Below are 55,809 nucleotides of genomic sequence, written 5' to 3'. Positions count from 1 at the left end.
AAACGGGGACGGGACCGGGCACGGGCGCGGCGGGCGGCTGTGGTGGGCGCGGGTGGCGGGGGCGCCGGTGGACCGGGTGCTGAGCGAGCACGGCCGTCCCATCCGTTACTCCTATACAGAGAGGGACCAGCCGCTCGCGGCGTATCAGACGGTGTTCGCGCTGCCGTCGCCCGACGGGGCGGGGAGTGCGGAAATGCCGAGCGCGGCGCGGCCGTTCACGGCGCGCGGGGTGGCGGAGCTGGTGAGCCGGGGGGTGTGGCTGGCGCCGGTGACACTGCACACGGGGGTGGCGTCGGCGGAGGCGCACGAGCCGCCGTATCCGGAGCGGTTCGCGGTGCCGGAGGCGTCGGCGCGACTGATCGGGGCGGCGCGGGCCGGGCGCGGCCGGGTCATCGCGGTGGGGACGACGGCGGTGCGGGCCGTGGAGTCGGCGGTGGGGCCCGACGGGGTGGTGCGGGCGGCCGGCGGCTGGACGGATCTGGTGGTCACCCCCGAGCGCGGGGTGCGGGTCGTGGACGGGCTGCTGACCGGGCTGCACGAGCCGCAGGCCTCGCATCTGCTGATGCTGCGGGCCGTGGCGGGGCGGGCGGCGGTGGACCGGGCGTACGCGGAGGCGGTGCGCGAGCGGTACCTCTGGCACGAGTTCGGGGACGTGCATCTCCTCCTGCCCCACGAGGTCCCCCGCTAGGTCCCCCACGAGGTCCCCCGCGAGGCTCACGAATGAGTGCTTACGCAAAGCACCCCGCCGGCGACGGCGAGTGAGAAGGGGGCGTTACCGGTGTGAGCCCTCGCATAGGGCGCACATCACGTACGAACGGACATAGGAGACAAGGCATCCCACGGCGAACGGGACGGATGCTCTAATCTGTCCCGATTTGTCCTTACCTGATCCACTATGCAGGGTCGTACGTCACATCGTTGCCATGGCATTTTGCGGCCGCTAAGAATTGCTCTCGTCGCTCAGCGCCGCGGGTTCGCCCCGCGGCGTTCGTGCGGGAGGAGCCGATTCCTCCGGCGGACGCAGGAGCGACCTCCGCGCTAACTCAAAGAGGTCCATCAGCCATGCCCAAGAATTTCCTCGACACCGATCGTCTCAGTCGTTCCATGAACAAGCTCGGCACCTTCGCCACGGCCAAGGTGGGCAAGTTCAACGCGCTCGACAAGCAGCGCAAGATCGCGGTCGCCGGTGTGAGCACCCTCGGTGCCGCCGCCATCGCCTTCGCCGCCGTCCCCGGTGGCAGCACGGCCGTCGCCTCCGGCGTCCCGGCCGCGCACACCCAGGTCGCCGCCGAGCACACCCAGGTCCAGGACCTGAAGAGCACGTTCACCGACCCGGCCGCCAACCAGCAGGTCAAGCTCGACGCGATCGCCGCCAAGGCGAAGGCCGAGGCCGCCGCTGCCGCCAAGCAGCGCTCCGCCGACGCCGCCGCGAAGAAGAAGGCCGCCGACGACGCCGCCCGCAAGGCCGCCGCCGCCCGCTCCGCCAAGAAGGCCGCGAGCCGCTCCGCCGAGCGCCCGCAGATGGAGACGGTCGCCGCGCGCACCTACGCGAACAACCTCGACGGGTGGATCCGCCACTCGCTCGACATCATGCACTCCAAGGGCATCCCGGGCAGCTACAGCGGCCTGCACCGCAACATCATGCGTGAGTCCTCCGGCAACCCGCGTGCCATCAACAACTGGGACATCAACGCGATCAACGGCATCCCCTCCAAGGGCCTGCTCCAGGTGATCCCGCCGACCTTCGCCACGTACCACGTCTCCGGCACCTCGTGGAACATCTACGACCCGGTCGCGAACATCACCGCCGCCGCCAACTACGCGGCGCACCGGTACGGCACGATCGACAACGTCAACAGCGCGTACTGAGGCCTGCGCGGACCTCTGAGACGACGCGTGAAGGGCGGCACCCCGGTGGGGTGCCGCCCTTCATGTGTGGTCCGGGGTGCTGCGTCCCGGGCCGCTACTTGCGCATGACCTCGGGCTCGTGCCGGCGCAGGAAGCGCGAGACGAGGAAGCCGCACAGCACGCCGAGCGCGATCAGCGCCAGCATGTCCAGCGTCCAGGCCCCCGCCGTGTGGTTCCACAGCGGGTCCGTGCTGGTCGGGTCGTCGGTGTTCGGCGCGATGTTGTTGAAGTCCAGCGTGGCGCCCGCGGCACCCACCGCCCAGCGCGAGGGCATCAGGTACGAGAACTCGTTCACACCCGGTGTGCCGTGCAGGGCGAACAGGCAGCCGGTGAACACCACCTGGACGATCGCGAACATCACCAGCAGCGGCATGGTCTTCTCGGAGGTCTTCACCAGCGAGGAGATCACCAGGCCGAACATCATCGAGGCGAAGCCCAGCGCCATGATCGGCAGGCACAGCTCAAGGAGCGTCGAGCCGCCGAGCACCACGCCGCGGTCGGGGATCTCCCGGCTGGAGAGGCCGATCAGGGCCACCATCAGGCCCTGCAGCACCGTGACCGCGCCGAGCACGACCACCTTGGACATCAGATAGGCCGAGCGGGACAGGCCGGTCGCGCGTTCGCGCTCGTAGATCACCCGTTCCTTGATCAGCTCACGGACCGAGTTCGCCGAGCCCGCGAAACAGGCGCCCACGGCGAGGATCAGCAGCACCGTCGTCGCCGTGCTGTTCGGGATGTGGATGCCGGTCTTGGGATCGACCGGGTTCACCAGCAGGTCCTTGCTGTGGTCGATCAGCAGGCTGACGGCGCCGATCACCGCGGGCAGCAGCACCGTCAGGGCCAGGAAGCCCTTGTCGGAGGCGATGACCGAGACGTACCGCCGGATCAGCGTCAGCAGCTGGGAGCCCCAGCTCTGCGGCTTGGCCTTCTTGGTGGCCTTGGACGCGGCGACGGCCACCGACTGCGGGGCGACCGCGTCGATGTCGGCGGCGTACATCTGGTAGTGCTGCGAGCCCTTCCAGCGGCCCGCCCAGTCGTAGTCGCGGTAGTTCTCGAAGGCGGAGAAGACGTCGGCCCAGCTGTCGTAGCCGAAGAAGTTCAGCGCCTCCTCCGGCGGGCCGAAGTAGGCCACCGAGCCGCCCGGCGCCATCACCAGGAGCTTGTCGCACAGCGCCAGCTCGGCCACCGAGTGGGTGACGACCAGGACGGTACGGCCGTCGTCGGCCAGACCGCGCAGCAGCTGCATGACGTCGCGGTCCATGCCCGGGTCCAGGCCCGAGGTCGGCTCGTCCAGGAAGATCAGCGACGGCTTGGTCAGCAGCTCCAGGGCCACCGAGACGCGCTTGCGCTGGCCGCCGGAGAGCGAGGTGACCTTCTTGTTCTTGTGCACGTCCAGCTTCAGCTCGCGCAGCACCTCGTCGATGCGGGCGTCGCGCTCGGCGGGCGTGGTGTCGGCCGGGAAGCGCAGCTTGGCCGCGTACTTCAGGGCCTTCCGGACGGTCAGCTCCTTGTGCAGGATGTCGTCCTGCGGGACCAGACCGATGCGCTGGCGCAGCTCGGCGAACTGCTTGTAGAGGTTACGGCTGTCGTACAGCACCTCGCCCTCGTTGGCGGGCCGGTAGCCGGTCAGCGCCTTGAGCAGCGTGGACTTGCCGGAGCCCGACGGGCCGATGACCGCGATCAGCGACTTCTCCGGGGCGCCGAAGGACACGTCCTTCAGGATCTGCTTGCCGCCCTCGACCGTCACGGTGAGGTGGCGGGCCGAGAAGGAGACCTCACCGGTGTCGACGAACTCCTCGAGGCGGTCGCCGACGATCCGGAACGTGGAGTGGCCGACACCGACGATGTCGTCCGGGCCGAGCAGCGCGGTGCCGCCCTTGGCGATCGGCTGGCCGTTGACGAACGTGCCGTTGTGCGAGCCGAGGTCGCGGATCTCGAAGCGGCCGTCGGGCGTCGACTGGAACTCGGCGTGGTGCCGGGAGACCTGGAGGTCGGAGACCACCAGCTCGTTGTCCAGCGAGCGGCCGATGCGCATGACGCGGCCGAGCGCGAACTGGTGGAACGTGGTCGGGCTGCGGTCGCCGTAGACCGGCTCGGCGGGGATCGGGCCGGCGGACGCCGACGCCGGGTCGGGGGCGGGGTGTTGGTGCGGGATCGGCGTGCCCTGCCAGTCCGGATCGCCCCCCGGGTGCCCCTGCGGGGCCTGCTGCGGGCCCTGGCCCCAGGCGCCCGCGCCCTGTGCGGCGTACGGCGTTCCCTGCTGCACCTGCGGCACCGCCTGCGTCGGCATCGCGTGGTGGGCCTGGTGCGGCTGCTGGGCCTGCTGTCCCCCCGAGAGGTTCACGCGCGGGCCGTCGGTCGCGTTGCCGAGATGCACCGCCGCACCGGCCCCCAGCTGCGCCTGGCTGATCCGACGGCCCTGCACGAAGGTGCCGTTGGTGCTGCCGTGGTCCTCGATGACCCAGCCCTGGCCGTCGAAACGGACCGTGGCGTGCCGCCAGGAGACCCTGGCGTCGTCGAAGACGATGTCGCCCCGCGGATCACGTCCGAGGGCGTAGGACCTGGACGGATCGAGCGTCCAGGTCCGGCCGTTTGATTCCAGTACGAGTTCCGGCACTCCATGCCCCACTGAGTTGTCCCCCGAATTACCCCCGACACAGGGAGTTTAGGGATGTCGAACATCGTGGGGAACTATTCCAGGCGGAGGGCTGTCGTCCCAATCCGGTCCGGGTGCCGTGTGCTTGAGTGCGCCCCGGCTCGCGCCGTTGACGGGGTGGAAATCGGGCCGGAGAGTGGAAATCCCCTCGCGGGGGACGGGTTGCCTCCGGCGGCTCGCGGGCGGCTCGGGGCGGATCGGGGGCTGGCATGGGGTCTGCGGGTGCGCTGCGGGGGCCTTCTTCGCGTTCGTTGCCCTGGGGGGACGCCGTTCTTTCCGCGGTCGCGGGGGCCGGATGGGCGATCGTGGGGATGGGGGGTACGGCGGCGCTCGGGCTGCATCTCGTCGGGGCGGATGCCCGGGGGTCGCTGGGGGCGCTGACGGCCGCCGTCGTGGCGCTCGCGGTGAGGGGTTCCGTCACGCCGTCCGTCGACGTGTCCGCCTTCGGGATGAAGGGCGCCGAGGCTCATGTCGCCTTCCAGGCAACGCCGTTGGGGGTGAGTCTGGTGGGGGCGCTGTTGCTGGGGTGGTTCTTCCTGCGGTCCCTGCGGGTGGCGGGGGTTCGGGTCACCTGGGGTGAACTGCTGGTGCGGGCCGGTGTGTTGACCGTGCTGTTCGCCATCGGGGTCGGGGGGCTGGCCTGGGTGGGGCGGGGGGTTGTCACGCTCGACGGGGGTGCGCTGGGGCTGCGCCGCGTTTCGGGGGGTGGGGGGTGGCTCGGGGGGCTGGTCTCGGACCGGATGGGGGATCTGGTGCACGCCCAGGTCGCCGTCCGGTTCGCCGTGGACTTCGGGGGCACGGTGGTGGGTGGGCTGGTGTGGTGTGCCGGGGTTCTGGCCATCGGCTTGCTCGCTTCTCGCCGTACGCCGTTGCCTTGGGGGTGGGACGGGGTGCGGGCCGCCGTTTCGGCGGTCGTCGGTGTGTTGCTGGTGGCGGTGGTGGCGGGGCTCGCGGCCGCCGTGTACGCCGCGGTCGGGGACGATCATCCGCGGCGTATCGCCGGTGCGGCTCTGCTGGGCGCGCCCAACGGGGCTTGGCTCGCTGTGCCGTTGGGGTTGTTCGTTCCCTGGGACGGCGGGGCTACGGGTGTGCTGCGGATGGTGCTTCCGCATCCCGTCGACCGGTTTCTCACCGACTCCCCCGGACAGGCCGTCACCGTGGGGCGGCTGGCCGAGCTGGACGGTCGGGTGTGGCTGCTCGCCGTGGGGGCGGCGCTGTTGATGCTGACGGCGGGGGTGCTGACCGCCGTGCGTACTCCGGTGGGGACGCGGCGGCTGGCCCTGTCGTGCGGGGTTCGGCTTGGGGTGGCTACGGCTGTGGTCCTGCCGGTTCTTGTGTGGCTCACCGGTACGTCGGTGGACGCGTCTCTGTCTGTGCTGGGTTTCGATGCCTTCGGTACGGGGGTGGAGTTGCGGGGGCGGGTGGGGGTGGCTGTGTTGGTGGGGGGTGTGTCGGGGTTGGTTGCGGGGGTTTTGGGGGCGGGGGTTGTGCGGGTGGGGGGCCGGCGGGGGGAGCCGGAGACGGGCGAGGCTGTGGGGGTGGTGTGTGGGACGGCTCGGTACGGGCCCTACTCGCCGGGGCGGCCCTATCGGGCGCCCAACCCCGACACGAATCCGTATCTGCGGTTGCCCGAAGTGCCGGGGGCGCGTGGGGGTGACGTGTCCGGGGCGCCTACCGTTGCCAGTCCTGCGCTGCCGCCTCCGCCTCCGCTTCCGCCTCGGCGTCGGGCCCGGGGGGCGTCCGATCAGCCTCCGCCGCCTTCTCCGCCTTCGCCGCCTTCTCCGCCTCGGATGCCGGGTGGCTGACGCGCCTGCGGTTTGGGGTGGGGCGGGGCCGCGGCGGGGGGTGTCCGTCCTCGGTCCGGCGCGCTGTTTGCTCACACAGGCGTCCTGGGTTTTCGCCGGCCGCTGCGGGCGGACACCCCCCGCCGCGTCCCCTCACCGCCGTACGCGGCTGCGGCGCCGTCTTGCGAGGGGGGGGTGGCTTCTGTCGCGGGTCTCGTGCCGGGCGTGGTCGCTTCTCTACGGGGCGGTGGGGCTCAGGTGTTCGGGGTCAGGCGTCTGCGGGCTGCCTGCAGGTGGTCGTTGTAGTCCGGGGCGAACAGGGCGGGGAGTGTCTTGTCCAGGGTTCCGGAGATTCGGTGGATCGGGGCCCACACCGCCGGGTCGTCACCGTGCGGCTCAGGTCCGTCATCTGCAGCCTCTCCAGCCAGTGCGACAGCACCAGTGCCTCGTCGCCGGTGAGCTTGATCGTCACGTCGTTGTCGCCCGGGCACTCCCCTACGGCCCGGCCTGATCGACGAGACACACCCTAGGGGCGCCGGGCGGTCCGGTAGGTGGACCCGGAGGCGGGAGGCACCGGGTGCCGGATACGGTGGGGGGACCATGAGCGCTACGCAGAACGCCGCTTCGCAGGCTGTTGATGACCCGACTCTGCTGGTGAAGATATTCGGGAAGGACCGGCCCGGGATCACGGCTGGGTTGTTTGACACCTTGGCCGCTTTCCGGGTCGACGTCGTCGATATCGAGCAGGTTGTCACTCGGGGGCGGCTGGTGCTGTGCGCCTTGGTGTCGGCGCCGCCTGCGGGGCTGGAGGGGGATCTTCGGGCCACTGTGCACAGCTGGGCCGAGTCGATGAAGATGCAGGCCGAGATCATTTCGGGGCACGGGGACAACCGGCCTCGGGGGGTCGGGCGGTCACTCGTGACCGTGCTGGGGCATCCGCTGACCGCTGAGTCCACGGCTGCCATCGCCGCCCGGATAGCCAAGGCCGGGGGCAACATCGACCGTATTTTCCGGCTTGCCAAGTACCCGGTCACGGCCGTGGAGTTCGCCGTTTCCGGTGTGGAGACCGGGTCGCTGCGCAGTGCGCTGGCCGCGAGCGCCTCGGCACTCGGTGTCGACATCGCCGTCGTGTCGGCGGGGCTGCACCGGCGGGCGCAGCGGCTCGTGGTCATGGATGTGGACTCCACGCTGATCCAGGACGAGGTCATCGAGCTGTTCGCGGCGCACGCGGGCTGTGAGGCCGAGGTCGCCGAGGTGACCGCCGCCGCGATGCGTGGGGAGCTGGACTTCGAGCAGTCGCTGCACGCCCGGGTCGCGCTGCTGAAGGGGCTGGACGCCTCCGTCGTGGACAAGGTGCGGGATCAGGTGCGGCTCACGCCCGGGGCGCGGACCTTGATCCGGACGCTGAAGCGGCTCGGTTATCAGGTCGGGGTCGTCTCCGGCGGGTTCACGCAGGTCACCGACGATCTCAAGGAGCGGCTGGGGCTGGACTTCGCCCAGGCCAACACGCTGGAGATCGAGGACGGCAGGCTCACCGGGCGGGTCACCGGGGAGATCGTGGACCGGGCGGGCAAGGCGCGGCTGCTGCGCCGGTTCGCCGCCGAGGCCGGGGTGCCGCTGGCGCAGACCGTGGCCATCGGTGACGGGGCCAACGACCTCGACATGCTGAACGCCGCCGGACTCGGTGTCGCCTTCAACGCCAAGCCGGTCGTCCGCGAGGCCGCCCACACCGCCGTGAACGTCCCCTTCCTCGACACCGTCCTCTACCTGCTCGGCATCACCCGTGAAGAGGTCGAGGCCGCCGAGACCCACGACGAGGACTGACAACGGACGGAGGGCCCGGCGCCGCTTGCGGTGCCGGGCCCTCCGTCCGTTCTTCACTCCGACGGGGTCCAGTACTCGGTCAGCGTCGCCTTGCCCGGCTCCAGGTTCTTCCAGTCGCCGTCGTACGACAGCACCGCGAAGGCGGCGGCCGGGAAGCCCCGGCGGTTCATGCGCTCGCGGGCGTCGCCCTCGGTGGAGCCGGCCAGGATGTCGGCGAGGTGGTGGATTCCGGGGTTGTGGCCGATGAGGATCACCGTGCGCACGTCGTCCGGGGTCTCGTTGAGCACGGCGATCAGCTCGCCGGGTGAGGCGTCGTAGACCCGGTCCTCGTAGACCGTCCTCGGGCGGTGTTCCAGCTCGTGGACGGCGAGCTTCCACGTCTCGCGGGTCCGCACGGCGGTGGAGCAGACGGCCAGGTCGAAGGCGAGGCCGGTGCCGGCCAGTCTGCTGCCCGCGACCGTGGCATCCGTACGGCCCCGCTCGGCCAGCGGGCGCTCATGGTCGGAAACCTCGGGCCAGTCGGCTTTCGCATGGCGGAAGAGGACGATCCTGCGGGGTTCAGCGACGCTCATGGCACCCAGCTTCGCACGAAAGATGCGCCCTGGCGCAGGGAGTTGACATGCGGATTCACCATATGAGCGAGGGTCTCGCACACCGTGGGCTCACCGTACGAGGAGTGCGCGTATCTGTTCGATCAGGTGGGCGAGCATGGGGGCGTCGGTGGCCGCGTGGGCCTCGGACGGGTTCAGGATCAGCGCGAGCAGGGCGGTGAAGGCCAGCACGGGCAGGGCCAGGGCCCACCAGGGCAGCCGGGTGCCGTCGACGCCCGTGGTCGCCGGGTGCGTCCGGGGATGGGTGCGGACGGACATGGTCGCCTCCGTCGGTCTTCGAAGCGGGTGCCGCGACCCTGCGTCGCGGCACACTTCGAAGTTACGGAATCACCGTCCGTGGGCCTATCCGGAGATCCACCCACTTCACCCTGAGACTCGTCCCCTAGGGGATGGGGGGACAGCCCCCGCCCGGGGTGGGGGTCAGGGCGAGGCGATCGTCGCGATGACGGCGATGATCACGAAGACGGCGAGGAACGAGCCGAAGACGAGGAGCATCTTCTTCTGGCCGTTCTTCGGGTTGGGGTCGAGCACAGGCTGCATGGCGTCAGTCTCGCACCCTTCGTCCGGTACGGGTCCGGCGGGGGCGGCTCAGCGGGCCGCCTCGTCCTCCACCGTGCGGTCGCGGCCCGCGAGGACGCCGACGACCATCTGCGGCACCATGAGGCCCGCCATGAGCGCGAGGGGCACGCCCCAGCCGCCGCTGCGCTGGTAGAGCACGCCGACCAGCAGCGGGCCCGGGATCGAGATCAGATAGCCGGTGCTCTGCGCGAACGCCGACAGCTGGGCCACGCCCGGACCGCTGCGCGCCCGCATGCCGACCATGGTCAGCGCGAGCGGGAACGCGCAGTTGGAGACGCCGAGCAGCAGGGCCCACGCCCAGGCGCCGGCGGCGGGCGCGAGGTAGAGACCGGCGTAGCCCGCGAGGCCGCACGCGCCGAGCGTCAGCACGATGGGGCCCTGGTGGGGCAGCCGGGCGGCGACCCTCGGGATGACGAAGGCCAGCGGTACGCCCATCACCATGGTGACCGCGAGCAGGACACCCGCCGTGCTCGCCGGTACGCCCGCGTCCCGGAAGATCTGCGGCATCCAGCCCATGGTGATGTACGCGCCGGTCGCCTGGAGGCCGAAGAAGACGGCCAGCGCCCAGGCGGTACGGCTGCGGGTGATGCGGAGGGGCGCCTGGTGCGCCGCGGGGTCCGGCACCTTGGGGGCGGCTCCCCCGGCGGCGCCCGCACCCGCACGCGCACCCGCGCCTTCCTCCCGCTTCCGTACCAGCGGCAGCCACGGCAGGATCGCCGCCCCCGCCAGGGCCGCCCAGATCGCGAGGCCCGGCTGCCAGCCGCCGAGCGCGTGGGCCAGCGGGACGGCGACCGCCGCCGCCACCGCCGTGCCCGCGGCGAGCGCCATGGAGTACAGGCCCGTCATGGAGCCCACGCGGTCCGGGAACCAGCGCTTGACGATGACCGGCATCAGGACGTTGCTGACGGCGATGCCCATGAGGGCCAGCGCGCTGGCGGCGAGGAAGCCGGGGGTGCTGCCGGCGTAGGGGCGTATCAGGAGCCCCGCGGTGATGGCGGTCATGCCCGCGCAGACCACCGCGCCCAGGCCGAAGCGGCGGGCGAGGCGGGGCGCGGTGGCGCCGAAGACCGCGAAGCAGAGCGGGGGAACCGAGGTCAGCAGGCCCGCCACGCTGCCGCTCATGCCGAGCCCGTCGCGGACCTCCTCCAGGAGGGCGCCGAGGCTGGTGATGGCCGGGCGGAGGTTCAGCGCCGACAGGACGATGCCGACGACCAGCAGTCGCGTCATCCACGCGCGCGGGGACGCCGTTTCCTGCCCGTCCTTGCCCCGTTCGTCCGTACCGCGCGCGGTGCGCGGCTCTTCCGTACGGGCGGCCACGGTCCCGGTCTCTTCACTCGCCATGAGGCCCATCATAGAATCATGGGATGATTGGTTGTCCATCCCCGGAGCGGCCGCACCCCGCGTTCGCGTGCGAAGGTGTGCCATGCCCCTGAGTCACCCCCGACGTTCGGCGCTGTCCGAGCAGGTCATCGCCGAGCTGCGGAATCAGATCGCCTCCGGCGAGTGGCCGGTCGGATCGCGCATCCCCACCGAGCCCGAGCTGGTCGAGCAGCTGGGCGTCGCCCGCAACACCGTCCGCGAGGCGGTGCGCGCGCTCGCGCACAACGGTCTGCTGGACATCCGCCAGGGCTCCGGCACGTACGTCGTGGCGACGAGCGAGCTGGCCGGTGTGATGCAGCGCAGGTTCGCGGACGCCGACCCCCGGCACATCGCGGAGCTGCGGTCCACGCTGGAGTCGGCGGCGGCGCGCAAGGCGGCCGAGCGGCGCACCGAGAAGGACCTCAAGCAGCTGGACGCGCTCCTGGGCAGGCGCGAGGAGGCGTGGGAGGCCGGGGAGGCGGAGGCGTTCGTGGCGGCCGACGCGACCTTCCATCTGGCCGTGGTGGCGGCCTCGCACAACGACGTCATGACGGCGATGTACGCCGACCTCGGCGAGGTGCTGCGCGACTGGCTGCGCGCGGACGTGGGCGACGGGCTCACCCCCGAGACGCACATGGACCACGCCCGTCTGGTGGACGCGATCCGCGCCGGCGACGCGGAACTGGCCGCCATGGAGGCCGCCAGCTATCCGTTCCTGTGCCGCGCGGGCCGGCTCAGCGCACCTTCTGGTGGCTGATCCACACCGAGCGGATCTCCTTCCAGCAGCGCCCCGTCAGCTTGACCGTCATGGCCGCGTCGGTGTCCACCGGCGCGCTGTCGGTGTCGATGTCCCACCAGCGGGCGCACTCGATGTGCAGCCGGACCCGGTCGGTGTCCACGTAGGGGTTGTGGCAGTACGCGACCACGTGCGAGCCCTCGACGGCCGTACGGCAGGCCGCGCCGAAGAGGCTGGGGGCGGGCGCGGAGTCGTCCGCGCGCGCGGGCGCGAGCGCGGCGGAGGGCAGGGACAGGACGAGGGCCAGGGCCGCGGTCACCGGGGCCAGGCTGCGGGACAGGCGCACAAGGGAACCTCCTCGGCCGGGCTGCGGAGGGGCGGGCGGGACAACGCCTGCTTCGAGCGTGCGGCGCGGGGGGCGGTACGGCCCGGCAGGTGAGCCGAAAGAGTGACGCGGCTCGGGCGGGCGGACGTACCGCTTACGGGTGACGGCCCCTACGGCGCCCCGACCGGTCCCCTACGGCACGCAAGCCGCACCCCTACGGCACGTAAGTCTCCCCCCTACGGGACGAGGCCCGCACCCCTTCCGGGATGCGGGCCTCGCGGTACAGCCAGGGCGCGGATGCGGCTCAGGCGCCGATCGCGTGCAGACCGCCGTCGACGTGGATGATCTCGCCCGTGGTCTTCGGGAACCAGTCGCTCAGCAGCGCGACGATGCCGCGGCCGGCCGGCTCCGGGTCCTTCAGGTCCCACTCCAGCGGGGAGCGGGAGTCCCACACGGCGGCCAGGTCGGAGAAGCCCGGGATGGACTTCGCGGCCATGGAGCCGAGCGGACCGGCGGAGATGAGGTTGCAGCGGATGTTCTGCTTGCCCAGGTCGCGCGCCATGTAGCGGCTGGTGGCCTCCAGGGCGGCCTTGGCCGGGCCCATCCAGTCGTACTGCGGCCAGGCGTACTGCGCGTCGAAGGTGAGGCCGACGACGGAGCCGCCGTTCTGCATCAGCGGCAGGCAGGCCATGGTCAGCGACTTCAGGGAGAAGGCGGAGACGTGCATGGCGGTGGCGACCGACTCGAACGGGGTGTTCAGGAAGTTGCCGCCGAGCGCGTCCTGCGGGGCGAAGCCGATGGAGTGGACGACGCCGTCCAGGCCGCCCAGCTCCTCGCCGACGATGTCGGCCAGCCGCGCGAGGTGCTCCTCGTTGGTGACGTCCAGCTCGATGACCTTGGCGGGCTTCGGCAGCTTCTTGGCGATGCGCTCGGTCAGCGTGGGTCGCGGGAACGCGGTCAGGATGATCTCCGCGCCCTGCTCCTGGGCCAGCTTGGCCGCGTGGAAGGCGATGGAGGCCTCCGTCAGCACACCCGTGATCAGGATGCGCTTGCCCTCAAGAATTCCACTCATGGTGATCAGTGACCCATTCCCAGTCCGCCGTCAACGGGGATGACGGCTCCAGTGATGTACGAGGCGTCGTCCGAGGCGAGGAAGCGCACGGCGGCGGCGACCTCCTCCGGCTGCGCGTAGCGGCCGAGCGGCACCTGCGACACGATGCCCTTGCGCTGCTCGTCGGTGAGCGCCTTGGTCATGTCGGTGTCGACGAAGCCGGGGGCGACGACGTTGAAGGTGATGTTGCGCGAGCCCAGCTCACGGGCGAGGGAGCGCGCGAAGCCGACCATGGCGGCCTTGGAGGCGGCGTAGTTCGCCTGCCCGGCCGAGCCCAGCAGACCGACCACGGAGGAGATCAGGACGACGCGGCCCTTCTTGGCGCGCAGCATCCCGCGGTTGGCGCGCTTCACGACCCGGAAGGTACCGGTCAGGTTCGTGTCGACGACCGAGGTGAAGTCCTCCTCGGACATGCGCATCAGCAGCTGGTCCTTGGTCACGCCCGCGTTGGCGACGAGGACCTCGACGGGGCCGTGCTGCTCCTCGATCTCCTTGTACGCCTGCTCGACCTGCTCGGGGTCGGTGATGTCGCACTTGACCGCGAGGAAGCCGGCCGGCGGCTCACCCGAGCGGTACGTGATCGCGACCTTGTCGCCGGCGTCGGCGAAAGCGCGGGCGATGGCGAGGCCGATGCCCCGGTTGCCTCCGGTGACGAGAACCGAGCGGCTCAACGGATCACCCTTTCGATTAGCGGTCTGCAGCGTTCCGACAATCCGCCCGGACGAATCGACGTCCGTCGGACAGGCGGCTTCACCGAAAACCTATCGGTCGCGCCGCGCCGGAGGGCAAGCGGGCACCGACAGTGGCTCGGGTGTGTGCCTGTCGGATCTCTACAGTTTCGCCCACCGACGGTGTGCCGAGGTCAGCTCGTCGCAGAGGGTACGGAGCGTGTGATCGCGCAGCGCCTCGCGGTGGGAGAGGATGTTCCTGACCTTGACGAGCAGCTTCAGCAGCGCGAGTTCCTCCGCGGGGAAGGCGATGCCGTCTCCGTGGTACGCCGCGAGGAGCGAGCCGACCTCCAGTTCGAGGAACGCTTGCCGGGCGCGGTTTCCGAGGTCCGCAGGAGGCCGTGCGCTGAACTCGGCCACCAGGACGCCGAGGGGTCGCGTGGCGTATCCGAGGCCCAGTCGCGCCAGCTGTTCCCGGGCATCCTCGATCCATGGCAGCACCACCCGCTGCTGGGCCTGTCCCACGGCGACCGACAGCTCCGGCGGCTCACCCGGAGTGCCCTCGGCGTACCAGCGGGCCGGATGATGCCGCAGTCGTCCTTCCCACGACTGCACGACACCCCGGGCCCAGGCTTGTCGCAGCAAGGACCCGGGCCGCCGGGGCGTGCCCCTCCCGAACAAGGCTTCCGGGCAGGCCCGGGCATCGGCCGCCGGCACGCTGTCGACACAGCGGCGCAGCACGGCGTCGAGACGCCGGGTGGTGCCGTCCCACTCCGCGGTCAGCCGCCGGGCGAGCGCCAGATCGAAGGAGGCGAGTTCGGCGATCGTCTCCTCCCGTACGGCCTTGAGGATGCGGTGTTCCGGTGTGCCGCCGGAAGAAGGGGGCCTGTCGGCCGCGACGACCAGGGCGGTGTCCAGCCGCCCCACCGTGCCCCACCACCAGTGCACGGCCGTCGTGGCGATGTCCCGGTCCAGTTCGTCGACCAGCGACGGCGGGAGGTCGCGGAGGCGGGCGACGACGAGCAGCCGGGGACGTTCCGAGGGAGACAGGCCCGCCTCCTTCACCGCGGCGGTCAGGGAGCGCAAGAGCCGTTCGACCGCGCTGCCTCTGCCCGGGGCGGGGGCACCCGACGGCCCGGAGGCCGCCTCGTCCGTCTCGCACCACGCGCGCAGACCGACGACGGGCCGCCAGCGGCTGCCGCGGACCGCGAGCCGTTCGATCACCTCGGTGGGACTCACCGCCAGTTCCTTGCCCAGGCGCTCGAAGAGCTCCGGCATGGCGTGTTCGAGCGGGCGTGGCCGGGCCGGGACGGGGGCGGCCACGGTCCAGCCGATGTCGAAGCCGTCGTCGAAGTCGAGGTCCGGCAGGCTGTCCCAGGCGTCGTCCCCCTCCCAGATCTCCACGGCGTCCCTGTCCCACGCCCGGTCCCCGTCGTGCTGTGACGCCCCGGGTACGGCCTCGCCCGTCTCCGGCGTCCGTGGAGCGGGGAGCGGCAGAACCTCCGGCGGCCGTATGTCCAGGCGGTCCGGCGCCGAGTGGAGAGCCGCACGGTACAGCTCCTCGGCGTGCCCGGTGTCGACCAGATGGTCGGGCAGCAGCCAGAGGCAGTTGAGGCCGGCGGCCAGGTCGGCGGCCATCGAGTGGAGTTGCCGTCGGACACCGGGCAGGCCGAGGAGGCTACCGCCGTCCTGCTCCGCCGTCACGAAGTCCCCGTGGCCCGTGCCCGCAGCGCCCGGAAGGTGACGGGGTCGACCGCCAGGCCTTCGCCGACCTCGTCGAGGACGCCGAGCCGGTCCAGATGGGCCAGCCAGTCCGCGGTCTCCCGGGCCGACAGCCCGGTCGCGGCCTCGACGTCGTCGACGGGAACGCCCTGCCCCTCCTCGACGTACGCGGTCCACATCTCCAGCAGTGCGAGGTCCCGCTCGGTGAGGCCGGAGAGTCTCAGGTGTTCTTTCACGTTCGTGGACTTGGCCGTGACCGCGCGGATGTGATCGAGAGCGTCGTCGAGCGTGGCCCCGCGCAGCGACACGTCGGCGACCGCGGTCTCCGTCCAGCGCGGCCAGCCGGAGGTCGCCGCGGTCAGACGCCGACGGTCCTCACCGGAGACGAAAGGACACTCCGGCCAGGCCCGCAGGGAATCCGCCGTCCAGCGCAGCGGCTTCAGCATCCGCACCCGCAGGCGCCGGCCCTCGTCGTCGGCACGCAGTGCGCCCACGGCCTCGGCGTCGGCGACGACGAGCACGGACCGGGTCTGCTTCTCCTTGCGCCCTTCGCTCTGCGGCACGTGCTTGTCGGCAGGAGGCCCGGCGTGTTCGACGGCCAGCCGCAGCTGCTCCCCGAGGTCGTCGACGGGCACCCCGCGCAGATCGGCGAGGACGACGTGAGCCGTGCGCGGGCGGGACACGGCGTCCGTCAGCGCGGGCCGCACGTCGGCTCCGCCGGCACGGACGACCCTCACACCGCGTCCCTCGGCGAACGCGGCGACGGCTCGCAGCACCAGGTCCGGCTGATGAAGTTCCGTCGTCGGGACCACCGAGACACCAGGCTGGGCCGCCTCGTGGAGCTGGCCCTCGGTGAGGGGACTGTAGCGCTGGACGCCGGTGCTGCCGTCCCTGCCCAGGACACGCCTCGCGGCACGGGGGTTGTAGTCGTAGGGCAGGCCGAACTCGGTCTCGTGCAGCTCGAGTTCCAGCTCCTCGCGCGTGCCGAGCATGTTCACCACGTTCGGGCTGCGTACGGCGAAGCCCGCCCGGTCGCCCAGCCGGATCAGCAGGCCGAGGCCGACCATCTCGGTGAGGTAGATCTCGGCCTGCTGGACGCCGCATTCCTCGAAGCCCGCCGGCCACGCGTCCCGTGCGAGGTCCAGCAGCTCCTTGGCGCTGTAGCCACCGCGATAACCGTCTCCCAGGCTGCGGAGCGCTATGACGAGCGCGAGGACCCGGTAGCGGTCCTCCAGGTTGATGGTGAAGCGCAGCCGTTCCGCGATCCTGCGGCGGAGTGTCTCGGAGGCCGCCACCTCCTGCACGTCCCCGTCGGTGATGGCCATGGCCCGGCCGGTGATCACGTACGGCCGCGAGTGCAGCGTGCGGACGAGCTCGCTGCAGAAGATCTGCACGAGGTTCGCCTGGTAGTTGGTGATGGCGAGGATGCGCCAGACCAGCTCGGGGCGCTCGAAGACGTAACCCAGCGCGGCCATGGGCTCGGTGACCAGCTTGAGCGCGGCCTGTTGCTTCAGCGGCCCGACCAGCACGTCCGGGCCGCCGTGGGCGGTGGAGACGTTGGACAGGGCGCCGAAGCGCTGTACCTGGTGCAGACCGGCGAAGACAATCTTGAACCGCCGGTCCGAGTGCTCCATCAGATGCTGGAAGCGTTTGACGTTCGGGAAGGTCGACTCGCCGCCCGCCTTGAACGTCCGGCGCGAGTCCGCCGTCAGGAACGCGTCCGCCTCGTCCGCGAGCACCAGCAGGCGGCGCGACGCGTCCTCGTCCAGCCACTCGCCGAGGCGACGTGCGATGTGGTCGGGGCCGGCCTGTTCGACGCGCCGGTTGCCGAAGACGCCCCGGCGCCTGAGCTCGTCGGCGAGCATGCTCCAGATCTTGTCGGGCGCCTCGGCCTGACCGATCTCCGCCTTCAGCAGGTCGAGGTAGACGGCGACATAGTCGTCGGAGCGCCGGGGGAAGATCTTCGCGACTCTGCGCAGCAGCGCGGACTTGCCGAGCTGGCGGCCGCCGTACAGGAACAGTCCCCCGCGCGGGTCCATGACCTCGCGCATCTCCTCGTCACGGCCGTAGAAGACCTCCGCGGGCACGAGGCCCGCCACGAACGGCGTGTACGGGTTGTACGCCGCCCAGGGCAGGGTGACCCGCTGCATGGCGCGGAAGCTGCCCGGCGCGCGGGCCGCCATCCACCCGACGACCGCCGGGTCGACGACCAGGGCCTGCTGAGCCCCCGACCGCGACGCGTCGGCCAGCCGACGGCGCCCCTCGATGCCCAGGGGGTGCAGATAGAGCACCAGGTTGGCGTCGACGTCGGCGTCCTCCAGATGGGCCAGCGGACCGTTCGCCCGCTGCTCCTCCCAGATGAGCTGGATGGTGTACGAGGTGGCCTGGGAGCCGAGCGCCGCGACGTAACCGGTGCGCTCGGCGACTCGCGCCCGCACCTTGAACCGGCGCACGCCCTGCGTCCGCGTCTCCACGACCGGCTGGCTGTTCGGCTCCAGGCCCAGCAGCCTCAGCACACGGGGCAGATGCTGCTGCCACTCGCTGTTGCGTCCGTGCCGGGTGCACAGGGCCTTCCAGGACTTCAGGCCGAGTTCGGCCGCCTCCGTCAACTGGACGTCCGGACCGTAGGCGTGCGTCCACCAGTCGGCGTCGACGCCGTCACCGCCCGGCTGAGGGACCCCCGGGCCGGTCAGGTCCCCCATGAAGTCGGCGAGTTCGGCGTCGTCGTCCTCGGGACGCTCGGGCAGCGGCCTGCCGCCACGGGCGAGGGCCAGGAACTCCTCGGCCGTGACCGTGTCGCCCTCGGTGATCAGCTTGGCGATGCGGTCGTACTCCGGCTGACCGAGCGGACGGCCCGGGGCGAGCCTCAGCTGCTCCAGTTCCTGGAGCTGCCGACGCGTCGAACGCTGTACGAGCTGGGACAGGTCCTGGCCGAGTTCGTCGAGCCTCGCGACCGCGTACCGGTACCGGCCGAGGTCCTCGCCGTGGGCGAACTCCTGGAGCCGGCCCGTGAACTGACGCTCCTGGTCGGGAGCCAGCAGGTTGAGGGTACGCATCTGCGCGAGCAGTCCGGCGGCCTTCGTGTGACGATGCCGTACCGTCGCCCGCCAGCTCTCCTGGGCCTGTTGCAGACGGCGCTCCGCGCTCTCCGCCCAGTCGGCGTCCACGACACCGTAGGCACTCGCGTCCTGCCGTACGGAGTCCACCAGGGCCCGTGCGAGGTGCAGGTCGCCGCGGGTGAGGTAGCGGCGCAGGGCCTGTTCGGCGTCCGGGTCGGCCATGAGCGCCGCCATACGGCGGGCGGTGCGGTTGTCGTGCAGGTCGGGCAGGCCCGCGTCGTCGCGCGGCAGTTCGGGCAGTGCGAGCAGGCGGTCGGCCGAAGGCGTCGTGCTCTCGCCGTCGCCGTCCGGCCGGTCCTCGGGCGCCGGCAGGGACGGGGTACTGCCCTCCAGCCAGTGCTTGAGCAGCAGCAGCGCCGCGCCGCCCACGCCCGGCGGCGGGGTCACGTGGCGCAGGTCGCGGCGCGCCGCGGCGAGATCCGGTATGCCCGACTGGCCGAGCCCGGTCGGCCGCATCAGACTCGCGGCGACGGCGTCCGCCTTCATGAGGACGTCCGACACCGACCGGCACGCGGCGTGCAACTGGCGCAACGCGCCTGCGGTGATCGGCTCCTTGGCCTGCTTGGGCGTGCGGAACCGGCTGTCGGTCTGTTCGATCAGGCGGTCCACGTAGTCGTGGTCCCGCAGTTCCTCCGCCCGGGAGCGGAAGCCGGTGGCGGGCAGCTCGCCGCCGGCCACCCACTGGATGACATCGCCCAGGGCCACGCCGAGTTCGCCCATCGGGCCGACGAGGTACTGCAGGACTCGGGTGGCGCGCTGGTACTTGGTCTTCCTGCGGGAGAGGCTGTCGAGCAACTGCCGCGCCTGCGAGCCGAGTTCCTCCTTGAGGTCGTGCTCCTGGCTGTCGTCGTCGGCGTGCTGGGCGCCCGGGTCGAACGAGCGCCCGTTGCGGACCGCGACGACCAGGACCGTGAGCAGTTCCTGCCAGGGTGCCGCCAGTCCGGCCGGCGCCGTGAAGTCGCTGACCAGCGCGTGCGGCCAGCAAGCGGTCAGCCCGGCGCGGAGGGCCGCGACGAGGGCCGTCAGATGGGCGTCCCTGTCCTGGGCGAGCCGGGCCGGGTCCAGGTCGTGCAGGATCTGGACGTCCGTGGCCTCCGACTCGGTCACGCAGCCGAACGCGGCGGCGGCGAACGCCAGGGCGCGGGCCCGGATGTCGGGCTCGGCCGAAGCCGCCGTCATCCAGTAGGCCTCGGCGAGGCGTCCGGCGGCCACCAGTCGCGCGACGGGCGGTTCGTGTCCCGAGTCCCACGGGGCACGCACGTCCCAGTCGGCGTCGACGACCGCCGCGGGCCACGGCTCGTCCTCCGAGTTCGTGTCGGAGTCGGAGAAGCCGGCGGTACGGGGGGTTTGGGGCTGTTCCTGGACGGTGTCCGCGGCGGCCGTGTCCCGGGCTCCGGTGAGGTCGTCGTCCCCGCCGTCGGAACCGCTCTCCTCCGTGCGGTCGCCGTCGGTGTCCGTGGCGGTGAACGGGTCGAGGGCGACGGGAAGCCCGTCGGGCGCCGTCGACGTGTCGTCCGGCCCGGTGTCGGCAGTGGACGGTACGGAGACGACCTGCGCCTCCGCGCGAGCCGTGCCGTCCTCCGCCGGCTCGGCCCCGACCGGCGCCTCCAAAGTGGCCGCGGGCGGCTGGACCACGGCGGCCCCCTGCTCCGCCCGGTCCTCGGCAAGCGGCGCTTCCGGCTGGTCCGACGTCAGCACGTCGTCGCCCCGCCGTGGTGCCGGAACGTCGTCCGCGCGCCCGGCGCCGGGCAGCGCCTCCGCGTCGGACACCTGGCCGGTGACGTCGCCGTTCGCCGGGGCCGTACCGTCGGCGGCCGGGTGAGAGGCTTCCCCGGACGGTGCCGTGACGGGGGCGCCGTCACCGACAACGGTCGACGCGGTGTACGCGCCCTTGCCGAGAGCGGTCATGAGCTCGTCGATCTGGGCATGCACCCGGTCGCGCAGCATGCTGAGCGTCGCCGTCTCGTCCGGGTCCGCGGTCGCGCCGATGAGGGTGTCGTACGAATCGGCCCGTTCACGCAACGAGGCGAGTTCGGCCCGGGCCTTCTCCAGCCGGAGCTGTTCGGCCGCCAGCCACGCGTAGTCGGACTCGTCCGGCCAGTCGACCCCCGCGTCCGCGCAGCGGTCCGCGATGCGCTCGCGCAGGACGACCCATCCGTTCAGCGCCTCGACGACATCGCCGGGCGCGGCCGGGCGCCGGCCGTTCTCCACGGCGTCCGCGGCGGCCCGGAGCAGCGCGGTCAGGCGCGCGCCGGCCTGCTTGAGCTCGACAAGCTCGCCGTGCGCCCCCTCGCCACCCTCCGAGGAGACGTCTGCCAGGTGCTCCTCGTGTGCGTCGGGCCGTACGCCTTCGCCGGAAGAGCGTCCGTCTTCACCCGAAGGACGTCCGACGGCGTCGACCGGGGCACCCGGCCCCCGGCGCCCTGATGCTGTCACGGCTCTCCTCAGTGTCTCGGCGGGGTCGGAGGGCGGCAGCGCGTCCGCGGCCGGCCACAGGATGTCGGCGTGCTTGCGGGCCATGCCCACCGCGGGAAGTTTGCTCAGGTCTCCCGCCAGCAGCCCGTACAGCGCGCACCGGGCCAGCGCGGGATCGAGCACTTCCAGCATGGTCCGCAGCTGTTCGAGCGTCGGCTGCCGGATCACGTCCGGGGGACAGCCGAGGGTGTCGATCAACACCCTGCACGCCCAGGTCAGTCCGCACCTGGCGGCCGAGTCCAGCTGAGGCTGTTTCGCCCGGGTGACCCACACCCGGAAGGTGTTCAGCTCGCGCCGGGCCACCGGCGCGGAGGACCGCGTCTCGTGACGGGGTTCACACGCGTGATCACGCAGGCACTGATGCCATGTCAGCAGCGCACGTGCTCCGGGCTCGTCGAGCGACAAGAGCCAAGCACGGAATTCCTTCCCCCACCCCTGCATGGCGTCATGATGCCACCGGTCTTCTTCCCGAGCACACGCCTGCGGCAATCCCGTGTGCGGGGCATCGGTCCAGCGGCGCGATTGTCGGTGGTACCGCCGCGAACCCACACGACATACTTCACTTCGACCCGTCCGCCCCGCTGCCCGACCACTCCGGCAGCGAAAGCCCTTGACCTGGGGGAACCACCTGTGACCCATGGCATCGAACCGTCGTTCCTGGCCCTCCCCCTACGCGCCTTGGCCGACGCAGCCCTCGCCCGTGCTCGCGCCCTCGGGGCCGAGCACGCGGACTTCCGGCTGGAGAAGGTGCGCAGCGCGTCGTGGCGGCTCAGGGATGCCAAGCCGGCCGGGTCGTCGGACACGACCGACCTCGGGTATGCCGTACGGGTTGTGCACGGGGGGAGTTGGGGGTTCGCGTCCGGGGTCGATCTGACCATGGACGGGGCCGCCAAGGTCGCCTCGCAGGCCGTGGCGATGGCCAAGCTGTCCGCTCAGGTCATCAAGGCGGCCGGGTCCGATGAGCGGGTGGAGCTGGCGGACGAGCCCGTGCACGCCGACAAGACCTGGGTGTCGTCGTACGAGATCGACCCCTTCTCGGTGCCGGACGAGGAGAAGGCCGCGCTGCTCGCGGAGTGGAGCAACCGGCTGCTGGCCGCGCAGGGGGTGAGCCATGTGGATGCCTCGCTGCTCACCGTGCACGAGAACAAGTTCTACGCGGACACCGCGGGCACCGTGACGACGCAGCAACGCGTGCGGCTGCACCCGGAGTTGACCGCCGTCTCCGTGGACGACTCCAGTGGCGAGTTCGATTCCATGCGGACCCTCGCTCCGCCGGTGGGGCGTGGGTGGGAGTACCTCAAGGGCACCGGGTGGGACTGGGACTCCGAACTGGAGCAGATCCCCGAGCTGTTGGCCGAGAAGATGCGGGCGCCCAGCGTGGACCCGGGGCTGTACGACCTGGTCGTGGACCCGTCCAACCTGTGGCTGACCATCCATGAATCCATCGGTCACGCAACGGAGTTGGACCGCGCGCTCGGCTACGAGGCGGCGTACGCCGGTACTTCCTTCGCCACCTTCGACCAGCTCGGCAAGCTGAAGTACGGCTCCGAGCGGATGAACGTCACCGGTGACCGCACCGCCGAGCACGGGCTCGCGACCGTCGGGTACGACGACGAGGGCGTGGCCGCGCAGTCCTGGGACCTGGTGAAGGACGGCACGCTGGTCGGGTACCAACTGGACCGCAGGATCGCCAAGTTGACCGGGTTCGAGCGGTCCAACGGGTGCGCGTTCGCGGACTCCCCCGCGCATGTGCCCGTACAGCGGATGGCCAATGTCTCCCTTCAGCCGGACCCCGCCGGGCTGTCCACCGAGGATCTGATCGGGGGCGTGGACCGGGGCATCTATGTCGTCGGCGACCGGTCCTGGTCGATCGACATGCAGCGCTACAACTTCCAGTTCACCGGACAGCGGTTCTTCCGGATCGAGAACGGGCGGATCACCGGTCAGCTGCGGGACGTCGCCTACCAGGCGACGACCACCGACTTCTGGGGTTCGATGGCCGCCGTGGGCGGCCCGGGGACCTATGTGCTCGGCGGCGCCTTCAACTGCGGCAAGGCCCAGCCGGGCCAGGTCGCCGCCGTCTCGCACGGCTGCCCCTCCGCCCTGTTCAAGGGCGTCAACATTCTGAACACCACGCAGGAGGCCGGTCGATGAGCCCGCGCACCAGCAAGCCGCACGAGGTCGTCGAGCGGGCCCTCGCGCTGTCCCGGGCGGACGGCTGTGTCGTGCTCGCGGACGAGTACTCCACCGCCAACCTCCGCTGGGCGGGCAACGCGCTCACGACCAACGGGGTGACCCGGGGCCGTACCCTCACGGTGATCGCGACCGTCAACGGGCAGCAGGGCACCGCCGCCGGGGTCGTCTCGCGGTCCGCCGTCACGGACGAGGACCTGGAGCCGCTGGTGCGGGCCGCCGAGGCCGCCGCGCGGGCGGCCGGCCCGGCAGAGGACGCGCAGCCGCTGGTCAGCGGGGTGCCGCACTCCCCCGACTTCGCGGACGCGCCCCTGGAGACCTCCTCCGCCGTCTTCGCGGACTTCGCGCCCGCCCTCGGCGAGTCCTTCGCGCGCGCCCGGGCCGGCGGCCGTGAGCTGTACGGCTTCGCCAACCACGAGATGGTCTCGACCTACCTCGGCACCTCCACCGGGCTGCGCCTGCGGCACGACCAGCCGACCGGCACCCTTGAGCTGAACGCCAAGTCGCCCGACCGCACCCGCTCCGCGTGGGCCGGGCGCTCCACGCGGGACTTCAAGGACGTCGACCCGGCCGCGCTGGACGCCGAGCTGGCCGTACGCCTCGGCTGGGCCGAGCGGCGGGTGGAGCTGCCCGCCGGGCGGTACGAGACGCTGCTGCCGCCGTCCGCCGTGGCCGACCTGCTGATCTACCAGCTGTGGTCGTCCTCGGGCCGGGACGCGGCCGAGGGGCGCACGGTGTTCTCCAAGCCGGGCGGCGGCACCCGTGTGGGCGACCGGCTCAGCGAGCTGCCGCTCACCCTGCGCAGCGACCCGAACGAGCCGGGCCTGGAGTGCGCGCCGTTCGTGGTGGCGCACTCCTCCGGCGGCGACCAGTCCGTGTTCGACAACGGGCTGCCCGTCCACCCCACCGACTGGATCGGCGAGGGTGTCCTGCGCAACCTGACCACCACCCGGCACGGCGCCGGCCTCACCGGTCTGCCCGTCGCCCCGGCGCTCGGGAACCTGATCCTGGACGGCGGCGAGGACCGCTCGCTGGACGAGATGGTCGCGAACACCGAGCGCGGGCTGCTGCTGACCTGCCTCTGGTACATCCGCGAGGTGGACCCGGCGACCCTGCTGCTCACCGGTCTGACCAGGGACGGCGTGTACCTGGTGGAGAACGGCGAGGTCACCGGGCAGGTGAACAATTTCCGGTTCAACGAGTCGCCGGTCGGGCTGCTCGGCCGGGCCTCGGAGGCCGGGCGCACCGAGCGCACGCTGCCCCGCGAGTGGAGCGACTGGTTCACCCGGGCCGCGATGCCCGCGCTGCGCATCCCGGATTTCAATATGAGCTCTGTCAGCCAGGGCGTATAACCTCGTAGTCGGCTGTCACCCGACTGCCGACTGATCTTCAAGGAGACACGAGAACCGTGACGGACATCGTCGACGAACTGAAGTGGCGCGGGCTGATCGCCCTCTCCACCGACGAAGACGCGCTGCGCAAGGCGTTCGCGGACGGTCCCGTCACGTTCTATTGCGGCTTCGACCCGACCGCGCCCAGCCTGCACCTCGGCAACCTGGTCCAGATCCTGACCATGCGCCGTATCCAGGACGCCGGCCACCGCCCGCTGGGTCTGGTCGGGGGCGCCACCGGTCTGATCGGTGACCCGAAGCCGACGGCCGAGCGCACGCTGAACGCGCCGGAGATCGTCGCCCAGTGGGTGGAGCGGCTGCGCGCCCAGATCCAGCCGCTGCTGGACTTCGAGGGCCCGAACGCGGCCGTCATGGTCAACAACCTGGACTGGACCCAGGGCATGTCGGCCATCGAGTTCCTGCGCGACATCGGCAAGCACTTCCGGGTGAACAAGATGATCGCCAAGGAGGCCGTCTCCCGCCGCCTGAACTCGGACGCGGGCATCAGCTACACCGAGTTCAGCTACCAGATCCTCCAGGGCATGGACTTCCTGGAGCTCTACCGGCGCTACGGCTGCACGCTCCAGACCGGCGGCAGCGACCAGTGGGGCAACCTCACCTCGGGCACCGACCTGATCCACCGCGTCGAGCCGGACGCCGTGGTGCACGCGCTCGGCACCCCGCTGATCACCAAGGCGGACGGCACCAAGTTCGGCAAGACCGAGTCGGGCACGGTGTGGCTGGACCCGGAGATGACCACGCCGTACGCGTTCTACCAGTTCTGGCTGAACGCGGACGACCGTGACGTCTCCAAGTTCCTGCGCATCTTCAGCTTCAAGTCCCGCGAGGAGATCGAGGAGCTGGAGAAGCAGACGGAGGAGCGTCCGCAGGCGCGTGCCGCCCAGCGGGCGCTGGCCGAGGAGCTGACGACGCTGGTGCACGGCGCCGACCAGACGGCCGCCGTGGTCGCCGCGTCCAAGGCCCTCTTCGGCCAGGGTGAGCTGGCGGAGCTGGACGAGCGCACCCTCGCGGCCGCGCTGTCCGAGGTGCCGCACATCCAGGTCGCCGAGCTGGGCCTGGTGACCGACCTGTTCGCCGAGGTCGGTCTGGTGGCCAGCAAGTCGGCCGCGCGCCGCACGGTGAAGGAGGGCGGTGCCTACGTGAACAACGTCAAGGTCGCCGCCGAGGACGCCGTCCCTGCCGCCGGGGACCTGCTGCACGGCCGCTGGCTGGTGCTGCGGCGGGGCAAGAAGAACCTGGCCGCCGTCGAGGTCACCGGCGCGTGAGCCCGGACCGAGGCGCCTGAGCCCGTCCGAGGTACCTGAGCACGGCCCGAGGGGGTGGCTTCCGTCGCGGAAGCCACCCCCTCGGCATGTCCGCCGGCCCTCGGACCGGGCGTTCTCAGGCCTGGCGCTGCTTTCTCTTGCCCAGCGTCTCCATGTACAGCCGGTCGACGATGAAGACGATGATGATCGCCGCGACCAGCTGGAAGACGTGCCGGGTCCAGTCGATGCCCCGGGTCTCCGCGACCCCCACCGCGCGGGCGACCGCGTTGCCGACCAGGCCGCCGATCGTGCCGCAGATGACGGTCAGCCACAGCGGGCTGTGCTGCTTGCCGGGGATGATCGCCTTGGCGATGACGCCCAGCACGAATCCCACGATGATCGCCCACAGCCAGCCCATGGCCGCCTCCTCGTCACGGTCCGAGACGGTCCGGCACGGTCCGGTCCGCGTCCTCGGCCCCAGTCTGGGCGCGCCCCGCGCACCGCGCACACCGGGTGCGCCGTATGCGCCGGGGCATCCCCCAGGTCGCCGCAGGCGGGGGCGGCCCCGGTATCGAGCCGGAGGGCGGGGCGGCGTACCGTGGAGGGTGTCCCGGACCGGTTCCCCGACGGGCCGGGCGCTCGTACGGGACGGGGACGAGTCCCTTGCGGCCGGATGGTGGACTGAGATGCTCAAGCAGCGTGGCGACGCGCAGGTGTTCCGGATCACCGGTGCCCGGACCGGGCTCGCCGAGGACGTGCGGGGCCGGCAGCGGCGGTACGTCATCTCCATGTCGATCCGGACCGTCTCGGTGATCCTCGCGGCCTCGCTGTGGAACGTGGAGCGGTACGTCGCGATCGTGGCGCTGGTGCTCGGCGCCCTGCTGCCGTACATCGCCGTGGTGATCGCGAACGCGGGCCGGGAGCGGCCGCCGTCGCTGCCCTCGACCTTTGTCGTGACGCCGTCCAAACCGATGATCGCCCCGGCCGCGGGCGCGCGGGAGGAACGGTCGGAATCCGGCCCCGCGGGGCCCTCGGCGGGTCCTGGGGCGGAGGCGCGCGGCGAACGGCCGGACCGATCCTGAGCAGGGAAGACGCCCGGAAAGCGGAAGACGACTTCCCGCCAAGCTCAGGAAAAGCTCAGTTCAATCGCGCTGTTCCGGTGCCGGGTCGCGGGTGATGCGTGACATACTTCGTACGCGCTCCGCATCCCCCGTCGGAGCGACGGACCGACGCCGGGCAGCTCCCCCCGTGGCTGCTCGGCGTCGCCATGTTCAGAGCCTTTTCGCAGCCCCTTCGCTGCCCTTCCGCAGCCGTTCTTGTGAGACGAAACCGTGAGTGACACACCGATCTGCTCCGCCAAGGGCTGCCGTGCCGACGCCGTCTGGGTGCTGGCGTGGAACAACCCGAAGATCCACACGCCGGAGCGGCGGAAGACCTGGCTGGCCTGCGAGGAGCACCGCGAGCATCTGTCGCAGTTCCTCGGCGTGCGGGGCTTCCTGAAGGACGTCGTGCTGCTGACGGAGTGGGAGGAGCGGGGCCCGGCCGAGGGCTGAGCCTCAGCCGCCGATCGCCGACATCGGGCGGTCGGGCTGTATGAACGACGGGTCGTCCAGGCCCGCGCCCGCCTTCTTGCCCCACATCGCGGTGCGCCAGATGTCCGCGATCTCCTTGTCCTCGGCGTCCGAGCGCAGGGCCGCGCGCAGGTCGGTCTCCTCGGTGGCGAACAGGCACGTGCGTATCTGTCCGTCGGCCGTGAGCCGGGTGCGGTCGCAGGCCGCGCAGAACGGGCGGGTGACCGAGGCGATGACACCGACCCGCTGCGGGCCGCCGTCCACGAGCCAGCGCTCGGCCGGTGCGGAGCCGCGCTCGCCCTCGTTCTCCTCGGTGAGGTCGAAGCGGGTGCGCAGCGAGGCGAGGATGTCGGCCGCGGTGACCATGCCGTCGCGCTTCCAGCCGTGCTGGGCGTCGAGCGGCATCTGCTCGATGAACCGCAGTTCGTACTCGTGCTCCAGGGCCCAGGCCAGCAGGTCGGGGGCCTCGTCGGCGTTGAGGCCCGGCATCAGGACCGAGTTGACCTTGACCGGGGTGAGTCCGGCGTCGGCGGCGGCCCGGAGGCCGTCCAGCACGTCCTTGTGGCGGTCGCGCCGGGTGAGGGTCTTGAAGACGTCGGGGCGCAGGGTGTCCAGGGAGACGTTGACCCGGTCGAGGCCGGCGGCCTTGAGCGCGGCGGCGGTGCGCTTGAGGCCGATGCCGTTGGTGGTGATCGACATCTGGGGGCGCGGCTCCAGGGCCGCGACGCGCTCGACGATGCCGACCAGGCCGGGGCGCAGCAGCGGCTCGCCGCCGGTGAAGCGGACCTCCTCGATGCCGAGCAGGCGTACCGCGATGTCGATCAGGCGGACGATCTCGTCGTCCGTGAGCAGGTCGGGCTTGGCCAGCCACTGCAGGCCCTCTTCGGGCATGCAGTAGGTGCAGCGCAGATTGCACCGGTCGGTCAGCGAAACCCTCAGGTCGGTGGCCACTCGGCCGTAGGTGTCGATGAGCACGTGGGCCCCCTCCCTCGCTTCCCGGTCTGGACCGATCATTTCCCGGACCGCTCTTTTTCCGTCACCTGCGAGCCTACGCGAGAGTGATGACATCGACAGCCGCGAGCGGGCGGGGCTGTGGAGAAACGGTCCGGCCGCGCCGTACGGACGGGTGCCCGCGCGGCGCGGCCGTGATGCCGTGACGTGGTGCTCGGTGCTGTCGTGACGCGGTGCTCAGTGCGCCCCGGTGCCGGTCAGGGACCGTACCTCCAGCTCGGCGTACTTGTCCGCGTCCGGAACCTCCTTGGACAGCAGGGTGCCGACCGCGCCCAGCAGGAAGCCGACCGGGATCGAGATGATGCCGGGGTTCTCCAGCGGGAACCAGTGGAAGTCCACGTCGGGGAACATCGAGGTGGGCTTGCCGGAGACGACCGGCGAGAACAGCACCAGGCCGACGGCGGTGACCAGGCCGCCGTAGATCGACCACAGGGCGCCGGTGGTGGTGAACCGCTTCCAGAACAGGCTGTAGAGCAGTGTCGGCAGGTTTGCCGAGGCGGCGACGGCGAAGGCGAGCGCGACCAGTCCGGCCACGTTCAGGTCGCGGGAGAGGGCGCCGAGCACGATGGAGACGGCTCCGATGCCGACGGTGGCCCAGCGGGCCGCGCCGACCTCCTGCTTCTCGGTGGCCTGGCCCTTCTTGATGACGTTGGCGTAGATGTCGTGCGCGAAGGACGACGAGGAGGCCAGTGTCAGGCCCGCGACCACGGCGAGGATGGTGGCGAAGGCGACGGCGGAGATGGTCGCCAGCAGGACGGCGCCCCAGTTGGAGTCGACCCCGCCGAGATGGAGGGCGAGCAGGGGCGCGGCCGTGTTGCCCGCCTTGTTGGAGCCGATGATCTCGTCGGGCTTGATGAGGGCCGCGGCGCCGAAGCCGAGGGCGAGGGTCATCAGGTAGAAGGCGCCGATCAGGCCGATGGCCCAGATGACGGACTTGCGGGCGGCCTTGGCGGTGGGGACGGTGTAGAAGCGGATCAGGATGTGCGGCAGGCCCGCCGTGCCGAGGACCAGGGCGATGCCGAGCGAGATGAAGTCCAGCTTGGTGGTGCCGGTGGCTCCGTACTTCAGGCCGGGCTCCAGGAAGGCCGAGCCCTTGCCGCTGGTGTCGGCCGCCTTGCCGAGCAGGTCGGAGATGTTGAAGTGGAACTTCAGCAGCACCAGGAAGGTCAGCAGCAGGGCGCCGACGATCAGCAGAACCGCCTTGACCATCTGGACCCAGGTGGTGCCCTTCATGCCGCCGATGGTGACGTACACGATCATCAGGACGCCGACCAGGGCGACGATGCCGATCTTGCCGCCGTCGCTGGTGATGCCGAGCAGCAGCGAGACGAGGACGCCCGCGCCGGCCATCTGCGCGAGCAGGTAGAAGATCGAGACGACGATGGTGGAGACGCCGGCGGCGGTGCGCACCGGGCGCTGGCGCATCCGGTAGGCGAGCACGTCGCCCATGGTGTAACGGCCGGAGTTGCGCAGCGGTTCGGCGACCAGGAGCAGCGCGACCAGCCAGGCGACCAGGAAGCCGACGGAGTAGAGGAAGCCGTCGTAGCCGAAGAGGGCGATGGCGCCCGCGATGCCGAGGAAGGACGCGGCGGACATGTAGTCGCCGGAGACGGCGAGTCCGTTCTGGAAGCCGGTGAACTGGCGGCCGCCCGCGTAGAAGTCGGCGGCGCTCTTGGTCTGGCGGCCCGCCCAGACGGTGATGACGAGGGTCGCGAGGACGAAGACCGCGAACAGGCTGATGATCAGCGGCCGGTGCTCGCTCGCCTCTCCTGCCGCGAGGAGGGTGGGGTGGGCCGCGATCGTGTGCGGTGCGGGGCTCATGCGCCGCCCTCCATCCGGGACTTGATGGCCTCGGCCCTGGGGTCGAGCTTGGCGGCGGCGTGGCGCGCGTACCACCAGGCGATGAGGAACGTGGTCAGGAACTGGGCGAGGCCCAGGATCAGCGCCACGTTGACGTTGCCCGCGACCTTGGTGCCCATGAAGCCCTCCGCGTAGCAGGAGAGGAGCACGTAGAGCAGGTACCAGGCGACGAAGGCGATCGTCAGGGGGAACGCGAACGAGCGGTGCGCGCGGCGCAGTTCACCGAACTCCGCGCTCTGCTGTGCCTCGGTGAACTCCTCGGTGGAGGGAAGGTGTGGTTGGGGCTTCGCGGGGGGCGGTGTCTCGGTGGCCACTCAAGTCTCCTCGCGTCCGGGCGTGCGCTTGCCGACCTCATGGGACGTGATCACGTTACCCGGAGTCAATACCCGGCTCCTCACCGTGATCCCGCCGGGGAGCGTGATCCGCACGCGCCCCTGTCAGGGCCCACGGCGCCCCGGCCGGAGTGGTTCAACTCCCTTTCGCCCTTTCGGACATCGCGTCGACAGGGATAGTTTCGCTCTGCCCACCCGTCATGTACCTGCCCAGTAGCCCCAGGGGGCCCGGGCGGTCTGTCATCCGGATGATGTGGAGTTTTCATGGCTCATCTGCGCTCCCGGCGCCGTTTCGCGCCGGCCGTGCCGCTCGTGCTGTCCCTGACCGCCTCGCTCGGCTTCCTGCCGGCGACGGCCTCGGCGGCGGCGCCGACGGCCCCGGCCGGCCAGGCGTCGGACGCCTCCGCCCGCGCGTACGACGGCCCCGAGCTGTCGTACGTCGTCAACACCTCGGCGGACCGTCGCACGATCGAGTCGGTGCGGCGCGCGATAGGACGCAACGGCGGCACGGTCGTCACGAGTTACGACCCGATAGGCGTGATCGTCGTCCACTCCAGGAACCCGGACTTCGCCAAGGCCATCCGCCGTGTGCACGGCGTCGATTCGGCCGGTGCCACCCGCAACGCCCCGCTGCCCACGCAGTCGACGGCCGACCTCGGGGCGCCGAAGGCGCTCACCGCCGCGCAACTGTCCGACGCGAAGAAGTCCGCCGCGCAGGGCCAGGACCCGCTGGAGCCGCTCCAGTGGGACCTGCCCGCGATCAAGGCCGACAAGGCGCACGAGAAGACGCTCGGCAGCCGCAAGGTCACCGTCGCCGTCATCGACACCGGCGTGGACGACACCCACCCGGACATCGCGCCCAACTTCGACCGCTCGGCCTCCGTCAACTGCGTCTCCGGCAAGCCGGACACCGCGGACGGTGCCTGGCGGCCGAACGCCGGGGAGAGCCCGCACGGCACGCATGTCGCCGGTGAGATCGCGGGCGCCAAGAACGGCGTCGGCATCACGGGCGTGGCCCCGGGTGTGAAGGTCGCGGGCATCAAGGTCGCCAACCCGGACGGCTACTTCTACACCGAGTCCGTGGTCTGCGGCTTCGTCTGGGCGGCCGAGCACCACGTGGACGTGACCAACAACAGCTATTACACCGACCCCTGGTACTTCAACTGCGCCAACGACCCCGACCAGAAGGCCCTGGTCACCGCCGTCGAGCGGGCCTCGCGGTACGCCGAGCGCAAGGGCACGGTCAACGTCGCGGCGGCGGGCAACGAGAGCTACGACCTCGCGGCCGACTCGATCACCGACCCGGTCTCCCCGAACGACGGCACCGCCTCGGACCGGACGATCGACCCGCGCAAGTGCTTCGACATCCCGACCCAGCTCCCGGGCGTGGTCACGGTCGCCGCGACCGGCGCCAAGGGCCTGAAGTCGTCCTTCTCCAACTACGGTCTCGGCGTCATCGACATCGCCGCGCCCGGCGGCGACTCCACCGCCTACCAGACCCCCGCTCCCCCGGCCACCAGCGGCCTCATCCTGGGCCCGCTGCCCGGCGGGACCTGGGGCTACATGGCCGGTACGTCGATGGCGACCCCGCACGTCGTGGGCGTGGCCGCGCTGATCAAGTCGACGCACCCGCACGCCTCGGCCGCGCAGGTCAAGGCCCTGCTGTACGCGGAGGCGACGCCCACCTCCTGCACGGACCCGTACGACATCGACGGCGACGGCAAGGTGGACGCGGTCTGCCGGGGTTCGAAGAACCGGAACGGGTTCTACGGGCGGGGCATCGCGGACGCGCTCAAGGCGGTGACGCGCTAACCGGCGCGACAGGCGAGCGCCTCCTTGTCGGGGTCGGGTGGCTGATCCATAGTGCCTCCATGACCGATCCCATGATCAAGTCCGCCTGGGCCGCGCTGGGCGGCGATCCCGAGCTGCTCGCGCGGCTGGTGTCCGTCGAGCGCCCGACGGCCCTGATCTCCCGCCTCCCGGTGCAGCGGCTGGCGCGCGCGTGCGTGGGCACGTGCGCGCTGGCCGCCGCCGAGCTGGGCGCGCTGCGGGCCGGGCTCGGCGCGGTGCCGCGCGCCGTGGTGGACGACGGCGCGGTCGCCACCGCCTTCCACAGCGAGCGGGTGCTGCGGATCGACGGCCGCGCCCCGGTCACCTTCGCGCCGCTGTCGCGCTGGTGGCGGGCGTCCTACGGCTGGGTGCGCACCCACGCCAACTATCCGCACCACCGGCTCCGCCTCCTCGGCGCGCTCGGCCTGCCCGACGGCGCGGACCCCGAGGACGTGCAGCGGCTGATGCTCGAGCGCTCCGCCCTGGAGATCGAGGAGGCGGTGTACGCCGCCGGGGGTCTCGCGGTGGCGCTGCGCACCCCGGGGCAGTGGGCGGCGCATCCGCAGGGTGCCGAGGTGGCGCTGCGCCCGCTGGTGGAGCGTGCCCCGATCGGGGCGGCCTCGGCACGCGAACTCCCGCCTCTGGACGGCAAGTCCGCGCCGCTGCTGCCTGCCGCCGGGCTGCGTGTCCTGGACCTCACCCGGGTTCTCGCCGGGCCCGTGGCCACCCGCACGCTCGCGCTGCTCGGCGCCGACGTGCTGCGCGTGGACGGGCCCGGGCTGCCCGAACTGGCCGACCAGCACGCGGACACGGGGTTCGGGAAGCGGTCGACCACGCTGGAACTCGCCGCCGACACGAAGGTGTTGGAAGAGCTGCTGGCCTCGGCGGACGTGGTCGTCACCGGTTACCGGCCCGGCGCCCTGGACCGCTTCGGCCTCTCCCCCGAGGCGCTGTCCGAGCGGTACCCCGGCCTGATCGTGGCGCAGATCTCGGCGTGGGGCGCGTACGGGCCCTGGGGCGAGCGGCGCGGCTTCGACAGTCTGGTCCAGGTCGCGACCGGCATCGCGGCCACCGAGGGCTCGACCATGGAGCCCGGCGCCCTGCCCGCGCAGGCCCTGGACCACGGCTCGGGCTATCTGATGGCGGCGGCCGTCCTGCGGGCCCTGGGCGAACGGTCCCGCGACGGCCGGGGCCGCCTGGTACGCCTCGCGCTCGCCCGGACCGCGCACTGGCTGACCGACGAGGCCGGCCCCGACCCGTCCCTGGGCGGCCCGAAGTACGAGGAGGGGGTGTGGCTCGCCGAACGGGACAGCCCCCTGGGGAAGTTGCGGTACGCCCGGCCCCCGGTGTCGTTCACGGGCGGGCCCGCGGACTGGACCGCTCCGCCGGTTCCGTGGGGGTCGAGCGCGGCGACCTGGAGCTGAGCGGGCTCCCGTCGGCTTTCGCATGGGCGCACTTGTCCGGCGAACACCCCATTGGCCAGTATCGGCAGGTGAGTTCTCCGCGAAGCGTCTCCGCCGCCGGCGCATCCCCGGATGTGCGCGCCGGTGTGCGGCGGGGCATGACGGTGCTGGTGCTGGTCCTATTCGGCGCTCTCGTACCGCTGTTGGGGCCGGGTGCCGCGCTGCACGGCACCGGGGAGGCGGCGGCGCCCGGTGCGGGCGGCACGGGACTGCTGCGCACGGTGCTGTTCGCCGCGCTGAGCGTGTCGCTGGGTGAGCTGTTCGTGGGGAGGCTGGCGGCGCGGGTGCCCGGAGCTCCCGCTGAACGGCCTTGTTCGTGGGCGCCGTTGGCCAATACGGCCGGGTTCCTCGCCGCGCTGGCTCTCGCCTCTGTCGTCGCCACCGGCAACCTCGTCCCTCGCGGCCTCGGGCAGATCGACCTCGGCGGCCTCTACGCCTCCCGCGACGGCAGGCTGGCCCTCCTGGAAGTCAACGCGTTTCCGCTGGCCGCGCTGTGCGCCCGTTCGCATCGCCCCGGACTCCAACTGTGGCCGCTGACGGCCGTGTTGATCGCGGAGGCGCTGCGCGCCCACCCGGCCGCCGAGCATGGCGCGCTCACCGGCTCGCTGCTCACGCTGACGCATCTGACCTGTGCGGCCCTGTGGGCGGGCGGACTGCCGTACGCGCTGCGGGTGTTGCGGCTGTGGCGGGGCGACCCCACGGGAGCCGCGCTGCTCGGGCGGTACGCGCGTGTGGCCGCCGTGCTGCTCGCCGCGCTGACCGCGACGGGTGTGTGGAGCGCGCTGCGCCGGATGCCGCCGGGCACGGTGGTGGACCAGCTGACGACGACGGCGTACGGGCGCACTCTGCTGGCCAAGGTGCTGCTCGTCGCCGTCGTCGCCGCTCTCGCGCTGTGGGCGCGGGTGCGGCTGGGCCGCGGCGGTGACCCGCTCGCCGCCTGCGTGCCCGCGCGGGCCGAGGTGGCCGTGCTGGGCGCGGTGGTGGCGGTGTCGGGGCTGCTCACGGCGCTGCCGCTGCCGATCCGCTGGTCCTGACCGGCAGCGCCACCCCGTAGGAGCGGTCAGCCGTTGGTGACGAGCACCTTGAGGGCCGTGCGCTCGTCCATCGCCTTGTAGCCGTCCGGGACGCCCTCGATGTCCACGGTCATGTCGAAGACCGGGGAGGGGTCGATCGTGCCGTCGAGCACGTCGGGCAGCAGGTCGGGGATGTAGGCGCGGACCGGGGCGACGCCGCCGCGCAGGGCGATGTTGCGGTCGAACATGACGCTGAGGTCGAGGCCCGTGCCGCTGCCGTGGGGCACGCCGACGTAGCCGATGGAGCCGCCGTCGCGGGTGATGTGGACGGCCGTGCTCATGGACTGCTCGGTGCCGACGGCCTCGATCACGCAGTGCGCGCCCTGGCCCCGGGTCAGCTCGCGGACGGCGGCGACGGCCTCCTCGCCGCGCGAGGCGACGACGTCGGTGGCGCCGAAGCGGCGGGCGATCTCGGTGCGGACCTCGTGCCGGCCGAGCGCGATGATCCGCTCGGCGCCGAGGCGCTTGGCGGCGAGCACGGCGCACAGGCCGACCGCGCCGTCACCGACGACGGCGACCGTGGAGCCGGGGCGCACCCCCGCGCCGAGGGCCGCGTGGTGGCCGGTGCCGAGCACGTCGGAGAGGGTGAGCAGCGAGGTCAGCAGGTGGTCGTCGGCGGCCGCCTCCTTGGGCAGGGTGACGAGGGTGCCGTCGGCGAACGGCACGCGCACGGCCTCGCCCTGGCCGCCGTCGTAGCCGACGGAGCCCCAGAAGCCGCCGTGCACACAGGAGGTGGTCAGGCCCTCGCGGCAGTACTCGCAGGTGCCGTCGGACCACATGAAGGGGGCGACCACGAGGTCCCCGCGCCTGACCGTGCCCACCTCGGAGCCGGTCTCCTCGACGATGCCGAGGAACTCGTGCCCGATGCGCTGACCGGGCTGCCGGGCGGCTTCGCCGCGGTAGGCCCACAGGTCGCTGCCGCAGATGCAGGCGCGCAGCACCCGTACGACGGCGTCGGTGGGCAGCTGCACCACCGGCTCGGGCACGTCCTCCACGCGCATGTCGAAGGGGGCGTGGATGGTGGTGGCGCGCATGGTGCGGGTCTTTCTCTTGCGGGGGGCTCGGCGGTGGTCGAGCGCGTCTCACGGTACGCCGTGCCGGGGGCGTGGTGCGCGCCGAGGGGGCGCCGGACCAGGGGAAAGAAGGGGAAAGAAGGGGAAGGAGCGGGGCGGCCCGGAACTCCGTACCCGCCGGGCGGGGTTCGGGAGGCGCCCTGGCGCGAGGTGCGAACAGGCGCTCGCCCGGGGCCGTACGGGCATACGGGCCGGGGCCGTACAGGCATGCGACGGCCGGCCCGGCGGGGCGTGGTCTTCGGCCCTGGGGGCCCTCGGTGTCGGTGGCGGCCCGTATCCTCATTGACCATGCTCGAAGACCGTGCGACCGCTGTGTCCTCCCCCGCCCCGTGGCCGGCCGTGTATCCGAAGGGATACGCGGTCGTTGACGTGGAGACCACCGGCCTGGCCCGCGACGACCGGATCATCTCGGCCGCCGTCTACCGCCTGGACGCGCGCGGCGAGGTCGAGGACCACTGGTACACGCTGGTGAACCCCGAGCGCGACCCCGGCCCGGTGTGGATACACGGGCTGACGAGCGAGGTCCTCGAAGGGGCCCCGCTCTTCACGGAGGTGGCGGAGGAGTTCGCGGCCCGGCTGGACGGCCGGGTGCTGGTCGCGCACAACGCGGTCTTCGACTGGCAGATGATCGCCCGGGAGTACGCGCGCGCGAGCAAGGAGCCCCCGGTGCGGCAGCGGCTGTGCACCATCGCGCTCTCCAAGGAGCTGGGCCTGCCGCTGCCCAACTTCAAGCTGGAGTCGCTCGCGGCGCACTTCGGGGTCGTGCAGCAGCGCGCCCACCACGCCCTGGACGACGCGCGGGTGCTGGCCGAGGCGTTCCGCCCGAGCCTGCGCGCGGCCGCCGCGGGGAACGTACGGCTGCCGCTGCTGGAGTGCCGTCCGCTCACCGAGTGGTCGGACGCGCCGCGCATCGGCCGGCAGGGCGGCGGCGGTTACGGGGGCTCGGCGAGCTGGCGTCCGGCGCGCAAGCGGCCCGCGTGTCCGTACCCCAACCCCGGGCGGTACGAACCGGGCAAAAGACTCAAGCAGGGCATGCGGGTGGCGTTCTCGGGCGACACCTCCACCGAGCGCGACCTGCTGGAGGACCGGGCCGTCGAGGCCGGGCTGCACGTGGCGACCAGCCTGTCCCGGCTGACCAGCCTGCTCGTCACCAACGACCCCGACTCGGGCACCTCCAAGACGGCCAAGGCCCGCCAGTTCGGCACCCCGGTGGTGGACGAGGCGGCGTTCGGGCAGCTGCTGCGGGACGTGGAGTCCGCCGGCACGGAGGCGTAGCCGGCCCGGCCGCGGGGCGTGACCGGATGGGCATGCCAGCCGTCCGGGCGGACGGGTGATTCGCCGCGACTCGCCCCGCCCCCGCTCGCCCGGCGCCCCGGAACGGCCCACCCTGAGCCGCATGGCGAGATGCGAAGTATGCGGCAATGACTACGGAATGACCTTCGAGGTTCACGCGCAGGGCGCGGTGCACGTCTTCGACTGCTTCTCCTGTGCCATTCACCGCATGGCCCCCATCTGCGAGCACTGCCGGGTGCAGATCATCGGGCAGGGCGTCGAGGTGCAGGGCCACTGGTACTGCGGTGCCCACTGCGCGCGGGCCGAGGGCAGGACGGGGGTGGTCGACCGGGTGTGACCTGGTGCCCGGGTGTGACCCGGTACCCGCCCGAATGCGCCCCACGGCCCGGGGGTACCGTCGTGGGGTGCACCGCTACCGCTTCCTGCTGACCCCCCAGTGGGTGATCCTCACCCTCGTCGCGATCGCGCTGATTCCGACGATGATCAGGCTCGGCTTCTGGCAGCAGCACCGGTACGAGGAGCGCACCGCCCGCAACGACCTGGTCTCGCGGGCGCTGCACGCCGACCCCGTGCCCGTCGAGCGGCTCACCTCCCCCGGCCACGCCGTGACGCGCCTGGACAAGTACCGCACCGTCACCGCGACCGGCACCTTCGACACCGCCCACGAGGTGGTCGTCCGGCGCCGCACCAACTCCGACGGCGCGGTCGGCTTCCACGTCCTGACCCCGCTGCGGCTGACGGACGGCGCGGTCGTGCTGGTCAACCGGGGCTGGATTCCCGCCGACGGTGTGCAGACGGCCTTCCCGAAGATCCCGAAGCCTCCGGCCGGCCGGACCACCGTCACCGGGCGGCTCATGGCCGACGAGACGACCGCGGCCAGCGGCATCAAGAACGTCAAGGGCCTGCCCGACCGGCAAATCATGCTGATCAACAGCGCGGAGGAGGCCCGGCGGCTCGGCGCGAAGGTCCTCGGCGGCTATGTCGAGCAGACCGCGCCCGCGCCCAGGGGCGGCACCCCGGAGCAGATCTCCAGCCCGGGCAGCGAGGACGCTCCGCTGAACTACGCGTACATGATCCAGTGGTGGCTGTTCGCCGCCGGTGTCCCGGTGGGCTGGTGGTTCCTGGTCCGCCGCGAGATCCGGGACCGGGCGGAGGCGGCGGCCGGTGGCGGCGCGGAGGGCGGCCCGCAGGACGGCACGCCTGACGGCTCCGGGGACGGCTCCCGGGGCAGCTCCGAGGGCGGCTCCTCGGCGACCGAGCCCGCCGCCGTATAGCGCCCCCACCGGGGTGGCGGGGGTGTCACTCCCCCGGCCCCACCGTCTGATTGCCCCTCAGACCCGCCGGGAACCCGCTTCCCGTGAACGCGCGCATCGAGGACTACGCCCTCATCGGCGACGAGCAGACCGCCGCCCTGGTCGGCCGGGACGGCTCGATCGACTGGCTGTGCCTTCCCCGCTTCGACTCCGGCGCCTGCTTCGCCCGGCTGCTCGGCGACGACGACAACGGCCACTGGCGGATCGCCCCCCAGAGCGCGGGTACGTGCACCCGGCGCGCCTACCGGCCCGACACCCTCGTCCTGGACACCGAGTGGGACACCCCGGACGGGACGGTGCGCGTCACCGACCTGATGCCGCAGCGCGCCCGGGTGCCCGACGTCGTACGGATCGTGGAGGGCGTCAGCGGGCGGGTCCTCGTGCGCAGCACGCTGCGGCTGCGCTTCGACCACGGCTCGATCGTGCCGTGGATGCGGCGCTCGGACGGGCACCGGGTGGCCGTCGCGGGCCCCGACTCCACCTGGCTGCGCACCGTGCCGCCGGTGCGCACCTGGGGGCAGGACTTCGGCACGCACTCCGAGTTCACCGTCGAGGAGGGCGAGCGGGTGGCGTTCGTGCTCACCTGGCACCCCTCGCACGAGCCGCGCCCCCGGCTGATCGACCCGTTCGAGGCGCTGGAGTCCAGCGTGCGGGACTGGCGGAGCTGGGCGGGACAGTGCCGGTACGAGGGGCCGTACCGCGACGCCGTGGTCCGCTCGCTGCTCACCCTCAAGGCGCTCACCTACCGCCCGACCGGCGGCATCGTGGCCGCCGCGACCACCTCCCTCCCGGAGAAGCTGGGCGGGGTGCGCAACTGGGACTACCGCTACTGCTGGCTGCGCGACTCCACCCTGACCCTCGGCGTGCTGCTCGCGGCGGGGTACCACGAGGAGGCCGAGGCCTGGCGCGACTGGCTGCTCCGGGCGGTCGCGGGCAGCCCGGAGGACCTCCAGATCATGTACGGGGTCGCGGGCGAGCGGCGGCTGCCGGAGAGCGAGCTGCCCTGGCTCTCCGGGTTCGCCCGCTCGGCACCGGTCCGGATCGGCAACAGCGCGGTGGACCAGCTCCAGCTGGACGTGTACGGCGAGGTGATGGACTCCCTGTGGCTCGCGCGCCAGTCGGGCCTCTCACCCCGGCCGCACATGTGGTCCCTGCAGTGCGCGCTGATCGACTTCCTGCGCTCCCAGTGGCGGCAACCCGACGAGGGACTGTGGGAGGTGCGCGGGGGCCGCCGGCAGTTCACGCACTCCAAGGTGATGGTGTGGGTGGCCGTCGACCGCGCCGTACGCACGCTGGAGGAGCACCCCGGCCTGGAGGGCGACCTCGCGGGCTGGCGGGAGCTGCGGGACGACATCCACCGGGAGGTGTGCGCCAAGGCGTACGACCCGGAGCGCAACACCTTCACCCAGTACTACGGCTCGCGCACCCTGGACGCCGCGCTGCTGCTGATCCCGCGCGTCGGTTTCCTGCCGCCGGACGACCCGAGGGTGATCGGCACGGTGGACGCGATCCGCGCGGGGCTCGGCCAGGACGGCTTCGTGCGCCGCTACGACACCGAGGACGCCGGGGGCCCGGTGGTGGACGGGCTGCCCGAGGGCGAGGGCGCCTTCCTGGCCTGCTCGTTCTGGCTGGCCGACGCCCTGCACATGACCGGCCGCACCGAGGAGGCGAAGGATCTGTTCGCGCGGCTGGTCGACCTGTCCAACGACGTCGGGCTGCTGGCCGAGGAGTACGACCCGGTGGCCGGCCGCCAGCTCGGCAACTACCCGCAGGCCTTCAGCCACATCGCCCTGGTGAACACCGCCCGCACGCTCTACGGGGGCGAGAGGGCAGGATAGGGGGCATGGATCTTGGACTGAAGGACCGGGTGTACATCGTGACCGGGGCCTCGCGGGGGCTCGGCAACGCCGCCGCGCGCCAGCTGGTCGCCGACGGGGCGAAGGTGGTCGTCAGCGGACGGGACGAGAAGCGGGTGGCCGACGCGGCCGCCGAGCTGGGCCCGGACGCGGTGGGCGTGGCCGTCGGCAACGGCGATCCTCAGGCGCCCGAGCGGCTGATCGCGGCCGCCCGTGAGCACTTCGGGCGCTTCGACGGCATCCTCGTGAGCGTCGGCGGGCCGCCGCCCGGGTTCGTGGCGGACGTGACGGACGAGCAGTGGCGGGACGCCTTCGAGTCGGTGTTCCTGGGCGCGGTGCGCCTGGCCCGCGCGGCGGCGGCCGAGCTGGAGCCGGGCGGGGTCATCGGCTTCGTGCTGTCCGGCTCGGTGCACGAGCCGATCCCGGGGCTGACCGTCTCCAACGGACTGCGCCCCGGACTCGCCGGGTTCGCGAAGTCCCTCGCGGACGAGCTGGGCCCGCGCGGCATCCGGGTCCTCGGGCTGCTGCCGGGCCGTATCGACACCGACCGGGTGCGCGAGCTGGACAGCCTGTCCGCCGACCCGGAGGCGACCCGCACGGCCGCCGAGTCCCGTATCCCGCTGCGCCGTTACGGCACCCCGGAGGAGTTCGGCCGGGTGGCCGCCTTCCTGCTGTCCCCGGCGGCGTCCTATGTGACGGGCGTGATGGTGCCGGTGGACGGCGGTATGCGGCGCGGTTTCTGACGGGCCGTCAACTCGCGCTGTCAGGGCTCGACTTCACGGTGGTCAGGTGACGCGTCCCGCGCGGTGCCTGATCACCCGCAGCCGGACCTCGGCGGGCAGGGCGGCGAGGCCCGCCGAGTCCCGGGCGCGGGCCAGGGGGCCCGAGGTGAACTCCGCGAGCGCGGCGCCGGGGGGCATGTCCGGCTCCAGCCGGAACCAGGCCCGTACGGCGGGCGCACCCCGGCGGCCGGTCAGCAGGACGTCGCTCTGGGCCATGCCCTCCTGCCCCGAGGCGTCCCGGGAGAGGGCGTTCTGCAGGGCCGAGCCGCGCAGCCGGGCGGTGCCGCCGTCGCCGGTGTCGACCCGGACCTCGGACACCCGGTGCCGGCGCAGTACCGACACCAGCCACCACACGCCGATCAGGAAGAGGATCGCGAGCCCCGCGATGAGGGCGGGCCACCACCAGTCGGCGTCCCGGAACGCGGTGCGCTCGGCCCGGCTGAGCAGCACGTCGTGCGGCCCGGTGTGGATCCACCAGCGCGGGAAGGGCGCCCCGAGCCCGGCGGCGAGGACCACACCGCCGAGGGCGAGCAGCAGCAGTCCGGCCACGGCGAGCAGGACGCGGTTGACGATGCCGGTGCGCATCGGGCTCACCCCTTCTTCCCGGGACGGCGGACCCGTACCGACAGCTTCGGCGGGCGGCTCAGCCCCAGCTCGTGGACCGCGCCGTCGAGCGTGGAGTCGAGGTCGGCGCGGACCTCGTCCGGTTCGCGGAAGTGCGAGACCACCTTCACGTCCGCCTTTCTGCGGCCGACCCGTACCCGTGCCTCGCGGACGCCGGAGATGTCCATGGCGCGGTCGCGCAGCAGCACGGCGGCGGCCTCGCGGCGCAGCGCGGCGCGGACGTCGGGGTGCGGACGGCTCATCGGCAGCAGGCGGCGCAGGCCGGGGGTGAGGGCGAGGAGGATCAGCCAGAGCCCGACGGCGGCGACGAAGGCCGCGCCGGCCAGCACCGGGACCGCGTCGAGCCGTTGCTCGGCGAGCTGCCGGGCCAGTTCGCGGCGCCAGTACATCGCGGGGTGTCCGGCGCGCACGGCGGCCACGTCGTACAGCAGCAGGCCCGCGCCGCCGATCACGCACAGGGCGACGAGGGCGGCCGGGATACGGCGCGCGGACCAGAAGCGGCCGCTGCCCTGCTCGGGCGGGGGCGTGGGCTGCTCCCCTGCGTCGAGGACGGGCAGGCGGTGGGTGGTGTTCTCGCTCATGTCGTCCTCCCGTGCGCGTCGCCGGGCAGGGCCACCGGGTGCAGCCGTTCGACCTGGACGACCACCTCGGGCACCGTCATGTTCACCACCTCGCCCACCCGCTCGGTGACCTGACGGCGTACGGCGGCGCAGCGGGCGCCGATGTCGGCCGGGTAGGCGAGTTCGAGGGAGATCCGCACGCGGGCCGTGCCGACCGGGCCGCCCTCGCCGCGCGCGGCGCCGGAGCCGTGGGGACGGACGGCGACGGTGGCGTGCGGGCGCGGGACGCCCGGCGGGAGCGGGGCGAGGGCCTCGCGGGCCGCCTGCGCGGCGATCTTCGCGACGACCCTGTCCGCGATCCGGGTGGCGCCGCGCCCGCCCGCCGGTGTGGGCTCCGTGGCCGGACGGCCGGCCGCCGTCGCGCTCACGGCGCTCACCGCCGCCGGTCGCGCCGGTTGTCGCGGGCCCGGAAGAAGTCGCCCGGTTCCAGGTCGCCGTCCAGGAAGCGGCCGACGACGAACCCGACGGCTCCGAGCGCCGCCACCAGCAGGAAGGCCCCGAATCCGCCGAAGTACCCGGCGAATCCCAGCGCCAAGCCGGCGATCATGCCGGCCACGGCCATGCTCATAGCGCACCTCAGTTCGTCAGGCCCCTGTAACCCGGATTCCCCCTACGGCTCAGTGAATACGCGCGGCTCACTGAATACGCGGCGGGACCGGCTCCTCGTCGTCCTCCTCGTCGGGGAGCTTGACGTCGCTGACCGCGATGTTGACCTCCACGACGTCCAGCGAGGTCATGCGCTCCACGGCGGCGACCACGTTCTCGCGCACGGCGCGGGCCACGTCGCCGATGGAGTAGCCGTACTCCACGACGATCTCCAGGTCGAGCGCGGTCTGCACCTCGCCCACCTCGGCCTTCACGCCCCGGGTCACGGCCTTCGAGCCGCCGGGGAGCCGGTCGCGGGCGGCGCCGAAGGTGCGGGCGAGCCCGCTGCCCATGGCGTGCACACCGTTCACGTCGCGTGCGGCCATTCCGGCGATCTTCTCCACCACGCCGTCCGCGATGGTGGTACGGCCCCGGGCCGCCGGGTCACCGCCGCCGCGCCGGGTGGTCTTGCGGGTGGACACCTGCGACTCGCTGTCTCCGCCGGGGCTCGTGGTCGTCTCGGTCATCGCCGTAGGTCCCTTTCGGTCGTGGTTCCCCGCCCACCGTAAGCACGGCTGCGCGAATGCGCGCCAGGTATACGGCAGGCTGGAGGAATGACGTCGGAGTGGACACAGGCGGTACGGCAGCGGCTGGGCGCGGGCAGACTCCTGCCCCTCGGCGGCAGCCGCGACGGCGCGTGGATCTCGGAGCAGGCGGCCGGGGCGGTGCTGGGGAGCACGGCCACGGCCGAGGTGCCGGGGGTACGGCTGGGGGCCCTCAGGATCGGGCTCGCCGATCCGGCGGACACCGGGGAACCGGTCGTACCGCCGCCGCCGAGCGCGCTGCCGCCGGGGGCCCTGCGGGTGACGGCGGACTTCGCGGCGGGCGCCGAGCGGCCGCTGCCGGTGACGGCGGACCTGCTGCGGGCGGCCCTGGCGGACGCCGCGACCCGGCTCCTCGGGCTCGCGGTCACGGAGGTGGACCTGCGGGTGACGGACCTGCTGGGCCCGGCGGACGGCGGTCCCGAGCCGCGCCGCGTCCCGGGGCCGCCGTCGGCCGCCGAGGCCACGGATCCGGACGGCTACCTGGTGGCCACGGCCGCGCGGGCGGTGCCCGGGGTGACCCGGCTGACGGCCGTGCTCGGGGACCGCTGCGGGGTGGTGCGGACGGAACGGCCCGCCGTGCCGGCGTCCCTCCCCCGCCGCCATGTGTGCGTGGAGCTGGCCGCCGACCCCGGCCACCGCACCGTCGAGGTGGCCCGCGCGGTGCGTACGGCGGTACGGGACGCGCTGGAGGACCACCCGACGGTGGCGGTGCTGGTGACGGCGGTGGAGGAACCGGAGGCGGAGTCCGGTCCTGTCACGTGAGTTACGGCAGCTTGGGCCGGGGGCTCAGCCGCCTCGGTCGCCTCAGTCGCCTCAGTCGCCGATGCCCGCCAGGTCGCGCAGCCGGCGCGTCTGGGAAGCGCGCTCGGCCGTGCGCTGCTCGTCGTAGGTGCGCTTGGGGGCGCCGCGCAGCAGGGCCTTGGTCTCCACCACGGCGTCCCGGGGCGCGGCGAGCAGCGCGGCGGCCAGGTCGGCGGTCGCGGCGTCGAGTTCGGCGGCCGGGACCGCCGCGTTGGCCAGGCCGGAGACGACGGCCTCCTCGGCGTGCACGAAGCGGCCCGTCACGCAGATCTCCAGGGCGCGGGCGTACCCGACCAGGCCGACCAGCGGGTGCGTGCCGGTGAGGTCGGGCACCAGGCCCAGGCTGGTCTCCCGCATGGCGAACTGCACGTCGTCCGCGACGATCCGCAGGTCGCAGGCGAGCGCGAGCTGGAAGCCGGCCCCGATCGCATGGCCCTGGACAGCGGCGATGGACACGAGGTCGTTCCGCCGCCACCAGGTGAAAGCCTCCTGGTACTCGGCGATGGTCGCGTCGATCCCGGCGTCGTCACGGCGCGCGAGATCGACGAAGGTCGGCTCGCCCTCGATCCCCTCCGGCGTGAACATGCGTCGGTCGAGTCCGGCGGAGAAGGACTGGCCCTCGCCGCGCAGCACGACGACACGCACGGTGCCCGGCAGCAGCTTCCCCGCCTCGGCCAGCGCCCGCCACATGGCGGGGCTCTGCGCGTTGCGCTTGGCCGGGTTGGTCAGCGTCACCGTGGCGAGCGCGTCGTCGACGGTGAGCCGTACGCCGTCCTTGTCGAGTACAGGAGCGAGGTCCTTGTCGGGCGAAGCCATGGGGCGCCTCCGATGGGTGCGGTCAGCACGCGGTGCCCTGCGGCATCGCGAAGTGACTGCACAGTAACCACCCGGGCGATCACACGACCGACCGGGTGGCCACCATCGAAGCCGATGGGCCGCCCGGAGTCAGGACGATGCGGCCTTCTTGCCCCGGGTCGCTCCGCCACGCCCACGCAGCGTGACGCCCGACTCGCTGAGCATCCGGTGTACGAAGCCATACGAGCGGCCGGTCTCCTCGGCCAGCGCCCGGATGCTCGCACCGGAGTCGTACTTCTTCTTCAGGTCTGCCGCGAGCTTGTCGCGCGCGGCGCCGGTCACCCGGCTGCCCTTCTTCAGAGTCTCGGCCACCCGTGCCTCCTCATGGGAAGTGCGCTCTGGTCTTCTCATGATCACCCCTCCGGCGCGTGATGGCCACCCATTCGGCAAGGTCCGTGAGACAAGGTTGTGACGACAGGAGCACATCCCCACATGCGGAATCCTTGATTCCACCGCCGGGCGCGCGGGCTTTTCGCGCGGTCTTCCGGTGAATCACCAGGTCACGGACGCGGAACGGCCGGTCCCCCCGTGCTGGGGGGACCGGCCGCGAAATCCGTGTACGACACACCTCGGTACGAGGAGATCTCACACAGATGAGGGATCACCGATAGGCCGAATGATCCATGTCCGTGGATCACGCAAGGGCGACGAGGTCCGCGTAGTCGGAGCCCCACAGGTCCTCGACGCCGTCCGGGAGCAGGATGATCCGCTCCGGCTGGAGCGCCTCGACGGCGCCCTCGTCGTGGGTGACCAGGACGACGGCGCCCTTGTAGGTGCGCAGGGCGCCGAGGATCTCCTCGCGGCTGGCGGGGTCGAGGTTGTTGGTGGGCTCGTCCAGGAGCAGCACGTTGGCCGAGGAGACGACCAGGGTGGCGAGCGCCAGGCGGGTCTTCTCGCCGCCGGAGAGGACGCCGGCGGGCTTGTCGACGTCGTCGCCGGAGAACAGGAACGAGCCGAGCGTCTTGCGGACCTCGACCAGGTCCAGGTCCGGGGCGGCGGAGCGCATGTTCTCCAGGACCGTGCGCTCGGGGTCCAGGGTCTCGTGCTCCTGGGCGTAGTAGCCGAGCTTGAGGCCGTGGCCGGGGACGACCGAGCCGGTGTCGGGCTCCTCGGCGCCGCCGAGCAGGCGCAGCAGGGTGGTCTTGCCGGCGCCGTTGAGGCCGAGGATGACGACGCGGGAGCCCTTGTCGATGGCCAGGTCGACGTCGGTGAAGATCTCCAGCGAGCCGTACGACTTCGACAGGCCCTCCGCCATCAGCGGGGTCTTGCCGCAGGGGGCGGGCTCGGGGAAGCGGAGCTTGGCGACCTTGTCGGACTGGCGGACGGCCTCCAGGCCGGAGAGCAGCTTGTCGGCGCGCTTGGCCATGTTCTGCGCGGCGACCGTCTTGGTGGCCTTGGCGCGCATCTTGTCGGCCTGCGAGTGCAGGGCGGCGGCCTTCTTCTCGGCGTTCTGCCGCTCGCGCTTGCGGCGCTTCTCGTCGGCCTCGCGCTGCTGCTGGTAGAGCTTCCAGCCCATGTTGTAGACGTCGATCTGGGCGCGGTTGGCGTCCAGGTAGAAGACCTTGTTGACGACCGTCTCGACCAGGTCGACGTCGTGGGAGATCACGATGAAGCCGCCGCGGTAGGTCTTGAGGTAGTCGCGCAGCCAGGCGATCGAGTCGGCGTCGAGGTGGTTGGTCGGCTCGTCGAGCAGCAGGGTGTCGGCGTCCGAGAAGAGGATGCGGGCCAGCTCGACGCGGCGGCGCTGACCGCCGGAGAGGGTGTGCAGGGGCTGGCCGAGCACGCGGTCGGGCAGGTTCAGCGCGGCGGCGATGGTCGCGGCCTCGGCCTCGGCGGCGTACCCGCCCTTGGTGAGGAACTCCGTCTCCTGGCGCTCGTACTGCTTGAGCGCCTTCTCGCGGGTGGCGCCCGAGCCGTTGGCGATGCGCTGCTCGTTCTCGCGCATCTTGCGGATCAGTGCGTCGAGCCCGCGCGCGGAGAGGATGCGGTCGCGGGCGAGCACGTCGAGGTCGCCGGTGCGGGGGTCCTGCGGGAGGTAGCCGACCTCGCCGGAGCGGGTGATCTGGCCGGCGGCGGGGATGCCCTCGCCGGCCAGGCACTTGGTGAGGGTGGTCTTGCCGGCGCCGTTACGGCCGACCAGGCCGATGCGGTCGCCCTTGGCGACACGGAAACTGGCGTTCTCGATGAGGATGCGGGCACCGGCGCGCAGCTCGATACCGGAGGCGGAGATCACGGACAGACTCCTGGACGTACGGGACGGGATCGTCGGGCGGTCAGCTGAGGGCGTTCCCGCCGTCTAATGCGCGAGGAGAAAGGCCATGCGGGCAATTCTAACGGGGGCGGGCAAGGGGGTTTCCTGATGCGGGTGCCCGCCGGGGGTCGGGGGCTTCGTCGCGCCGGGGCGGCTCTCCTGCGGCGGGGCCGGGCGGAAGCCCCGCAGGGCCCCGGTGGTCGGGGGTAGGCGGGCGGGTAAGGATGGCGGCAGGGCGCCGGATGTGAGGGTGGCGCCGGGACGGAAGGTGTGGGAGCCGTGCGGTTCGACGATGACGCGAATCTCGACACGTCAGAGGTGCAGGACGTGCGCGGGAGCCGGATTCCCGGTGGGCGGGCGACCATCGGGGGTGGCATCGGCGGGCTGATCGCCGTGCTGCTCGCGTTGTTCCTGGGGGTGGGTCCTGATCAGCTCGGGCTGTCGTCCGGCGGGGATCAGGCGGCGCCGCAGCCGTCGTCGATCGGGCAGGTGCAGGAGTCGTGCCGTACCGGCAAGGACGCGAACACGCGGACCGACTGCCGGATGGTGGCGGTGGTCAACAGCGTGCAGGACTACTGGTCGCAGGAGTTCCGCAGCCAGGGCCGGACGTATACGCCGGCGACGACCGTGCTCTTCAGCGGCCAGATCCGTACCGCCTGCGGCGCGGCGACCGCTGCGGTGGGGCCCTTCTACTGCCCCGGCGACGGCAAGGTCTATCTGGACCTGGGCTTCTTCGACGAGCTGCGGACGAAGTTCGGGGCGACCGGCGGCCCGTTCGCGCAGGCGTACGTCATCGCACACGAGTACGGCCATCACGTACAGGACCTGGAGGGCACCCTCGGCCGCACCCAGGACGGCCTGACCGGTGAGAGCAGCAACTCGGTGCGCACCGAGCTCCAGGCCGACTGCTACGCCGGGGTGTGGGCCCACCACGCGACGACGACACCGGACGAGTCGACCGGGCGCCCGCTGATCACCAGCCTGACCCCGGCGGACATCAAGGACGGTCTGAACGCGGCGGCGGCCGTGGGCGACGACCGGATCCAGCAGGAGTTCCAGGGCCGGGTGACCCCGGAGACCTGGACGCACGGCTCCTCGCTCCAGCGCCAGCAGTGGTTCGACCAGGGTTACCGCACGGGCGATCCGGCCCGGTGCAACACCTTCGGCTGACCCGTACCGGGAAACGCCCCGGGCGTTGTCAGTGGCGGGTGTCACACTGAGCGGCGAGTCACCACGGATCCGGACAAGGCGTCCGGAGGTACCCGGCGCACAAGGGAGTGATCGCCATGGCGGCAACGGACGGCGGACGGCCGAGCGTCTACCCGACGGTGCTCTACGCGGACGCGAAGGCCGCGATCGCGCAGCTGACGGAGGCCCTCGGCTTCACCGAGCTGACGGTGTACGAGTCGGAGGACGGCACGGTGCTCCACGCCGAGCTGGCCCAGGGCAACGGCGCGGTGATGCTCGGCTCCAAGGGGCGCGGCGGCGTCTTCGACTCGGTGATGAAGGACGCCGGGCCCGCGGGGGTGTACATCGTCGTGGACGACGTGGACGCCCACCACCAGCGGGCCGTGGAGCACGGCGTGGAGATCCTGATGCCCCCGACGGACCAGGACTACGGCTCGCGGGACTACATGGCGCGGGACGCCGAGGGCAACGTCTGGAGCTTCGGGACGTACGCCCCGGCGATCGCGCTCTGAGTTCCGGGCCGCCGAGGGGGACGGCGTACGGCTAGCCGCCCGTGTGCACCTGGAAGGCGGCCCGGCGCACGGCCTTGGCGAGGGCGGGGTCGGGGTGCGCGGCGGCGAGGGCGACCAGGACCTGCACGGTGCGGGGGTGGCCGACGGCGCGGACCTCCTCCAGCAGGGCGGGGACGGTGGGCTGCACGGCGGCCTCCAGGTGCCGTACCAGCATCTCCGTCTCGCCGTGGTCGGCGACGGCGGCGGCGGTGTCGACCCAGAGCCAGGTGGCCTCCTCGCGGGTGAGCACCTCGTGCGCGTCCTCGGGGTCCACGCCGTCGTGCTCGGCGAGCCACAGCAGGGCGTACGGCCGCAGCGCGGGCTCCTCGACGACCGCGCGGACGTCGGGCTCGGCGGGGGCGCCGACGACGCGCAGCGCCTCGAAGGCGAGCCCGCGCAGCAGGGCGTCCTCGCCCCGGGCGGCCTCGATGAGCTGGCCGACGGCGCCGCCGACGGGGCGGGCGGCGAGCCAGGCGCGGTACTCGGCGCGGGCCGCGTTGGGGCGCAGCTGGGCACAGCCGCGCAGCATGTCCTCGGCGGACTGCTCGATGTTCCCGGCGGGGCTCTGCGCGGCCACGCAGATCTGCTCCAGCTTGACCCAGACGGCCCAGCTGCCGAGCGGGGTCAGGGTGGCGTGGCCGTCGCCGTGGGTGAGGGCGCCGACCGAGGCCAGCGCCTGGACGGCCCAGTCGAGGAGGGGGGCGAGCGGGGCGTCGGCGGGCCCGTCGTCCGGGGCGGCGAGCGGGGCGGGGACGCCGGGGGCGTAGGAGACCTCGCAGCGCTCGGTGCGCAGTTCGGTGACGCGCTGCTCCAGCAGGTCGAGCAGCTGCTCGACGGGCACGGGTCCGGCGGAGAGCTGGAGGAAGGAGAGCACCTGGGGCATGGCCGAGACGACCTCGGCGACGGCGGCCGGTTCATGGCCCGCCGGTTCGGGGCAGGCGAGCGACCAGGCGTCGAAGAGGGCGACCCAGCCGCGCAGGACGGCGCTGTCGTCGCGGTCCCAGGCGCGCAGGCGCCAGCCGGGGCGGGCGCTGTCGCCGTGCACCTCGACGAGTCCGGCGAGGCGGGCGGTGTCCCAGTCGGCGCGGATCTGACGGGTGGTGAGGCCGAGGTCGGCGGCCGCGCGGGCGGCGGTCGTCTCGGAGAGGGTGGCCTTGCCGTCGGCGGTGGCGGCGTCGCTGCCGGGGCCGAGGGCGGCGTCGGCCCAGCGCGCGACGCGAACCGCGCCGGCCAGGCCGGTGCGTGCCATTCTGGCCAGCTCGGCGGGGGCCGGGGTGCCCTCCGGGGGCCGGGGTGCGGCGCGGCGCGGGCGCCGCTGGTTCACAGCTGTGGGGGCGGCGGCCAGGGGTCGCGGTCGGACGAGTCGGAGCCTGGAGTCGCGCGGGATACGGGACGTCACGGGTGCAGTCTTCCGGTTGACGGTCCGAAAACCCAAACGGGATGTCACGGGCGGCGACGGATAAGGCCAACGCACCAGGTCGCGGGAGCGGCACGGAGTCGGGATCAGGCCATGGGCAGGGGGCGCTCCGCCGGGGACGAAGCGGCACGGAACCGGGGATTCCGGCTCGCTGGGAGGGAGCCGCGCCGACGGGACGCCGGGGTCACATCAGCGGAACCAGGAACCGGCGGAGCCGCTCCTCGTACTCCTCGGGGCCGGCGTTCCACATGGCGGCGTGGGGGGTGCCGGGGACGGTGTGGAGGGACACCAGGTCGGGTCGGCGGTCGGCGAGGCGGCGGGAGTGGAGCCAGGGGGCGACGGTGTCGCCGGGGCCGTGGATGATCAGGGTGGGCGCGGGGACCTCGGGCGGACCGGAGCCGGCCGCTCCGGCGGCGCGCCCGGGGCGCAGTCCGGCTCTGCCCTGGGCGGCGCGTACGGCGAGGGGCAGCAGGGGGCGCGGGAGGTGGCGGGCGCGGGCGAGGGCGCGCAGCGTGGACTCCCAGTCGAGGACGGGCGAGTCGAGGATCAGTCCGGCGACATGGCCGGCCAGCGGGGAGTGCTGGGCGGCGCGCAGCGCCATGGTGGCGCCGGTGGACCAGCCGAGCAGGACGACCCGGTGGGCGCCGTGGCCGACCGCCCAGCGGATCGCGGCGTCCACATCGCGCCACTCGGTCTCACCGAGATGGTTGATGCCGTCGGGCGGGGCGGGGGCTCCGGCGTCGCCCCGGTAGGACAGCGCGAGCACCGGCAGCCGTAGCGCGTGCAGGGCGCGCAGCACGTTCAGGGACTGCTCGCGGGTGGCGCCGAGGCCGTGTACGGCGATCACCCAGGTGTCCCGCTGCCCGGGCACGAACCAGGCGGGCAGCAGGCCGTTCTCGCCGGGCACCTCGACGTCGGCGAAGTCGAGACCCAGGGCGGTGCGGGGGTCCCCGACGTGGACGTTCGGGGTGAGCCGCACCGATTCGCCAGGGGTGAGGGCGCCGTGGGTGACGCGTTCGAGGCGCCGTACGACCGTGTCGGCGGTGTGCTCGGCCGAGTCGAGGACGGGTCCGACGACCGCGTGCGTGCCGTGGCCCGTGATCCCGTACGTCCCCCGGCGCAGCGAGGCCAGATCCCGGGTGAGCGTGATCCGCCCGGCCTGTGTGGCGTGCACGGTGAGCCGGGGCTCGGTCGGCAACGGCCGCCCCGCGGGCGCCTTGAGCGCGGCCCCGCTCGCATACCGCCCCACGGCCAGGGACACGACCCCCGCCGCCACGACGGCACCGACGACGGCAGCGGACACTTTGACTGTACGCACGGCTCCAGTGTCGGGGGGCGGGGCGGGGGCGGCCAGTGGAAACGGTGTCCTGGCCGGTCAGCCCCGCTGCCCGTACCCCTTCAGGCGGTCCGTCGCCTCGGCCAGTTCCGCCTCCGTCAGCAGGGACGGGGTGTGGCCCGGCACGGAGACGGCGGTGAGCCACAGCCGGCACATCCACTCCAGCTGGGCGGTGCGGTCGTAGGCCTGGGCGAGGGTGGTGCCGTAGGTGAGGGCACCGTGGTTGCGCAGGAGGCAGCCGGTGCGGCCGACGAGGGCGGCGAGCGCGTGCGCGGCGAGTTCGGGGGTGCCGTAGGGGGCGTAGGGGGCGACCCGTACGGGGCCGCCGAGGGCGCAGGTCATGTAGTGGACCGGGGGCAGCTCGGTGACCAGGGTGGAGACGGCGGTGGCGTGCACGGCGTGGGTGTGGACGACCGCGCGGGCGTCGGTGGCGCCGTAGACCGCGAGGTGCAGGGGGAGTTCGCTGGTCGGCTTCAGCGTGCCGAGCACCTGGCGGCCGGTCAGGTCGACGCCGGTGATGTCGTCGGGGCCGAGCCGGTCGTAGGGCACGCCCGTGGGGGTGACGAGCACGGTGTCGCCGACGCGCGCGGAGACGTTCCCCGAGGTGCCGACGACCAGCCCCTCGGCGGCCGTCCGCCGCGCGGTGGCGACGACCTCCGCCCACGCCCCGGCCTCCGCCGCGCCGATCCGTCCCGCGTCACCCCGCTGCCGCTCCATGCGCCGATCCTGCCAGCCGGGCGCCCGGGGCGGGCGGTACTCCCGGGACTTCGGGCCCGGCCGTGCCGTACGTCCGATCGAACGAAAATCATGACACAGCACCACAAATCACCCCCCGCGTCCCGCCCCGCACCTTGAATGGGGCCTCCGCCGGCCGACCGGACGACGACGTTTCACCGCCACCCCGGGGGGACGCATGGCCTTCTCCGCACACCGCCGCGCCGGAGTCCTCGCGACGGCCACCGCGGCACTCACCCTCACGCTCACGGGCACCCACGCCACCGCCGCCGAACCGTCGCGCGCCGCCGTCCCGCCCCTCCCCCGGGGCCACGACGTCTCCTCGCACCAAAAGCGCGTGGACTTCGCCCGCGCCCGCGCCAGGGGCGCCCGGTTCGCGTACGTCAAGGCGACCGAGTCGACGACCTACCGCAACCCGTACTTCGCCGGGCAGTACGACGGCGCCCGGCGCGCGGGGCTGGTCCGGGGCGCGTACCACTTCGCCCTCCCGAACCGCTCCTCCGGCGCCCGCCAGGCCGCGTACTTCGTGCGGCACGGCGGAAACTGGCGCGCCGACGGGCGCACGCTGCCGCCCGCGCTCGACATCGAGTACAACCCGTACGACAAGCGCCACAAGTGCTACGGACTGAGCCACCGGCAGATGGTCCGCTGGATCTGGTCCTTCAGCGACGAGGTCCGCCGCGAGACCGGCCGCCGCCCGGTCATCTACACCACCGCCAACTGGTGGAACGCCTGCACGGGGCGCAGCCGCGCCTTCGCCGCGAGCCATGCGCTGTGGGTCGCGGGACACGGTTCCTCAAGTCCCGGGAAACTCCCCGCGGGCTGGCGTTACTGGACGTTCTGGCAGTACGGCGTCAAGGGCCGGCTCCCGGGTGACCAGGATCTCTTCAACGGCTCCGTGAACCGCCTGCGGGCCTTCGCGCTCGGCCGCTGACCCAAGGGGCGCCCGGGCTGTGCGGAACCTGTGATTCCGGACGGAATCCGGACCCCCGTTTCCGACACCGTGATGCCCGGCCGAGTTCACCTTCCGTTCACCCAGGTTGCCTACGTTCATCCAGCCAATGACGCTCGAACGATTGCCTGGGTAAATGGAAAGCTTCTCGCTGATCCTCGCGATTGTGGTGATAACCGCACTCGCGTTCGATTTCACGAACGGTTTCCACGACACCGCCAACGCGATGGCCACGACCATCTCGACCGGTGCGCTCAAGCCCAAGGTCGCGGTGGCCATGTCGGCCGCTCTCAACCTGGTGGGCGCTTTTCTCTCGGTAGAGGTCGCCAACACGATCTCCAAGGGCCTCGTCGACGAGGCCGGCATCCGTCCCGAGGTCATCTTCGCCGCGCTCACCGGCGCGATCCTCTGGAACCTCCTCACCTGGCTGGTCGGCCTCCCCTCCAGCTCCTCGCACGCCCTGATGGGCGGCCTGATCGGCGCCACCGTCGCGTCGGCGGGCTTCGGCGCCGTCCACGGCGACGTGCTGGTCACCAAGGTGCTGCTCCCGGCCGTCGCCGCCCCCCTGGTGGCCGGTCTGGCCACCATGCTCGCCACCCGGCTGTCGTACGGCGTCTCCCGGGACTCCGGCGGCGAGGCCACCCGCAAGGGCTACCGCACGGGCCAGATCGCCTCGGCCGGCCTGGTCTCCCTCGCCCACGGCACCAACGACGCGCAGAAGACGATGGGCATCATCACCCTCGCGCTGATCACCGGCGGTGCCATCGCCCCGGGCTCCAACCCGCCGGTCTGGGTCATCCTCTCCGCGGGCCTGGCCATCGCGGCCGGCACGTACATCGGCGGCTGGCGCATCATCCGCACCATGGGCACCGGCCTCACCGACCTGGAGCCCCGTCAGGGCTTCGCCGCCCAGACCAGCGCCGCAACCGCCATCCTGGCCTCCTCGCACCTCGGCTTCTCCCTGTCCACCACCCATGTCGTCTCCGGCGCGGTGATGGGCGCGGGCCTGGGCCGCAAGGGCGGTGTGGTCCGCTGGTCCACCGCGACCCGGATGTTCGTCGCCTGGGCGCTGACCCTGCCGGCCGCCGCCCTGGTCGGCGCGGGCGCCGAGTCCGTGACGGACCTGGGCGACTGGGGCACCGCCGCCGTCGCCGTCTTCCTGGCCGCCGCGAGCGCCGCCATCTGGAAGATCTCGCGCCGCGAGGTCATCGACCACACCAGCGTCGCCCCGGCCGGCGCGTACGAGGAGCCCGCCGGTGTGATCACCACCGCCATGGCCGCGGTGACCCCGCCCCCCGCGGGCACCGTCACCGAGGCCCTGGGCACCGAGGGTCTGACGGCCACCATCCCGGCCCCGGCCCTGGTCGAACCGGCCACCGCCACCCCCGTCGTCCCGCCCGCCTCCGCGGCCTGACCCGGCATCCGAAGGAGCAACCCCATGCAGATCGACTGGGCGGCCATCGGTTCCGTCTTCGGCGTCAGCCTCGTGGCGAGCGTGGCCCTGGTGGTCCTGTTCACCCTGGGCGTCGGCGGCCTGGCCCGCCGCGAGAAGGCCGCCGCGCGCGGCGAGTCGGCCGCCCTCGCGGTGACCGGCGCGTACGTCTGCTTCGCCGCGTGCGCGGCGGCGGTGGCGTACGGGTTCTATCTGATCGTGGGCAAGGCCTGAGCCCGCGGTCCCTTCCGAGCAGTACGTGTGTGAGGCCCCTCCCGGCACCTTCCGGGCGGGGCCTCGCCGTTTCCCAGGAGCGGTCCTCGCCCTTTCCCGGGGAAGGCCCTCGCCGTTTCCCGGGCCCCCGGCGTACGCCCGGCACGCGGCTGCGGTAGGCCCCGATGTGGGCCCGCCCACACTCTCCTCCCGCAGGTCAAGGGCAGGTTGACGGCCCTTCGGGGCCCGTGGTGGACTTCCGGGGCCATGTACGGCGGCAGAAGAGGAAGCCGGTGCGAATCCGGCGCGGTCCCGCCACTGTCACCGGGGAGTGATCCCCGCGAGCCAGGAACTCCTGCCGCCGGTCTCGTCGAACCAGGGCGTGGACACCCTGAGTGAGGACATACCGCGATGCTCGGCTGCCCGTTGAGTACCCCTCCCAGGACCGCTCCCGCGCCCAC

At 72.5% G+C, this 55,809-nt stretch carries 50 protein-coding genes and 1 riboswitch (1 of these 51 only partly in view); of the genes, 24 read left to right on the top strand and 26 right to left on the bottom strand.

Features of this window, described 5'->3' with window-relative positions:
• Together AB0898_RS18940 and AB0898_RS18935 are read left to right on the top strand one after the other, a co-directional pair.
• Positions 1 to 688: the 3' portion of an S-adenosylmethionine:tRNA ribosyltransferase-isomerase gene (locus AB0898_RS18940; protein WP_366804070.1), read on the top strand. 422 nt of this gene lie to the left of the window's left edge; 688 of the gene's 1,110 nt are visible here — the last part of the coding sequence; the start codon falls outside the window, past its left edge; its stop codon occupies positions 686 to 688.
• A 416-nt stretch (positions 689 to 1,104) separates the two neighbouring features.
• Positions 1,105 to 1,869, top strand: a complete 765-nt coding sequence (locus AB0898_RS18935) for a transglycosylase SLT domain-containing protein (RefSeq protein WP_366804094.1) — start codon at positions 1,105 to 1,107, stop codon at positions 1,867 to 1,869.
• Between the two features lie 94 nt (positions 1,870 to 1,963).
• Here AB0898_RS18935 and AB0898_RS18930 read toward each other — a convergent pair whose 3' ends face one another.
• Positions 1,964 to 4,525, bottom strand: coding sequence for an FHA domain-containing protein (locus AB0898_RS18930; protein ID WP_366804069.1), 2,562 nt, complete (start codon positions 4,523 to 4,525; stop codon positions 1,964 to 1,966).
• Positions 4,526 to 4,773: 248 nt separating this feature from the next.
• On the opposite strand from AB0898_RS18930, the gene AB0898_RS18925 reads away from it, so the two are divergent.
• Together AB0898_RS18925 and serB are read left to right on the top strand one after the other, a co-directional pair.
• Positions 4,774 to 6,369: a streptophobe family protein gene (locus tag AB0898_RS18925; RefSeq protein WP_407078364.1), complete on the top strand. Its 1,596-nt coding sequence runs from the start codon at positions 4,774 to 4,776 to the stop codon at positions 6,367 to 6,369.
• Positions 6,370 to 6,948: 579 nt separating this feature from the next.
• Complete coding sequence (gene serB, locus AB0898_RS18920; protein WP_366804067.1) at positions 6,949 to 8,172, top strand: phosphoserine phosphatase SerB; 1,224 nt, start codon at positions 6,949 to 6,951, stop codon at positions 8,170 to 8,172.
• Positions 8,173 to 8,225: 53 nt separating this feature from the next.
• On the opposite strand, the gene AB0898_RS18915 is transcribed toward serB, so the two are convergent.
• The 4 genes from AB0898_RS18915 to AB0898_RS18900 all read right to left on the bottom strand — a co-directional run bounded on the left by AB0898_RS18915 (position 8,226) and on the right by AB0898_RS18900 (position 10,703).
• Positions 8,226 to 8,744: a histidine phosphatase family protein gene (locus AB0898_RS18915; RefSeq protein ID WP_366804066.1), complete on the bottom strand. Its 519-nt coding sequence runs from the start codon at positions 8,742 to 8,744 to the stop codon at positions 8,226 to 8,228.
• Positions 8,745 to 8,834: 90 nt separating this feature from the next.
• Positions 8,835 to 9,041, bottom strand: a complete 207-nt coding sequence (locus tag AB0898_RS18910; protein WP_366804065.1) for a hypothetical protein — start codon at positions 9,039 to 9,041, stop codon at positions 8,835 to 8,837.
• Positions 9,042 to 9,203: 162 nt separating this feature from the next.
• The gene (locus AB0898_RS18905; RefSeq protein ID WP_366804064.1) at positions 9,204 to 9,323 is read right to left on the bottom strand and encodes an SGM_5486 family transporter-associated protein; all 120 of its coding nucleotides are present in this window, start codon (positions 9,321 to 9,323) and stop codon (positions 9,204 to 9,206) included.
• A gap of 48 nt (positions 9,324 to 9,371) precedes the next feature.
• The gene (locus AB0898_RS18900; RefSeq protein WP_366804063.1) at positions 9,372 to 10,703 is read right to left on the bottom strand and encodes a CynX/NimT family MFS transporter; all 1,332 of its coding nucleotides are present in this window, start codon (positions 10,701 to 10,703) and stop codon (positions 9,372 to 9,374) included.
• Positions 10,704 to 10,785: 82 nt separating this feature from the next.
• On the opposite strand from AB0898_RS18900, the gene AB0898_RS18895 reads away from it, so the two are divergent.
• Positions 10,786 to 11,478, top strand: coding sequence for a FadR/GntR family transcriptional regulator (locus tag AB0898_RS18895; protein ID WP_366804062.1), 693 nt, complete (start codon positions 10,786 to 10,788; stop codon positions 11,476 to 11,478).
• On the opposite strand, the gene AB0898_RS18890 is transcribed toward AB0898_RS18895, so the two are convergent.
• The 5 genes from AB0898_RS18890 to AB0898_RS18870 all read right to left on the bottom strand — a co-directional run bounded on the left by AB0898_RS18890 (position 11,456) and on the right by AB0898_RS18870 (position 21,075).
• On the bottom strand, positions 11,456 to 11,803 hold the full coding sequence (locus AB0898_RS18890; RefSeq protein WP_366804061.1) for a hypothetical protein: 348 nt from the start codon (positions 11,801 to 11,803) through the stop codon (positions 11,456 to 11,458). The genes AB0898_RS18895 and AB0898_RS18890 overlap by 23 nt on opposite strands.
• 283 nt (positions 11,804 to 12,086) lie before the next feature.
• Complete coding sequence (gene fabI / locus AB0898_RS18885; RefSeq protein ID WP_366804060.1) at positions 12,087 to 12,854, bottom strand: enoyl-ACP reductase FabI; 768 nt, start codon at positions 12,852 to 12,854, stop codon at positions 12,087 to 12,089.
• Positions 12,855 to 12,859: 5 nt separating this feature from the next.
• On the bottom strand, positions 12,860 to 13,564 hold the full coding sequence (gene fabG / locus AB0898_RS18880) for a 3-oxoacyl-[acyl-carrier-protein] reductase (RefSeq protein ID WP_366804059.1): 705 nt from the start codon (positions 13,562 to 13,564) through the stop codon (positions 12,860 to 12,862).
• 159 nt (positions 13,565 to 13,723) lie between these two features.
• Positions 13,724 to 15,265 (bottom strand): hypothetical protein, encoded by a 1,542-nt coding sequence (locus AB0898_RS18875; RefSeq protein ID WP_366804058.1) that lies wholly within the window; start codon positions 15,263 to 15,265, stop codon positions 13,724 to 13,726.
• On the bottom strand, positions 15,262 to 21,075 hold the full coding sequence (locus tag AB0898_RS18870; RefSeq protein WP_366804057.1) for a hypothetical protein: 5,814 nt from the start codon (positions 21,073 to 21,075) through the stop codon (positions 15,262 to 15,264). The genes AB0898_RS18875 and AB0898_RS18870 overlap by 4 nt, the downstream gene beginning before the upstream one ends.
• A gap of 432 nt (positions 21,076 to 21,507) precedes the next feature.
• On the opposite strand from AB0898_RS18870, the gene AB0898_RS18865 reads away from it, so the two are divergent.
• Genes AB0898_RS18865 through tyrS form a run of 3 tightly spaced genes read left to right on the top strand, consistent with a single transcriptional unit; the run spans position 21,508 to position 25,747 of the window.
• The gene (locus tag AB0898_RS18865) at positions 21,508 to 23,031 is read left to right on the top strand and encodes a TldD/PmbA family protein (RefSeq protein ID WP_366804056.1); all 1,524 of its coding nucleotides are present in this window, start codon (positions 21,508 to 21,510) and stop codon (positions 23,029 to 23,031) included.
• Positions 23,028 to 24,422 (top strand): metallopeptidase TldD-related protein, encoded by a 1,395-nt coding sequence (locus AB0898_RS18860; protein WP_366804055.1) that lies wholly within the window; start codon positions 23,028 to 23,030, stop codon positions 24,420 to 24,422. Before AB0898_RS18865 ends, AB0898_RS18860 begins: the two co-directional genes overlap by 4 nt.
• A 56-nt stretch (positions 24,423 to 24,478) precedes the next feature.
• Positions 24,479 to 25,747, top strand: a complete 1,269-nt coding sequence (gene tyrS, locus AB0898_RS18855) for a tyrosine--tRNA ligase (protein ID WP_366804054.1) — start codon at positions 24,479 to 24,481, stop codon at positions 25,745 to 25,747.
• A 115-nt stretch (positions 25,748 to 25,862) separates the two neighbouring features.
• On the opposite strand, the gene AB0898_RS18850 is transcribed toward tyrS, so the two are convergent.
• Positions 25,863 to 26,144, bottom strand: a complete 282-nt coding sequence (locus tag AB0898_RS18850; protein WP_366804052.1) for a GlsB/YeaQ/YmgE family stress response membrane protein — start codon at positions 26,142 to 26,144, stop codon at positions 25,863 to 25,865.
• A gap of 268 nt (positions 26,145 to 26,412) precedes the next feature.
• Here AB0898_RS18850 and AB0898_RS18845 point away from each other — a divergent pair, with 268 nt between their 5' ends.
• Positions 26,413 to 26,808: a DUF3099 domain-containing protein gene (locus AB0898_RS18845; RefSeq protein ID WP_366804051.1), complete on the top strand. Its 396-nt coding sequence runs from the start codon at positions 26,413 to 26,415 to the stop codon at positions 26,806 to 26,808.
• A gap of 249 nt (positions 26,809 to 27,057) precedes the next feature.
• Entirely contained in the window at positions 27,058 to 27,279 is a 222-nt protein-coding gene (locus AB0898_RS18840; protein WP_366804050.1) for a hypothetical protein, read from the top strand.
• Between the two features lie 3 nt (positions 27,280 to 27,282).
• On the opposite strand, the gene moaA is transcribed toward AB0898_RS18840, so the two are convergent.
• The 3 genes from moaA to AB0898_RS18825 form a co-directional block, all read right to left on the bottom strand.
• Positions 27,283 to 28,272 carry a GTP 3',8-cyclase MoaA gene (gene moaA, locus AB0898_RS18835; protein ID WP_366804048.1) on the bottom strand — a complete coding sequence of 330 codons (990 nt, stop codon included), beginning with the start codon at positions 28,270 to 28,272 and terminating at the stop codon, positions 27,283 to 27,285.
• Positions 28,273 to 28,485: 213 nt separating this feature from the next.
• The gene (locus tag AB0898_RS18830; protein WP_366804047.1) at positions 28,486 to 30,129 is read right to left on the bottom strand and encodes a cation acetate symporter; all 1,644 of its coding nucleotides are present in this window, start codon (positions 30,127 to 30,129) and stop codon (positions 28,486 to 28,488) included.
• Positions 30,126 to 30,482, bottom strand: coding sequence for a DUF485 domain-containing protein (locus AB0898_RS18825; RefSeq protein ID WP_366804046.1), 357 nt, complete (start codon positions 30,480 to 30,482; stop codon positions 30,126 to 30,128). The genes AB0898_RS18830 and AB0898_RS18825 overlap by 4 nt, the downstream gene beginning before the upstream one ends.
• A 282-nt stretch (positions 30,483 to 30,764) precedes the next feature.
• On the opposite strand from AB0898_RS18825, the gene AB0898_RS18820 reads away from it, so the two are divergent.
• The 3 genes from AB0898_RS18820 to AB0898_RS18810 all read left to right on the top strand — a co-directional run bounded on the left by AB0898_RS18820 (position 30,765) and on the right by AB0898_RS18810 (position 34,827).
• A complete protein-coding gene (locus AB0898_RS18820; RefSeq protein ID WP_366804045.1) occupies positions 30,765 to 32,312 on the top strand; it encodes a S8 family serine peptidase in 1,548 nt (515 codons plus the stop codon).
• Positions 32,313 to 32,371: 59 nt separating this feature from the next.
• A complete protein-coding gene (locus tag AB0898_RS18815) occupies positions 32,372 to 33,754 on the top strand; it encodes a CoA transferase (RefSeq protein WP_366804044.1) in 1,383 nt (460 codons plus the stop codon).
• 137 nt (positions 33,755 to 33,891) lie between these two features.
• Complete coding sequence (locus AB0898_RS18810) at positions 33,892 to 34,827, top strand: CopD family protein (RefSeq protein ID WP_407078366.1); 936 nt, start codon at positions 33,892 to 33,894, stop codon at positions 34,825 to 34,827.
• 26 nt (positions 34,828 to 34,853) lie between these two features.
• Here the strand turns inward: AB0898_RS18810 and AB0898_RS18805 are convergent, their stop codons facing one another.
• Positions 34,854 to 35,900: a zinc-dependent alcohol dehydrogenase family protein gene (locus tag AB0898_RS18805; RefSeq protein WP_366804043.1), complete on the bottom strand. Its 1,047-nt coding sequence runs from the start codon at positions 35,898 to 35,900 to the stop codon at positions 34,854 to 34,856.
• Between the two features lie 327 nt (positions 35,901 to 36,227).
• Here AB0898_RS18805 and AB0898_RS18800 point away from each other — a divergent pair, with 327 nt between their 5' ends.
• The 5 genes from AB0898_RS18800 (at position 36,228) to AB0898_RS18780 (ending at position 41,144) form a co-directional block, all read left to right on the top strand.
• The gene (locus tag AB0898_RS18800) at positions 36,228 to 37,214 is read left to right on the top strand and encodes a DEDDh family exonuclease (protein WP_366804042.1); all 987 of its coding nucleotides are present in this window, start codon (positions 36,228 to 36,230) and stop codon (positions 37,212 to 37,214) included.
• A gap of 121 nt (positions 37,215 to 37,335) precedes the next feature.
• Complete coding sequence (locus AB0898_RS18795; RefSeq protein ID WP_366804041.1) at positions 37,336 to 37,569, top strand: hypothetical protein; 234 nt, start codon at positions 37,336 to 37,338, stop codon at positions 37,567 to 37,569.
• A 34-nt stretch (positions 37,570 to 37,603) separates the two neighbouring features.
• A complete protein-coding gene (locus AB0898_RS18790; protein ID WP_366804040.1) occupies positions 37,604 to 38,506 on the top strand; it encodes an SURF1 family protein in 903 nt (300 codons plus the stop codon).
• Between the two features lie 83 nt (positions 38,507 to 38,589).
• Positions 38,590 to 40,383 (top strand): glycoside hydrolase family 15 protein, encoded by a 1,794-nt coding sequence (locus AB0898_RS18785; RefSeq protein ID WP_366804039.1) that lies wholly within the window; start codon positions 38,590 to 38,592, stop codon positions 40,381 to 40,383.
• 5 nt (positions 40,384 to 40,388) lie between these two features.
• The gene (locus AB0898_RS18780; protein WP_366804038.1) at positions 40,389 to 41,144 is read left to right on the top strand and encodes an SDR family oxidoreductase; all 756 of its coding nucleotides are present in this window, start codon (positions 40,389 to 40,391) and stop codon (positions 41,142 to 41,144) included.
• A gap of 42 nt (positions 41,145 to 41,186) precedes the next feature.
• Here the strand turns inward: AB0898_RS18780 and amaP are convergent, their stop codons facing one another.
• From amaP to AB0898_RS18755, 5 genes are all read right to left on the bottom strand, one after another.
• Positions 41,187 to 41,768 carry an alkaline shock response membrane anchor protein AmaP gene (amaP, locus tag AB0898_RS18775; protein WP_366804037.1) on the bottom strand — a complete coding sequence of 194 codons (582 nt, stop codon included), beginning with the start codon at positions 41,766 to 41,768 and terminating at the stop codon, positions 41,187 to 41,189.
• Positions 41,769 to 41,773: 5 nt separating this feature from the next.
• A complete protein-coding gene (locus AB0898_RS18770; protein ID WP_366804036.1) occupies positions 41,774 to 42,388 on the bottom strand; it encodes a DUF6286 domain-containing protein in 615 nt (204 codons plus the stop codon).
• Positions 42,385 to 42,795, bottom strand: a complete 411-nt coding sequence (locus AB0898_RS18765; protein WP_366804035.1) for a hypothetical protein — start codon at positions 42,793 to 42,795, stop codon at positions 42,385 to 42,387. The genes AB0898_RS18770 and AB0898_RS18765 overlap by 4 nt, the downstream gene beginning before the upstream one ends.
• A gap of 5 nt (positions 42,796 to 42,800) precedes the next feature.
• Positions 42,801 to 42,995 (bottom strand): hypothetical protein, encoded by a 195-nt coding sequence (locus tag AB0898_RS18760; RefSeq protein ID WP_366804034.1) that lies wholly within the window; start codon positions 42,993 to 42,995, stop codon positions 42,801 to 42,803.
• 67 nt (positions 42,996 to 43,062) lie between these two features.
• A complete protein-coding gene (locus AB0898_RS18755; RefSeq protein ID WP_366804033.1) occupies positions 43,063 to 43,539 on the bottom strand; it encodes an Asp23/Gls24 family envelope stress response protein in 477 nt (158 codons plus the stop codon).
• Between the two features lie 87 nt (positions 43,540 to 43,626).
• Between AB0898_RS18755 and AB0898_RS18750 the strand changes: the two genes are divergently transcribed.
• Positions 43,627 to 44,379 carry a nucleopolyhedrovirus P10 family protein gene (locus AB0898_RS18750; RefSeq protein ID WP_366804032.1) on the top strand — a complete coding sequence of 251 codons (753 nt, stop codon included), beginning with the start codon at positions 43,627 to 43,629 and terminating at the stop codon, positions 44,377 to 44,379.
• 51 nt (positions 44,380 to 44,430) lie between these two features.
• On the opposite strand, the gene AB0898_RS18745 is transcribed toward AB0898_RS18750, so the two are convergent.
• The 3 genes from AB0898_RS18745 to abc-f all read right to left on the bottom strand — a co-directional run bounded on the left by AB0898_RS18745 (position 44,431) and on the right by abc-f (position 47,506).
• Positions 44,431 to 45,234, bottom strand: a complete 804-nt coding sequence (locus tag AB0898_RS18745) for an enoyl-CoA hydratase/isomerase family protein (RefSeq protein WP_366804031.1) — start codon at positions 45,232 to 45,234, stop codon at positions 44,431 to 44,433.
• A gap of 129 nt (positions 45,235 to 45,363) precedes the next feature.
• On the bottom strand, positions 45,364 to 45,585 hold the full coding sequence (locus AB0898_RS18740; protein ID WP_004002281.1) for a helix-turn-helix domain-containing protein: 222 nt from the start codon (positions 45,583 to 45,585) through the stop codon (positions 45,364 to 45,366).
• A gap of 322 nt (positions 45,586 to 45,907) precedes the next feature.
• On the bottom strand, positions 45,908 to 47,506 hold the full coding sequence (abc-f, locus tag AB0898_RS18735; protein WP_366804030.1) for a ribosomal protection-like ABC-F family protein: 1,599 nt from the start codon (positions 47,504 to 47,506) through the stop codon (positions 45,908 to 45,910).
• A gap of 297 nt (positions 47,507 to 47,803) precedes the next feature.
• Between abc-f and AB0898_RS18730 the strand changes: the two genes are divergently transcribed.
• Both AB0898_RS18730 and AB0898_RS18725 read left to right on the top strand, forming a co-directional pair.
• Entirely contained in the window at positions 47,804 to 48,694 is an 891-nt protein-coding gene (locus tag AB0898_RS18730) for a neutral zinc metallopeptidase (protein ID WP_366804029.1), read from the top strand.
• A 116-nt stretch (positions 48,695 to 48,810) separates the two neighbouring features.
• Entirely contained in the window at positions 48,811 to 49,224 is a 414-nt protein-coding gene (locus AB0898_RS18725) for a VOC family protein (RefSeq protein WP_366804028.1), read from the top strand.
• 31 nt (positions 49,225 to 49,255) lie between these two features.
• On the opposite strand, the gene AB0898_RS18720 is transcribed toward AB0898_RS18725, so the two are convergent.
• The 3 genes from AB0898_RS18720 to AB0898_RS18710 form a co-directional block, all read right to left on the bottom strand.
• The gene (locus AB0898_RS18720) at positions 49,256 to 50,662 is read right to left on the bottom strand and encodes a hypothetical protein (RefSeq protein WP_366804027.1); all 1,407 of its coding nucleotides are present in this window, start codon (positions 50,660 to 50,662) and stop codon (positions 49,256 to 49,258) included.
• Positions 50,663 to 50,864: 202 nt separating this feature from the next.
• Positions 50,865 to 51,998: an alpha/beta fold hydrolase gene (locus AB0898_RS18715; RefSeq protein WP_366804026.1), complete on the bottom strand. Its 1,134-nt coding sequence runs from the start codon at positions 51,996 to 51,998 to the stop codon at positions 50,865 to 50,867.
• A 57-nt stretch (positions 51,999 to 52,055) separates the two neighbouring features.
• On the bottom strand, positions 52,056 to 52,733 hold the full coding sequence (locus AB0898_RS18710) for a class II aldolase/adducin family protein (RefSeq protein ID WP_366804025.1): 678 nt from the start codon (positions 52,731 to 52,733) through the stop codon (positions 52,056 to 52,058).
• A gap of 196 nt (positions 52,734 to 52,929) precedes the next feature.
• Between AB0898_RS18710 and AB0898_RS18705 the strand changes: the two genes are divergently transcribed.
• The 3 genes from AB0898_RS18705 (at position 52,930) to AB0898_RS18695 (ending at position 55,369) form a co-directional block, all read left to right on the top strand.
• A complete protein-coding gene (locus tag AB0898_RS18705; protein WP_366804024.1) occupies positions 52,930 to 53,685 on the top strand; it encodes a GH25 family lysozyme in 756 nt (251 codons plus the stop codon).
• A gap of 154 nt (positions 53,686 to 53,839) precedes the next feature.
• A complete protein-coding gene (locus tag AB0898_RS18700; RefSeq protein WP_366804023.1) occupies positions 53,840 to 55,117 on the top strand; it encodes an inorganic phosphate transporter in 1,278 nt (425 codons plus the stop codon).
• Between the two features lie 24 nt (positions 55,118 to 55,141).
• Complete coding sequence (locus AB0898_RS18695; protein ID WP_366804022.1) at positions 55,142 to 55,369, top strand: hypothetical protein; 228 nt, start codon at positions 55,142 to 55,144, stop codon at positions 55,367 to 55,369.
• 237 nt (positions 55,370 to 55,606) lie between these two features.
• A riboswitch (cobalamin riboswitch) is annotated at positions 55,607 to 55,726 on the top strand.
• Positions 55,727 to 55,809: the final 83 nt, after the last annotated feature.

Source organism: Streptomyces sp. NPDC005435, from assembly GCF_040703155.1.
Taxonomy (GTDB): domain Bacteria; phylum Actinomycetota; class Actinomycetes; order Streptomycetales; family Streptomycetaceae; genus Streptomyces.
Note: the sequence above shows the minus strand (reverse complement) of the source record. Positions and strands in the feature narration are given on the sequence as shown.

What these genes read in the sequence shown, in the direction of transcription:
- AB0898_RS18935 (WP_366804094.1), top strand. Translation starts at nt 1,105, where the DNA reads ATGAACAAGCTCGGCACCTTCGCCACGGCCAAGGTGGGCAAGTTCAAC.
- AB0898_RS18925 (WP_407078364.1), top strand. Translation starts at nt 4,774, where the DNA reads ATGGGGTCTGCGGGTGCGCTGCGGGGGCCTTCTTCGCGTTCGTTGCCC.
- serB (WP_366804067.1), top strand. Translation starts at nt 6,949, where the DNA reads ATGAGCGCTACGCAGAACGCCGCTTCGCAGGCTGTTGATGACCCGACT.
- AB0898_RS18915 (WP_366804066.1), bottom strand. Translation starts at nt 8,744, where the DNA reads ATGAGCGTCGCTGAACCCCGCAGGATCGTCCTCTTCCGCCATGCGAAA.
- AB0898_RS18910 (WP_366804065.1), bottom strand. Translation starts at nt 9,041, where the DNA reads ATGTCCGTCCGCACCCATCCCCGGACGCACCCGGCGACCACGGGCGTC.
- AB0898_RS18905 (WP_366804064.1), bottom strand. Translation starts at nt 9,323, where the DNA reads ATGCAGCCTGTGCTCGACCCCAACCCGAAGAACGGCCAGAAGAAGATG.
- AB0898_RS18900 (WP_366804063.1), bottom strand. Translation starts at nt 10,703, where the DNA reads ATGGCGAGTGAAGAGACCGGGACCGTGGCCGCCCGTACGGAAGAGCCG.
- AB0898_RS18895 (WP_366804062.1), top strand. Translation starts at nt 10,786, where the DNA reads ATGCCCCTGAGTCACCCCCGACGTTCGGCGCTGTCCGAGCAGGTCATC.
- fabI (WP_366804060.1), bottom strand. Translation starts at nt 12,854, where the DNA reads ATGAGTGGAATTCTTGAGGGCAAGCGCATCCTGATCACGGGTGTGCTG.
- AB0898_RS18860 (WP_366804055.1), top strand. Translation starts at nt 23,028, where the DNA reads ATGAGCCCGCGCACCAGCAAGCCGCACGAGGTCGTCGAGCGGGCCCTC.
- AB0898_RS18850 (WP_366804052.1), bottom strand. Translation starts at nt 26,144, where the DNA reads ATGGGCTGGCTGTGGGCGATCATCGTGGGATTCGTGCTGGGCGTCATC.
- AB0898_RS18845 (WP_366804051.1), top strand. Translation starts at nt 26,413, where the DNA reads ATGCTCAAGCAGCGTGGCGACGCGCAGGTGTTCCGGATCACCGGTGCC.
- AB0898_RS18830 (WP_366804047.1), bottom strand. Translation starts at nt 30,129, where the DNA reads ATGAGCCCCGCACCGCACACGATCGCGGCCCACCCCACCCTCCTCGCG.
- AB0898_RS18820 (WP_366804045.1), top strand. Translation starts at nt 30,765, where the DNA reads ATGGCTCATCTGCGCTCCCGGCGCCGTTTCGCGCCGGCCGTGCCGCTC.
- AB0898_RS18815 (WP_366804044.1), top strand. Translation starts at nt 32,372, where the DNA reads ATGACCGATCCCATGATCAAGTCCGCCTGGGCCGCGCTGGGCGGCGAT.
- AB0898_RS18810 (WP_407078366.1), top strand. Translation starts at nt 33,892, where the DNA reads ATGACGGTGCTGGTGCTGGTCCTATTCGGCGCTCTCGTACCGCTGTTG.
- AB0898_RS18805 (WP_366804043.1), bottom strand. Translation starts at nt 35,900, where the DNA reads ATGCGCGCCACCACCATCCACGCCCCCTTCGACATGCGCGTGGAGGAC.
- AB0898_RS18800 (WP_366804042.1), top strand. Translation starts at nt 36,228, where the DNA reads ATGCTCGAAGACCGTGCGACCGCTGTGTCCTCCCCCGCCCCGTGGCCG.
- AB0898_RS18795 (WP_366804041.1), top strand. Translation starts at nt 37,336, where the DNA reads ATGGCGAGATGCGAAGTATGCGGCAATGACTACGGAATGACCTTCGAG.
- AB0898_RS18790 (WP_366804040.1), top strand. Translation starts at nt 37,604, where the DNA reads ATGCGCCCCACGGCCCGGGGGTACCGTCGTGGGGTGCACCGCTACCGC.
- AB0898_RS18780 (WP_366804038.1), top strand. Translation starts at nt 40,389, where the DNA reads ATGGATCTTGGACTGAAGGACCGGGTGTACATCGTGACCGGGGCCTCG.
- amaP (WP_366804037.1), bottom strand. Translation starts at nt 41,768, where the DNA reads ATGCGCACCGGCATCGTCAACCGCGTCCTGCTCGCCGTGGCCGGACTG.
- AB0898_RS18770 (WP_366804036.1), bottom strand. Translation starts at nt 42,388, where the DNA reads ATGAGCGAGAACACCACCCACCGCCTGCCCGTCCTCGACGCAGGGGAG.
- AB0898_RS18760 (WP_366804034.1), bottom strand. Translation starts at nt 42,995, where the DNA reads ATGAGCATGGCCGTGGCCGGCATGATCGCCGGCTTGGCGCTGGGATTC.
- AB0898_RS18755 (WP_366804033.1), bottom strand. Translation starts at nt 43,539, where the DNA reads ATGACCGAGACGACCACGAGCCCCGGCGGAGACAGCGAGTCGCAGGTG.
- AB0898_RS18750 (WP_366804032.1), top strand. Translation starts at nt 43,627, where the DNA reads ATGACGTCGGAGTGGACACAGGCGGTACGGCAGCGGCTGGGCGCGGGC.
- AB0898_RS18745 (WP_366804031.1), bottom strand. Translation starts at nt 45,234, where the DNA reads ATGGCTTCGCCCGACAAGGACCTCGCTCCTGTACTCGACAAGGACGGC.
- AB0898_RS18725 (WP_366804028.1), top strand. Translation starts at nt 48,811, where the DNA reads ATGGCGGCAACGGACGGCGGACGGCCGAGCGTCTACCCGACGGTGCTC.
- AB0898_RS18710 (WP_366804025.1), bottom strand. Translation starts at nt 52,733, where the DNA reads ATGGAGCGGCAGCGGGGTGACGCGGGACGGATCGGCGCGGCGGAGGCC.
- AB0898_RS18705 (WP_366804024.1), top strand. Translation starts at nt 52,930, where the DNA reads ATGGCCTTCTCCGCACACCGCCGCGCCGGAGTCCTCGCGACGGCCACC.
- AB0898_RS18700 (WP_366804023.1), top strand. Translation starts at nt 53,840, where the DNA reads ATGGAAAGCTTCTCGCTGATCCTCGCGATTGTGGTGATAACCGCACTC.
- AB0898_RS18695 (WP_366804022.1), top strand. Translation starts at nt 55,142, where the DNA reads ATGCAGATCGACTGGGCGGCCATCGGTTCCGTCTTCGGCGTCAGCCTC.